The 57,671-nt window shown below is 39.9% G+C and carries 49 protein-coding genes, 4 tRNA genes, 2 rRNA genes and 1 riboswitch (1 of these 56 running past the window's edge); of the genes, 36 read left to right on the top strand and 19 right to left on the bottom strand.

Annotated features, from left to right (window positions below; genetic code table 11):
* The first annotated feature begins 27 nt into the window (after window positions 1-27).
* Together ADA56_RS08850 and rrf are read left to right on the top strand one after the other, a co-directional pair.
* A 23S ribosomal RNA gene (locus ADA56_RS08850) occupies window positions 28-2,925 on the top strand.
* 151 nt (window positions 2,926-3,076) lie between these two features.
* Window positions 3,077-3,192, top strand: a 5S ribosomal RNA gene (gene rrf / locus ADA56_RS08855).
* Between the two features lie 177 nt (window positions 3,193-3,369).
* Here the strand turns inward: rrf and glnE are convergent.
* The 10 genes from glnE to orn form a co-directional block, all read right to left on the bottom strand.
* Window positions 3,370-6,303, bottom strand: coding sequence for a bifunctional [glutamate--ammonia ligase]-adenylyl-L-tyrosine phosphorylase/[glutamate--ammonia-ligase] adenylyltransferase (gene glnE, locus ADA56_RS08860; protein ID WP_080972363.1), 2,934 nt, complete (start codon window positions 6,301-6,303; stop codon window positions 3,370-3,372).
* Between the two features lie 3 nt (window positions 6,304-6,306).
* Complete coding sequence (gene miaA / locus ADA56_RS08865) at window positions 6,307-7,260, bottom strand: tRNA (adenosine(37)-N6)-dimethylallyltransferase MiaA (protein ID WP_049370204.1); 954 nt, start codon at window positions 7,258-7,260, stop codon at window positions 6,307-6,309.
* A gap of 1 nt (window position 7,261) precedes the next feature.
* Window positions 7,262-9,106, bottom strand: a complete 1,845-nt coding sequence (mutL, locus tag ADA56_RS08870) for a DNA mismatch repair endonuclease MutL (RefSeq protein WP_049370205.1) — start codon at window positions 9,104-9,106, stop codon at window positions 7,262-7,264.
* Window positions 9,107-9,114: 8 nt separating this feature from the next.
* Window positions 9,115-10,728, bottom strand: coding sequence for an N-acetylmuramoyl-L-alanine amidase (locus tag ADA56_RS08875; RefSeq protein ID WP_049370206.1), 1,614 nt, complete (start codon window positions 10,726-10,728; stop codon window positions 9,115-9,117).
* Window positions 10,729-10,739: 11 nt separating this feature from the next.
* Window positions 10,740-11,210 (bottom strand): tRNA (adenosine(37)-N6)-threonylcarbamoyltransferase complex ATPase subunit type 1 TsaE, encoded by a 471-nt coding sequence (tsaE, locus tag ADA56_RS08880; protein ID WP_005695630.1) that lies wholly within the window; start codon window positions 11,208-11,210, stop codon window positions 10,740-10,742.
* Window positions 11,211-11,326: 116 nt separating this feature from the next.
* A tRNA-Gly gene (locus ADA56_RS08885) sits at window positions 11,327-11,402 on the bottom strand.
* Window positions 11,403-11,422: 20 nt separating this feature from the next.
* Window positions 11,423-11,498, bottom strand: a tRNA-Gly gene (locus ADA56_RS08890).
* A 20-nt stretch (window positions 11,499-11,518) separates the two neighbouring features.
* Window positions 11,519-11,594, bottom strand: a tRNA-Gly gene (locus ADA56_RS08895).
* Window positions 11,595-11,614: 20 nt separating this feature from the next.
* Window positions 11,615-11,690, bottom strand: a tRNA-Gly gene (locus tag ADA56_RS08900).
* 93 nt (window positions 11,691-11,783) lie between these two features.
* Window positions 11,784-12,332: an oligoribonuclease gene (orn, locus tag ADA56_RS08905; protein WP_049370207.1), complete on the bottom strand. Its 549-nt coding sequence runs from the start codon at window positions 12,330-12,332 to the stop codon at window positions 11,784-11,786.
* A 75-nt stretch (window positions 12,333-12,407) separates the two neighbouring features.
* Between orn and rsgA the strand changes: the two genes are divergently transcribed.
* The 6 genes from rsgA (at window position 12,408) to ADA56_RS08935 (ending at window position 20,650) form a co-directional block, all read left to right on the top strand.
* Window positions 12,408-13,445 (top strand): small ribosomal subunit biogenesis GTPase RsgA, encoded by a 1,038-nt coding sequence (gene rsgA, locus ADA56_RS08910; protein ID WP_049370208.1) that lies wholly within the window; start codon window positions 12,408-12,410, stop codon window positions 13,443-13,445.
* 162 nt (window positions 13,446-13,607) lie between these two features.
* Complete coding sequence (gene ptsH, locus ADA56_RS08915) at window positions 13,608-13,865, top strand: phosphocarrier protein Hpr (RefSeq protein WP_005695633.1); 258 nt, start codon at window positions 13,608-13,610, stop codon at window positions 13,863-13,865.
* Between the two features lie 78 nt (window positions 13,866-13,943).
* A complete protein-coding gene (gene ptsI / locus ADA56_RS08920) occupies window positions 13,944-15,671 on the top strand; it encodes a phosphoenolpyruvate-protein phosphotransferase PtsI (RefSeq protein ID WP_049370209.1) in 1,728 nt (575 codons plus the stop codon).
* 59 nt (window positions 15,672-15,730) lie between these two features.
* Window positions 15,731-16,231: a PTS glucose transporter subunit IIA gene (gene crr, locus ADA56_RS08925; protein ID WP_049370210.1), complete on the top strand. Its 501-nt coding sequence runs from the start codon at window positions 15,731-15,733 to the stop codon at window positions 16,229-16,231.
* 72 nt (window positions 16,232-16,303) lie between these two features.
* Window positions 16,304-17,503 (top strand): mannose-6-phosphate isomerase, class I, encoded by a 1,200-nt coding sequence (gene manA / locus ADA56_RS08930; RefSeq protein WP_049370211.1) that lies wholly within the window; start codon window positions 16,304-16,306, stop codon window positions 17,501-17,503.
* A gap of 120 nt (window positions 17,504-17,623) precedes the next feature.
* The gene (locus ADA56_RS08935; protein WP_049370212.1) at window positions 17,624-20,650 is read left to right on the top strand and encodes a glycoside hydrolase family 2 TIM barrel-domain containing protein; all 3,027 of its coding nucleotides are present in this window, start codon (window positions 17,624-17,626) and stop codon (window positions 20,648-20,650) included.
* A gap of 56 nt (window positions 20,651-20,706) precedes the next feature.
* Here ADA56_RS08935 and ADA56_RS08940 read toward each other — a convergent pair whose 3' ends face one another.
* Window positions 20,707-20,970 carry a GrxA family glutaredoxin gene (locus ADA56_RS08940; protein ID WP_005695639.1) on the bottom strand — a complete coding sequence of 88 codons (264 nt, stop codon included), beginning with the start codon at window positions 20,968-20,970 and terminating at the stop codon, window positions 20,707-20,709.
* A gap of 130 nt (window positions 20,971-21,100) precedes the next feature.
* Here ADA56_RS08940 and ADA56_RS08945 point away from each other — a divergent pair, with 130 nt between their 5' ends.
* Window positions 21,101-22,000: a RimK family alpha-L-glutamate ligase gene (locus ADA56_RS08945; protein WP_049370213.1), complete on the top strand. Its 900-nt coding sequence runs from the start codon at window positions 21,101-21,103 to the stop codon at window positions 21,998-22,000.
* A gap of 38 nt (window positions 22,001-22,038) precedes the next feature.
* Here ADA56_RS08945 and ADA56_RS08950 read toward each other — a convergent pair whose 3' ends face one another.
* Both ADA56_RS08950 and fumC read right to left on the bottom strand, forming a co-directional pair.
* Complete coding sequence (locus ADA56_RS08950) at window positions 22,039-22,641, bottom strand: chalcone isomerase family protein (RefSeq protein WP_049370214.1); 603 nt, start codon at window positions 22,639-22,641, stop codon at window positions 22,039-22,041.
* A 112-nt stretch (window positions 22,642-22,753) separates the two neighbouring features.
* Window positions 22,754-24,148 carry a class II fumarate hydratase gene (fumC, locus tag ADA56_RS08955; RefSeq protein WP_049366126.1) on the bottom strand — a complete coding sequence of 465 codons (1,395 nt, stop codon included), beginning with the start codon at window positions 24,146-24,148 and terminating at the stop codon, window positions 22,754-22,756.
* Between the two features lie 238 nt (window positions 24,149-24,386).
* Here fumC and ADA56_RS08960 point away from each other — a divergent pair, with 238 nt between their 5' ends.
* The 6 genes from ADA56_RS08960 to valS all read left to right on the top strand — a co-directional run bounded on the left by ADA56_RS08960 (window position 24,387) and on the right by valS (window position 29,703).
* The gene (locus ADA56_RS08960) at window positions 24,387-24,818 is read left to right on the top strand and encodes a DNA polymerase III subunit chi (protein WP_049355404.1); all 432 of its coding nucleotides are present in this window, start codon (window positions 24,387-24,389) and stop codon (window positions 24,816-24,818) included.
* A 31-nt stretch (window positions 24,819-24,849) separates the two neighbouring features.
* Complete coding sequence (locus ADA56_RS08965) at window positions 24,850-25,431, top strand: hypothetical protein (RefSeq protein WP_049370215.1); 582 nt, start codon at window positions 24,850-24,852, stop codon at window positions 25,429-25,431.
* Window positions 25,432-25,506: 75 nt separating this feature from the next.
* Window positions 25,507-25,812, top strand: coding sequence for a N(4)-acetylcytidine aminohydrolase (yqfB, locus tag ADA56_RS08970; protein WP_049370216.1), 306 nt, complete (start codon window positions 25,507-25,509; stop codon window positions 25,810-25,812).
* 7 nt (window positions 25,813-25,819) lie between these two features.
* A complete protein-coding gene (locus ADA56_RS08975; RefSeq protein ID WP_049370217.1) occupies window positions 25,820-26,083 on the top strand; it encodes a hypothetical protein in 264 nt (87 codons plus the stop codon).
* Between the two features lie 5 nt (window positions 26,084-26,088).
* Entirely contained in the window at window positions 26,089-26,763 is a 675-nt protein-coding gene (locus tag ADA56_RS08980) for an SEL1-like repeat protein (RefSeq protein ID WP_049370218.1), read from the top strand.
* A 75-nt stretch (window positions 26,764-26,838) separates the two neighbouring features.
* Window positions 26,839-29,703 carry a valine--tRNA ligase gene (gene valS, locus ADA56_RS08985; protein WP_049370219.1) on the top strand — a complete coding sequence of 955 codons (2,865 nt, stop codon included), beginning with the start codon at window positions 26,839-26,841 and terminating at the stop codon, window positions 29,701-29,703.
* Between the two features lie 84 nt (window positions 29,704-29,787).
* On the opposite strand, the gene ydiJ is transcribed toward valS, so the two are convergent.
* Window positions 29,788-32,865 (bottom strand): D-2-hydroxyglutarate dehydrogenase YdiJ, encoded by a 3,078-nt coding sequence (gene ydiJ / locus ADA56_RS08990; protein WP_049370220.1) that lies wholly within the window; start codon window positions 32,863-32,865, stop codon window positions 29,788-29,790.
* Between the two features lie 400 nt (window positions 32,866-33,265).
* On the opposite strand from ydiJ, the gene ompA reads away from it, so the two are divergent.
* From ompA to bioB, 9 genes are all read left to right on the top strand, one after another.
* Window positions 33,266-34,339, top strand: a complete 1,074-nt coding sequence (gene ompA, locus ADA56_RS08995; protein WP_049370221.1) for a porin OmpA — start codon at window positions 33,266-33,268, stop codon at window positions 34,337-34,339.
* A gap of 102 nt (window positions 34,340-34,441) precedes the next feature.
* The gene (locus ADA56_RS09000; protein WP_049370222.1) at window positions 34,442-35,023 is read left to right on the top strand and encodes a LemA family protein; all 582 of its coding nucleotides are present in this window, start codon (window positions 34,442-34,444) and stop codon (window positions 35,021-35,023) included.
* A 9-nt stretch (window positions 35,024-35,032) separates the two neighbouring features.
* Window positions 35,033-35,482, top strand: coding sequence for a TPM domain-containing protein (locus ADA56_RS09005; RefSeq protein ID WP_049370223.1), 450 nt, complete (start codon window positions 35,033-35,035; stop codon window positions 35,480-35,482).
* Window positions 35,475-36,275: a TPM domain-containing protein gene (locus tag ADA56_RS09010; protein WP_049370224.1), complete on the top strand. Its 801-nt coding sequence runs from the start codon at window positions 35,475-35,477 to the stop codon at window positions 36,273-36,275. Before ADA56_RS09005 ends, ADA56_RS09010 begins: the two co-directional genes overlap by 8 nt.
* 75 nt (window positions 36,276-36,350) lie before the next feature.
* The gene (grxD, locus tag ADA56_RS09015; protein ID WP_005699458.1) at window positions 36,351-36,677 is read left to right on the top strand and encodes a Grx4 family monothiol glutaredoxin; all 327 of its coding nucleotides are present in this window, start codon (window positions 36,351-36,353) and stop codon (window positions 36,675-36,677) included.
* 143 nt (window positions 36,678-36,820) lie between these two features.
* A riboswitch (TPP riboswitch) is annotated at window positions 36,821-36,913 on the top strand.
* Between the two features lie 35 nt (window positions 36,914-36,948).
* Window positions 36,949-37,947: a thiamine ABC transporter substrate binding subunit gene (gene thiB, locus ADA56_RS09020; RefSeq protein ID WP_049370225.1), complete on the top strand. Its 999-nt coding sequence runs from the start codon at window positions 36,949-36,951 to the stop codon at window positions 37,945-37,947.
* A gap of 5 nt (window positions 37,948-37,952) precedes the next feature.
* Entirely contained in the window at window positions 37,953-39,557 is a 1,605-nt protein-coding gene (gene thiP, locus ADA56_RS09025; protein WP_049370226.1) for a thiamine/thiamine pyrophosphate ABC transporter permease ThiP, read from the top strand.
* Window positions 39,550-40,179, top strand: coding sequence for a thiamine ABC transporter ATP-binding protein (gene thiQ, locus ADA56_RS09030; RefSeq protein WP_049370227.1), 630 nt, complete (start codon window positions 39,550-39,552; stop codon window positions 40,177-40,179). The genes thiP and thiQ overlap by 8 nt, the downstream gene beginning before the upstream one ends.
* Window positions 40,180-40,252: 73 nt before the next feature.
* Window positions 40,253-41,269: a biotin synthase BioB gene (gene bioB, locus ADA56_RS09035; RefSeq protein WP_049370228.1), complete on the top strand. Its 1,017-nt coding sequence runs from the start codon at window positions 40,253-40,255 to the stop codon at window positions 41,267-41,269.
* 45 nt (window positions 41,270-41,314) lie between these two features.
* On the opposite strand, the gene suhB is transcribed toward bioB, so the two are convergent.
* A complete protein-coding gene (suhB, locus tag ADA56_RS09040; RefSeq protein WP_049370229.1) occupies window positions 41,315-42,115 on the bottom strand; it encodes an inositol-1-monophosphatase in 801 nt (266 codons plus the stop codon).
* Window positions 42,116-42,315: 200 nt separating this feature from the next.
* Between suhB and ADA56_RS09045 the strand changes: the two genes are divergently transcribed.
* From ADA56_RS09045 to yfbR, 9 genes are all read left to right on the top strand, one after another.
* The gene (locus ADA56_RS09045) at window positions 42,316-42,834 is read left to right on the top strand and encodes a hypothetical protein (protein ID WP_049370230.1); all 519 of its coding nucleotides are present in this window, start codon (window positions 42,316-42,318) and stop codon (window positions 42,832-42,834) included.
* Window positions 42,831-43,547 (top strand): PulJ/GspJ family protein, encoded by a 717-nt coding sequence (locus tag ADA56_RS09050; RefSeq protein ID WP_080972369.1) that lies wholly within the window; start codon window positions 42,831-42,833, stop codon window positions 43,545-43,547. Before ADA56_RS09045 ends, ADA56_RS09050 begins: the two co-directional genes overlap by 4 nt.
* Entirely contained in the window at window positions 43,544-44,230 is a 687-nt protein-coding gene (locus tag ADA56_RS09055) for a DUF2572 family protein (RefSeq protein WP_049370232.1), read from the top strand. The genes ADA56_RS09050 and ADA56_RS09055 overlap by 4 nt, the downstream gene beginning before the upstream one ends.
* Before the next feature lie 13 nt (window positions 44,231-44,243).
* On the top strand, window positions 44,244-44,510 hold the full coding sequence (locus ADA56_RS09060) for a DUF5374 domain-containing protein (protein ID WP_049364346.1): 267 nt from the start codon (window positions 44,244-44,246) through the stop codon (window positions 44,508-44,510).
* A gap of 37 nt (window positions 44,511-44,547) precedes the next feature.
* A complete protein-coding gene (gene recC / locus ADA56_RS09065; protein ID WP_049370233.1) occupies window positions 44,548-47,907 on the top strand; it encodes an exodeoxyribonuclease V subunit gamma in 3,360 nt (1,119 codons plus the stop codon).
* Between the two features lie 77 nt (window positions 47,908-47,984).
* Window positions 47,985-48,434 carry a transcriptional regulator NrdR gene (nrdR, locus tag ADA56_RS09070; RefSeq protein ID WP_005695670.1) on the top strand — a complete coding sequence of 150 codons (450 nt, stop codon included), beginning with the start codon at window positions 47,985-47,987 and terminating at the stop codon, window positions 48,432-48,434.
* Window position 48,435: 1 nt separating this feature from the next.
* On the top strand, window positions 48,436-49,566 hold the full coding sequence (gene ribD, locus ADA56_RS09075; RefSeq protein WP_049370234.1) for a bifunctional diaminohydroxyphosphoribosylaminopyrimidine deaminase/5-amino-6-(5-phosphoribosylamino)uracil reductase RibD: 1,131 nt from the start codon (window positions 48,436-48,438) through the stop codon (window positions 49,564-49,566).
* Between the two features lie 3 nt (window positions 49,567-49,569).
* Window positions 49,570-50,592 carry an outer membrane-stress sensor serine endopeptidase DegS gene (degS, locus tag ADA56_RS09080; protein WP_049370235.1) on the top strand — a complete coding sequence of 341 codons (1,023 nt, stop codon included), beginning with the start codon at window positions 49,570-49,572 and terminating at the stop codon, window positions 50,590-50,592.
* Window positions 50,593-50,598: 6 nt separating this feature from the next.
* Window positions 50,599-51,195 carry a 5'-deoxynucleotidase gene (gene yfbR / locus ADA56_RS09085; protein WP_049370236.1) on the top strand — a complete coding sequence of 199 codons (597 nt, stop codon included), beginning with the start codon at window positions 50,599-50,601 and terminating at the stop codon, window positions 51,193-51,195.
* Between the two features lie 51 nt (window positions 51,196-51,246).
* Here yfbR and ADA56_RS09090 read toward each other — a convergent pair whose 3' ends face one another.
* Window positions 51,247-52,014: a TOBE domain-containing protein gene (locus tag ADA56_RS09090; protein WP_049370237.1), complete on the bottom strand. Its 768-nt coding sequence runs from the start codon at window positions 52,012-52,014 to the stop codon at window positions 51,247-51,249.
* Between the two features lie 134 nt (window positions 52,015-52,148).
* On the opposite strand from ADA56_RS09090, the gene modA reads away from it, so the two are divergent.
* From modA to modC, 3 genes are all read left to right on the top strand, one after another.
* On the top strand, window positions 52,149-52,913 hold the full coding sequence (gene modA, locus ADA56_RS09095; protein WP_049384477.1) for a molybdate ABC transporter substrate-binding protein: 765 nt from the start codon (window positions 52,149-52,151) through the stop codon (window positions 52,911-52,913).
* Between the two features lie 94 nt (window positions 52,914-53,007).
* The gene (modB, locus tag ADA56_RS09100) at window positions 53,008-53,724 is read left to right on the top strand and encodes a molybdate ABC transporter permease subunit (protein ID WP_258172058.1); all 717 of its coding nucleotides are present in this window, start codon (window positions 53,008-53,010) and stop codon (window positions 53,722-53,724) included.
* Window positions 53,711-54,766 carry a molybdenum ABC transporter ATP-binding protein ModC gene (gene modC, locus ADA56_RS09105; protein WP_049370240.1) on the top strand — a complete coding sequence of 352 codons (1,056 nt, stop codon included), beginning with the start codon at window positions 53,711-53,713 and terminating at the stop codon, window positions 54,764-54,766. The genes modB and modC overlap by 14 nt, the downstream gene beginning before the upstream one ends.
* Window positions 54,767-54,825: 59 nt before the next feature.
* Here modC and dnaJ read toward each other — a convergent pair whose 3' ends face one another.
* The 3 genes from dnaJ to ADA56_RS09120 form a co-directional block, all read right to left on the bottom strand.
* Entirely contained in the window at window positions 54,826-55,962 is a 1,137-nt protein-coding gene (gene dnaJ / locus ADA56_RS09110; RefSeq protein ID WP_049370241.1) for a molecular chaperone DnaJ, read from the bottom strand.
* Between the two features lie 140 nt (window positions 55,963-56,102).
* Window positions 56,103-57,371: an O-acetylhomoserine aminocarboxypropyltransferase/cysteine synthase family protein gene (locus tag ADA56_RS09115; RefSeq protein ID WP_049370242.1), complete on the bottom strand. Its 1,269-nt coding sequence runs from the start codon at window positions 57,369-57,371 to the stop codon at window positions 56,103-56,105.
* A 75-nt stretch (window positions 57,372-57,446) separates the two neighbouring features.
* Window positions 57,447-57,671, bottom strand: the 3' portion of a protein-coding gene (locus tag ADA56_RS09120) for a GyrI-like domain-containing protein (RefSeq protein ID WP_014065655.1). The gene runs 174 nt beyond the window's last position; only the last 225 of its 399 coding nucleotides appear in the window; its start codon lies beyond the right edge, outside the window; the stop codon is at window positions 57,447-57,449.

Genomic DNA, 57,671 nt, shown 5'->3' on the forward strand with positions numbered 1-57,671 from the left:
CAACATCAAGAATTTTTGAGGTTGTATAGTTAAGTGACTAAGCGTACAAGGTGGATGCCTTGGCAATCAGAGGCGAGGAAGGACGTGCTAATCTGCGAAAAGCTTGGATGAGTCGATAAGAGGCGTTTAATCCAAGATGTCCGAATGGGGAAACCCAGTAGATGAAGAATCTACTATCACTTACTGAATCCATAGGTAAGTGAGGCAAACCGGGAGAACTGAAACATCTAAGTACCCCGAGGAAAAGAAATCAACCGAGATTTCGTTAGTAGCGGCGAGCGAACGCGAAGGAGCCTGTTAGTGATAATGACAGAGACAGAGGAACAAGCTGGGAAGCTTGGCGATACAGGGTGATAGCCCCGTACTCGAAGTCCAGGTCATGGTACTAAGCTAACGACAAGTAGGGCGGGACACGTGATATCCTGTTTGAAGATGGGGGGACCATCCTCCAAGGCTAAATACTCCTGATTGACCGATAGTGAACCAGTACTGTGAAGGAAAGGCGAAAAGAACCCCGGTGAGGGGAGTGAAATAGAACCTGAAACCTTGTACGTACAAGCAGTGGGAGCCCTTTTGGGGTGACTGCGTACCTTTTGTATAATGGGTCAGCGACTTATATTTTGTAGCGAGGTTAACCGAATAGGGGAGCCGAAGGGAAACCGAGTCTTAACTGGGCGTCTAGTTGCAAGGTATAGACCCGAAACCCGGTGATCTAGCCATGGGCAGGTTGAAGGTTGGGTAACACTAACTGGAGGACCGAACCGACTAATGTTGAAAAATTAGCGGATGACTTGTGGCTGGGGGTGAAAGGCCAATCAAACCGGGAGATAGCTGGTTCTCCCCGAAATCTATTTAGGTAGAGCCTTGAGCGGACACCTTCGGGGGTAGAGCACTGTTTCGGCTAGGGGTCCATCCCGGATTACCAACCCGATGCAAACTACGAATACCGAAGAGTGATACTCAGGAGACACACGGCGGGTGCTAACGTCCGTCGTGGAGAGGGAAACAACCCAGACCGCCAGCTAAGGTCCCAAAGTCTATATTAAGTGGGAAACGAAGTGGGAAGGCTTAGACAGCTAGGATGTTGGCTTAGAAGCAGCCATCATTTAAAGAAAGCGTAATAGCTCACTAGTCGAGTCGGCCTGCGCGGAAGATGTAACGGGGCTCAAATATAGCACCGAAGCTGCGGCATCAGTAGCAATACTGTTGGGTAGGGGAGCGTTCTGTAAGCGGATGAAGGTTAATCGAGAGGTTAGCTGGACGTATCAGAAGTGCGAATGCTGACATAAGTAACGATAAAACGGGTGAAAAACCCGTTCGCCGGAAGACCAAGGGTTCCTGTCCAACGTTAATCGGGGCAGGGTGAGTCGGCCCCTAAGGCGAGGCTGAAAAGCGTAGTCGATGGGAAACGGGTTAATATTCCCGTACTTGGATAAACTGCGATGTGGGGACGGAGCAGGTTAGGTTATCGCACTGTTGGATATGTGCGTTTAAGTTGGTAGGTGAGAGGTTTAGGCAAATCCGGACTTCTTTAACACCGAGAGATGATGACGAGGCTCTACGGAGCTGAAGTAACCGATACCACACTTCCAGGAAAAGCCACTAAGCTTCAGGTTTATCTAAACCGTACTGAAAACCGACACAGGTGGTCAGGTAGAGAATACTCAGGCGCTTGAGAGAACTCGGGTGAAGGAACTAGGCAAAATAGCACCGTAACTTCGGGAGAAGGTGCGCCGGCGTAGATTGTAGTCCCTCGCGGATGAAGGTTGAACCGGTCGAAGATACCAGCTGGCTGCAACTGTTTATTAAAAACACAGCACTCTGCAAACACGAAAGTGGACGTATAGGGTGTGATGCCTGCCCGGTGCTGGAAGGTTAATTGATGGTGTAATCGAAAGAGAAGCTCCTGATCGAAGCCCCAGTAAACGGCGGCCGTAACTATAACGGTCCTAAGGTAGCGAAATTCCTTGTCGGGTAAGTTCCGACCTGCACGAATGGCATAATGATGGCCAGGCTGTCTCCACCCGAGACTCAGTGAAATTGAAATCGCCGTGAAGATGCGGTGTACCCGCGGCTAGACGGAAAGACCCCGTGAACCTTTACTATAGCTTGACACTGAACATTGAATTTTGATGTGTAGGATAGGTGGGAGACTTAGAAGTAGTCACGCCAGTGATTATGGAGTCGACCTTGAAATACCACCCTTTAACGTTTGATGTTCTAACGAAGATTACGAAACGTGGTCTCGGACAGTGTCTGGTGGGTAGTTTGACTGGGGCGGTCTCCTCCCAAAGAGTAACGGAGGAGCACGAAGGTTTGCTAATGACGGTCGGACATCGTCAGGTTAGTGCAATGGTATAAGCAAGCTTAACTGCGAGACAGACAAGTCGAGCAGGTACGAAAGTAGGTCATAGTGATCCGGTGGTTCTGAATGGAAGGGCCATCGCTCAACGGATAAAAGGTACTCCGGGGATAACAGGCTGATACCGCCCAAGAGTTCATATCGACGGCGGTGTTTGGCACCTCGATGTCGGCTCATCACATCCTGGGGCTGAAGTAGGTCCCAAGGGTATGGCTGTTCGCCATTTAAAGTGGTACGCGAGCTGGGTTTAGAACGTCGTGAGACAGTTCGGTCCCTATCTGCCGTGGGCGTTGGAGAATTGAAAGGGGCTGCTCCTAGTACGAGAGGACCGGAGTGGACGCACCACTGGTGTTCCGGTTGTGTCGCCAGACGCATTGCCGGGTAGCTAAGTGCGGAAGAGATAAGTGCTGAAAGCATCTAAGCACGAAACTTGCCTTGAGATGAGTTCTCCCAGATTTAAAATCTGTAAGGGTTGTTTAAGACTAAGACGTAGATAGGTCTGGTGTGTAAGCGGTGCGAGCCGTTGAGCTAACAGATACTAATTGCCCGAGAGGCTTAACTATACAACGCTCAAGGGTTTTTGAGGTTGTAAGACTAAAATAAAAAGACTCAGAGACGAAAGAGAAAGTTTTTAGGTTGAATCAGCTTGTTTGGTTGTGAGCACTAGAGATAGTGAGAGCAGAAAGAGAGAGAAGAAGTTATTAAAGGAATAATCCTGGCGGCGATAGAGCGGTGGTCCCACCTGACCCCATACCGAACTCAGAAGTGAAACGCCGATGCGCCGATGGTAGTGTGGGGCTTCCCCATGTGAGAGTAGGACACCGCCAGGTAGTGAATGTGAACCCCGAGCTGAATGGCTTGGGGTTTTTGTTTATGGATTTTTATTATTAAAGATTACGATTGAAAATAGGAAAGTGCAGTAGAAATCTAGGCTATTTTCACGTAAAGAATAAATATATAAAAAAGGAGTTTATCCCAAATATCTGGGGATAGACTCCTTTAATCTTTTAAGAAAATAGCTTATTCCAGAAAGAACAAACAAATTCTCTTTCTTCTATAAATTCCGAATCACCCACAATAACAGGATTTCCTAATAAGTTTAGGTGATGGATTTTATTGCGTAGTGTCACGTAACAGGATTTGAGCTTTTCGCACTCTGCTAGAGAAATAATATGATATTCAGCCGTTGAATCAAAGATTCGGACGTTATCAGACCATTTGGTTAATATTGGATTAGCTGGGGCATTCGCGAGCATCAGATACTGGGCGATAAATTCAATATCGGTAATACCACCACGATCTGTTTTGATATTAAAAAAGCCTTCTTTTGTATGAGATAGATGTTCGTACATTTTTTCACGCATTTCTCTTACTTCAATTTTTAACTGATTAATATCTCTTTGTGCGGAAAGTACATTACAGCGAATTTTTTCAAATTCTGCTTTTAATTCAGTTTCACCAAAAATGGCACGACTACGGACAAGTGCTTGCTTTTCCCAAGTCCATGCTTCATTGAGTTGATAGTTTTCAAATGCTTGAAGTGAACAGCCTAATAAGCCCGCATCGCCTGAAGGTCGTAATCGCATATCAATATCGTAGAGTATACCTGCACTCGTATTCATACTAAAAATACTGACAATTTTTTGAGCCAATCTTAAATAGAATTGATTGCTATCAATGGATTTTTTCCCTCCAATAGTTTGGCCTTCAACCGCTTGGTATAAAAAGACTAAATCCAAATCGGATTTATACCCGAGTTCAATTCCGCCTAATTTACCGTAGCCAATGACTAAAAAGCCTTTTTCTGTTTTACCTACTAGATGTTCCGGTACACCAAAGCGTTGACTAACTTGTTGCCAGGCAAAATTGACAACGGCATCAATAATTGCTTCAGCCAGATAAGTGAGATGATCACTCACTTTCATAACAGGCAATACGCCAAGAATATCTGCGGCTGCAACGCGTAATAAAATAGACTGTTTGAATTGGCGTAAACCGTCAATAAATTGCTCTTCATCATCTTGCGGTAATCGTAGCATATATTGCTTTAATTCGTCAGGATACTGTGTGAACGGCAATGGATTACGTAGCGCTTCAGTATTTAATAATTCATCGAGTAGAATAGGGTGGCGAGCCACTTGTTCGGCAATCATCTGTGATTGTGCACATAGTTCAATAAGCTGCTTAATGGCTTGAGGATTTTCTAAGAGCAATTCTAAATACGTCGTTCTACTCGCAATTTTATCGATAATATTGAGAATGCGTGGCAATAAAGTGCGGTAATTTTTTTGTTCAAATATTTGAGTGAAGATATTTGGCAATAAGTGAGCTAACACTTCTCGACCTCGAGATCCAATAACACGGCGCGCAAGCCCCTCTTTGAATTGAATAAGTTTATCTAAGATATCGGAAATTGCGTCATCATCAATGTGATTATCAACCAACATTTGTTCAATGTCATCAAGATCACTTTCTAAAAAATCAATCCACTGATTATTGTCATCGGTACGTTCATCTTTTTCTTCACCAATTAATACATCAAAAACTGACCGCACTTTTTGTTGGTGTGATTGTAGCGTTCGATAGAAATCATCCCAGTTTTCAATTGGATAAGATTTTATCGTAGCCTGATTGTTTTCATCTAAATAAGTGTATTCTCGACAAGCAACCATTAATCTGAGGCGATTTTCTTCATCGGTTGGCAGAAGTTGCGTTTGTTGGTCGTCAATGGCTTGTAATACGTTTTCAGTGCGACGAAGGAAGATATAAGCGTCTCTTAATTCATGATATTGCTGAGGTGTAATTAAACCGAGATCCCGTATTTCGGGTAGAAGTTTAAGCAATTCATGTTGTTGGAGCTTAATCTCACGTCCACCTCGAATCAGTTGAAAAACTTGCACGATAAATTCGATTTCTCGAATCCCGCCTGCGCCTAGTTTAATATTGTCTTTTAAGCCACGACGACGCACTTCACGCTCAATTTTACCTTTCATTTCACGTAACGCTTGAATCACACTAAAATCAATATAGCGTCGATATACAAAAGGACGAAGTAATTGTTGTAAGGTTTTTACATTGGGATCTTGCGCATCAGCTCCTAAAATACGCCCTTTGATCATGGCATAACGTTCCCAATCTCGCCCTTGATCTTGGTAATATTGCTCCATCGCAGAAAAACTTAGGGCAAGTGCACCACTGTCGCCAAAAGGGCGAAGACGCATATCCGTACGATAGACAAAACCATCTGGTGTAAATTGATCCAACGCATTAATTAGACGTTGTCCTAAACGGGTAAAAAATTTGGCGTTATCAATGGCTCGTCTTGCCCCAACAGTTTCGCCTTGTGAGGGGTAGGTGAAAATTAAATCAATATCAGAGGAAAAATTTAGCTCAAAACCACCTAATTTTCCCATGCCAAGAATATAGAGTTGCTGAGGGTTGCCATTTTCATCACAAGGCGTGCCCATTTCTTCGCAAGCTTGTTTGTACAGCCAATCTCTTGCACCGATGATAAGACTTTCAGCAAGTTGAGAAAGACGAATAAAAATTTCTTCTACAGTAGCAAGATTTAAACTTTGGCAGAAACTGAGTTTCGCCATTTCTTGATTTCGAAAATCTCGTAGCGTTTTGTAAAGCTGTTCTTCGTTTTGGATAGTGGAGAGTTGGTCAGCTAGATGGCTAGCGTAATGTTGACAATCTGAAAATTGAGGAGGTGTTTGCCACCATTGGGCTAAAAAGTGCGGGTGTTTTTTTAAGACTTTTTCCAAGAAATCAGACAGACTGATGGCATAGTTTATTTGTCCGATTGCTGTCGTGAGATCTGTTTCGTCCCGCTCGATTTGTTGGGTTATTTTATCAAGATTCATTTCAGGGAAATGTTGGCAAAGCACTTCGCCAAGTTGAATGAGTTTTTCAGTCGAAAGCGGAAGTGAAAGCGCCATAATTTACCCCTTAAAATGTTCGTCAATCTTGCGTAGTACGATTTCTTTGGCTTGTTGCGGTTGCAGACTATCTAGCCAATTTAATGGTGTTTTCCAGCCGCGCAGCCAGGTGATTTGTCGTTTTGCTAATTGGCGAGTCGCACAAATGCCACGGAAGACCATTTCTTCATGATCATAGTCACCACGTAAATATTCCCACATTTGTCGATAGCCCACACAGCGGATAGAAGGCAAATCAGGATGGAGATCTTCTCGTTGATAGAGTTTTTCAACCTCTTCTTGGAAACCTAATTCGATCATTTTATGGAAACGTTGTTCGATACGTTGATGTAACACCGCACGATCTTCTGGAGCAATAGCAAATTGTAAAAATTGATAAGGCAATTCTTCGCCTTTTTGTTCAGTTAATTCCGTTAATGATTTGCCCATTAAATAGAATACTTCTAATGCACGATTAATGCGCTGAGAATCATTTGGATTGATACGCTCTGCAGAAATAGGATCAATTTTTTGTAATTCTTGATGAAGAGCAGGCCAGCCAAGTTTTTGCGCTTTTTCTTCAATTTCTAATCGTAACTTTTCATCAGCAGATGGAAGGGGGGAAAGTCCTTCAATCAATGCTTTGTAATACAACATGGTGCCGCCAACCAAAAGCGGAATTTTACCTTGCGCGGTAATATCGGCCATTTCTCTGAGCGCATCGTCACGAAAATTCATCGCAGAATAACTTTCAGCGGGATCTAAAATATCAATTAAGCGGTGAGGGGCAAGGGCTAGTTCTTCTTTAGAAGGCTTTGCCGTGCCAATATCCATGCCTTTATAAATTAATGCAGAATCAACACTGATCACTTCCACTGGCAGGCTTTGACGTAATTGAATAGCAAGATCCGTTTTTCCGGAGGCCGTCGGCCCCATCAGAAAAAGTGCGGTTGGTTTGGAGTAAGTTTTTTGTGTCATATTACAAATCAGTTAAAAAAGGCTGCCAGTTAATTGGTTTCAGTAATGTATTAAATTTTTCTTGATGAGCTTTATTCAGTAAGCGTTCCGTTTCACTTAATAAGCTGACTGCATCCGCTAACACCTCAATCGGTTTCATCTCTAGCGTCTGACAAAGTGCGGTCAGAAAATCAGGCATATTTTCTACATGTTCAGCAAGCAGGCTCACCACACATTTTTGCAAATTTTGCGTACGTAAAATCGCAGGTACTTTGTTTAATGTGAGGCGTAGTTGAGCTTTATTCTCAATGAATTCAAAACCACTTTGCTGAAAAAACGCTTTTTGTTTTTGCCATTGTTCAAATTGTTTTTCATTTAAGCGAAAAATAATCGGAATGAGCAATGGTTGTTGTGGAATTTCACTTTGTTGTAAGGTTAATTCATAATTTAAGGTTTGCAATTTAGCTAATAACATCAAATAAAACTGCTGATTTTGTTGTAAAAGCAACGCTTTATTTTCAATTAATGCTAATGCGCGTAAATAGCCTGGTTCACTTGTCTGTGGGAGTTGTTCAACGGCTGACTTTGTTAAAACTTGAGAAGTTTCCACAGGACGTACTAATTCACCATATAAGCGTTGTTCAGTCTTTGTAGGTTGTTTACGATAACCATATGACGGAACATATTCACTACGGTTTGAAAAGTGCGGTCGATTTTCTGATTGTTTTTCACGAGATTGATGATAATTTGAGGCGAAAATATTTTGCCCTGCCGCTGCACGATTGGGTTTAGGTTCATAGTGCGTTTGATACGAAGCTGAAGGCTCTCTTGCCTCATTTATCGCTGGCGCTAAATCCAATTCAGCTTGAGGAATGGCATTGAGTGCATTTGTTACACCTTGGCAGATAAAATCATGAATTAAACGCGCTTGATGGAAACGAACTTCGTGTTTTGTTGGATGCACGTTGACATCGACATCATGTGGATTGAGATCGATAAATAGCACAAATGCAGGGTATTGCTCAGTATGCAAATGCTCCGCATAAGCTTGACGAATGGCGTGGGTGATCACTTTATCGCGCACCATTCGTCCATTGATATAGCAATAGCTCAAATCATTTTGAGAACGTGTAAATTCAGGTGTCGCCACCCAGCCAGAAAGATGCAAATCATCATGTTTCCAATCAATGCGTAAGGCATGTTGCACAAAATCATCGCCACAAATGGCGGCAACACGTTTGAGCTGTTGTTCTTCATTCGTTGCAGGACGATATTGTCGAATAATTTTGCCATTATGAGTGAGCGTAAAAGCGATATTGAATTTTGCTAAAGCAATACGACGAATGACTTCATCAATATGAGCAAATTCTGTTTTATCAGTGCGTAAGAATTTACGACGAGCAGGCGTGTTAAAAAAGAGATTCGCCACTTCAACTGTCGTGCCAACAGGGTGAGAAGCAGGTTTAATTGTGGTTTCCATCTCTCGTCCTTGTGCATAAACCTGCCACGCTTCATTTTGCTCAGCTGTGCGAGAGGTAAGTGTGAGGCGAGAAACCGAGCTGATACTAGCAAGGGCTTCACCGCGGAAACCTAAACTTAAGATGGCTTCGAGATCATCGAGATCGGCAATTTTACTAGTTGCGTGTCGAGCGAGTGCGAGACTTAATTCTTCTTTAGGAATACCGCTGCCATTATCTCGAATACGAATCAGGCTGGCGCCGCCGTTTTCGATATCAATATGAATTTTATTGGCACCGGCATCAAGGCTGTTTTCCACCAATTCTTTCACCACAGAAGCAGGGCGTTCGACCACCTCACCTGCGGCAATCTGATTAGCCAGCTGTGGAGAAAGAATTTTGATTGCCATAGGATTCCTTATTTTTCTTTAAGTTTGATTTTTTGCCCAGTTACGACTTTGCCGTTTTTCAATGTTGGGTTCAGTTTTAAAAGACGATTAACTGGTACATTGTATTCACGAGAGATGGCATAGATAGTTTGATCGGCTTTCACCGTATGGTAAAGCGGGATTTCTTTCTTGCCATTATCTTTCTTCTCATTCCATTTTGAAGAAGTGTCTTTTTTATCGTTGTCTTTTTTTTCAGGCTCTTTTTTACTCTCGGTTTTTTCTTGTTTTTTATCTTTTTTAGAAACGGCTTTTTCAGCTTCAACAATCTTACTGTTTTTTCCTTTGTTATCGGCTTTGGCTTTATCATCCGATTTAGGTTTTTCTTCTACCTTTTTACCTTTGCCGTTATCTGGAATTTTAATGGTTTCATTTAGCCAAAGTTCTTTACGCTTCAGTTTATTTAATTCAATAATTTCACTGACTTTCACATCATATTTGTTCGCCAGACTACCAATACTTTCACCTGGTTTCACTTTATGGCGTACACCGCTGTCTTTGACATCGGAAGTGCGGTCAGATTTTTCGATGTTTTTCTCTTCTTTTTTAGTTGGTTCTTCCGCTTTTTTGCCTTTGGCATTATCAGGAATCTTAATGGTTTCATTTAGCCAAAGTTCTTTGCGTTTCAGTTTATTTAACTCAATGATTTCACTGACTTTGACATCATATTTATTTGCTAGGCTACCAATGCTTTCACCTGGTTTCACTTTATGGCGAATACCACTGTCTTTCACATCGGAAGTGCGGTCTGATTTTTCATTATTTTTGTCGTTTGATTTTGTAGATTTGCTCTCTTGCTCATCACTTGGAGGAACAGCAATCGCTTTTAAATTACCATTACGATAAGCGACTAAGCCTTCATAAATCATATAAGCAATACGACGACGATAAGCAATGGTATTCAGTTTTTGTTCTTCTTCCATATTAGAAAGGAAGCCAGTTTCCACCAGAACCGAAGGAATATCGGGTGAACGCAATACGCCAAGGCTAGCATGTTGTGGGGTGCTACGACTTAATGAGGTTACGCGAGCAAAGCGACGTAAAATACTGTTGCCAAGTTCATAGCCTGTACGTTGACTGTGACCAAATTGCAGGTCGAGTACAGTTTGATCTAAATATTTATCATTGTTATTGGAAAGTACTTTACCGGCTCCGCCTAAAAGCTCAGAGCGTTTTTCATCGTCTTCTAACCATTGACCCATTTCATCGTTGGCACGGCGATTGGATAGCACCCAAACAGATGCACCACGTTGGTCTGCATTAAGAGAGGAGTCGGCATGGATAGACACGAGAAAATTTGCTTTGTATTTACGTGCAATTTCAGAGCGTTCAGGCACGGAAATGTAGTAATCGCTACTGCGTGTTAAGACGCCTTTAAAATTAGGATCTTTATCTAATAAGGCTTTTAATTCTCGTGCAATAGAAAGGGTGACATTTTTTTCATAAATGCCGAGATTTTTTCCGATAGCACCGGGATCTTTACCACCATGGCCAGGATCAATGGCAATTGTCCATTGTGGTGCGGCAAATACGGTAGTAGAAATTAGAGAAAATATTCCAAAAAGAAACGAAAATTTTGCTTTCATGTAAATCAATTTTATAGCTGTGTCAAAATATGCTCGCCCACTGAGTTTTGAGCAATTAGCGTAATGTTTCGAGCATCGTCGTAATAATCAATATTCACCAATAAATCAGCCTCAGGCAAGATGCCTTCACCTTTTTCTGCCCATTCGATTAAGCAGATGCAATTTTGGCTGAAATAATCGCGAATGCCCATAAATTCCAATTCTTCAGGATCGGCAAGACGATATAAATCAAAGTGATAAATCATTTTCCCTGCAATGCTATATTCTTCAACTAAGGTATAAGTAGGACTTTTGACATTGCCTTGGTAGCCTAAACCTTGCACCATTCCACGAGTCAGGGTGGTTTTCCCTGCACCAAGATCGCCATTAAAATAAAGCACAATAGCGTTATCTTTCGGTTGTTTTACAAGCACTTCTGCGAGTTTTTTACCAAAACGGAGCATCGTGCCTTCATCAGGAATGTATTGGGTTAATTCGGTCATTCTTAGAGTGATTTTTTAGGTTAAAGTTTCTGGGGGATTTTATCGTATTTTGAAGGGAATATGTAGGGAAAATACAATAAAAAAATCCGCTGCTTTTCAGCAACGGATTGAGAATTTGGAGCGGGAAACGAGGCTCGAACTCGCGACCCCGACCTTGGCAAGGTCGTGCTCTACCAACTGAGCTATTCCCGCAGGGCATTTATGTGAAAATTTGGAGCGGGAAACGAGGCTCGAACTCGCGACCCCGACCTTGGCAAGGTCGTGCTCTACCAACTGAGCTATTCCCGCAGGGCATTTATGTGAAAATTTGGAGCGGGAAACGAGGCTCGAACTCGCGACCCCGACCTTGGCAAGGTCGTGCTCTACCAACTGAGCTATTCCCGCAGGGCATTTATGTGAAAATTTGGAGCGGGAAACGAGGCTCGAACTCGCGACCCCGACCTTGGCAAGGTCGTGCTCTACCAACTGAGCTATTCCCGCATTTCACATTGGTGAATGAGGCAACATTATACGAAAAAATTTATTCAACGCAAGCGCAGATTTTGCAAATGATTGAGTTTGCCTAAGTTTTCATCAACCCAGATTAATAAAGTGCTCACGGTAGTAAGCTAACTCTTTAATTGATTCACGAATATCATCAAGAGCTAAATGAGTATTGCCTTTTTTGAACCCGTCTAAAATTTCTGGTTTCCAGCGAGAAGCCAATTCTTTTAATGTACTGACATCCACATGACGATAGTGGAAATAATCGGCTAAATCAGGCATATATTTATAAAGAAAGCGTTTATCTTGTGCGATGCTGTTGCCACAAATCGGTGAAGCACCTTTCGGCACCCAGCGTTTTAAAAAATCTAATGTTTGTAATTCTGCTGCACGTTCAGTGAGTTTGCTCGCTTTAACACGGTCAACTAAGCCATTTGCTGTGTGGGTTTTTACGCACCATTCCGACATTTTGTTTAATAATTCATCACTTTGATGAACTGCAATCACAGGTCCTTCCGCTAAAATATTGAGATCTTTATCTGTCACAATGGTTGCGATTTCAATAATGCGTTCTTTTTCAGGATCTAATCCTGTCATTTCTAAATCGATCCAAATCAGATTTTGTTTATCTAATTGCATAATATAAGGTATCCTATAAACATTTTTAATCCCGTTTATTTTAACGAAAAACATCGGAAAAAACGACCGCACTTTATGAGCAAACGTAAACTAACGCAAAATCAAACTCGTCGAATTCAATCAAATAACGCGAAAGCCTTGCATCGCCACAAGAAGAAAGAAGTGGAATGGCAAGATGATATGCTAGGAGAAAGCCAAGATGGGGTAGTCGTTACGCGTTATTCAGTTCATGCAGATGTGGAAAATGCACAAGGCGAAATTTTCCGTTGTAATTTACGTCGTACACTTTCCAGTCTCGTGGTTGGAGACAAAGTGATTTGGCGACAAGGCAACGAACAGCTTCAAGGTGTGAGTGGTGTGATTGAAGCCATTCACCCAAGACAAAATGAAATAGCTCGTCCAGATTACTATGATGGGCTGAAACCAATAGCGGCCAATATCGATCGTATTATTATTGTTTCAGCGGTTGTACCGGTACTATCACTTAATATTATCGATCGTTATTTAGTGGTATGTGAAAATGCCGGGATCGAACCTGTCATTGTAGTGAATAAAGGTGATTTACTAGATGCCGAGCAAGAGCGGGAAGTGGAAAGCCAATTACAGATTTACCGTGATATTGGTTATCAGACCATCATCATTTCTGCTGAAACCGGAAAAAATATGGAAAAATTGACCGCACTTTTAAGTGATGGCACATCCATTTTTGTGGGGCAGTCAGGTGTAGGCAAATCCAGTTTAATTAACCATATTTTACCAACGGTCAATGCGCAAGTCGGTGGCATCAGTGAAACCTCAGGCTTGGGGCAACATACCACAACCTCTTCTCGTTTATATCATTTGCCACAAGGCGGTAATTTGATTGATTCACCGGGCATTCGCGAGTTTGGCTTATGGCATTTGGAGCCTGAGCAAATCACCAAAGGCTATCGTGAATTTCAATATGTCTTAGGCACGTGTAAGTTCCGTGATTGTAAACATTTGAATGATCCTGGCTGTGCATTACGTGAGGCAGTTGAAGCAGGTCGGATTTCACCAATACGCTATGAGAATTATCATCGCCTCATTGAAAGCTTGAGTGAGACGAAATCACAACGCCATTTTTCTGTGTAGTATATCTTTTACTCAAATTGGGTATACAAAGGTTTAAATTTTGTGATGTAGCTCAATTTTTTTTGTGTTTTGCCTTGATTATTGGGCATTTAATAGCGATACTACCAACGATTTATAGATTAAATTGCTTAAATTTTACTATTATTAAATAGAGGTAACATTATGTTCTCAAAAGATGTAGAAATTACAGCCCCTAATGGTTTACACACCCGTCCAGCGGCGCAATTTGTTAAAGAAGCGAAAGCGTTTGCTTCTGATGTAACAGTCACTTCTGGTGGAAAAAGTGCAAGTGCGAAAAGCTTATTTAAGCTACAAACCTTAGGTTTGACGCAAGGAACTGTAATCACCATCTCGGCGGAAGGTGAAGACGAACAACAAGCCGTTGAACATTTAGTAGCATTAATTCCTACTTTAGAATAATTAACGATAGCCACAGGATTCCTATTCTGTGGCTATTGTTTATTTAGCCTTTAATAAATTATTTCGGAATGTAAAATTATGATTACAGGTATCCCAGCATCGCCAGGTATCGTTTTTGGTAAAGCTTTAGTATTAAAAGAAGAAAAAATTGTTCTGGATTTCCAAAAAATTTCAGAAGATCAAATCGACGCAGAAGTCGCTCGTTTTTATGCGGGGCGTGAAGCTGCTGTTGAGCAACTTAATTCCATTCATCAACGCGCATTAAAATCTTTAGGTGAAGAAAAAGCGGCGATCTTTGAAGGCCATTTAATGATCCTTGAAGACGAAGAATTAGAAGAGGAAATTCTTGATTATCTTCGTTCACACAAAGTGAATGCGAGTGTCGCTGCAAGTAAAATCATCGATCAACAAGTTGAAATGTTGTCTGAAATTGATGATGAATACTTAAAAGAACGTGCAGGTGATATCCGTGATATCGGTAATCGTTTAATCAAAAATATTTTAGGTATGCACATCGTAGATCTTGGTGATATCGCCGAAGAGTCTATCCTTGTGGCTTACGATTTAACCCCATCAGAAACCGCTCAATTAAACTTAGAAAAAGTATTAGGTTTTATCACTGATATTGGTGGTAGAACATCCCACACCTCAATTATGGCTCGTTCACTTGAATTGCCGGCTATTGTTGGGACAAATGATGTCACAGCGCGAGTGAATACTGGTGATTATCTTATTTTAGATGCCGTGAACAACCGTGTTTACGTGAATCCGACTCAAGCAGAAATTGACGAATTAAAAACACTAGAAGCAAAACTTGCTGAAGAAAAAGCAGAATTAGCGAAATTAAAAGATTTGCCTGCAGTGACCCTTGATGGTCATAAAGTTGAAGTGGTTGCGAATATTGGTACGATTCGTGATTGCGAAGGCGCACACCGTAATGGTGCAGAAGGGGTGGGTTTATACCGTACTGAATTCCTCTTTATGGATCGTGATCAATTACCAAGCGAAGAAGAGCAATTCATTGCTTATAAAGAAGTGGTTGAAGCAATGGAAGGGCGTCTAGTGGTATTACGTACCATGGATATCGGTGGTGATAAAGAGCTCCCATATTTAAATTTACCAAAAGAAATGAACCCATTCCTTGGATGGCGTGCAATCCGTATTGCCCTTGATCGTCGTGAAATTTTACGTGCACAATTAAGAGCCGTATTGCGTGCATCTGCATTTGGTAAACTTGCCGTGATGTTCCCGATGATTATTTCGGTAGAAGAAATTCGCGAGTTAAAATCCGTGCTTGAAACCTTAAAAGCAGAATTACGTGCAGAAGGTAAAGCTTTTAATGAAAACATCCAAGTAGGTGTCATGGTTGAAACCCCATCTGCGGCAGTGAATGCGAAATTCTTAGCGAAAGAAGTGGATTTCTTCAGTATTGGTACAAACGATTTAACGCAATATACCTTAGCCGTTGACCGTGGTAACGAATTAATTTCTCACTTATACAATCCGATGTCACCTTCAGTGCTTGGTTTGATTAAACAGGTGATTGATGCTTCTCATGCAGAAGGTAAATGGACGGGGATGTGTGGTGAGTTAGCCGGTGATGAACGTGCAACTTTATTGTTACTCGGTATGGGCTTAGATGAGTTTAGTATGAGTGCAATTTCTGTACCACATATCAAGAAATTAGTGCGTCATGTGAGTTACCAAGAGGCGAAAGCATTGGCAGATGAAGCATTACAAAAACCAACAGCAGCTGAAATTGAGCAATTAATTCAAGCTTTTTTAGCAGAAAAGTCGTTAAACTAGATACAAAAACAGAGTTTTACGTTAAAATATCAGCCATCTTTAATAGATAGGAGATTAAAATGGGCTTATTTGACAAATTATTTGGTTCAAAAGAAAACAAAGCAGTGGAAGTTGAAATTTATGCGCCACTTTCTGGTGAGATTGTGAACATCGAAGATGTACCAGATGTTGTTTTCTCTGAAAAAATCGTGGGTGATGGTATCGCAATTCGCCCAACAGGTAACAAAATCGTTGCGCCTGTTGATGGTGTAATTGGTAAAATTTTTGAAACCAACCACGCTTTTTCAATGGAATCAAAAGAGGGTGTTGAATTATTCGTTCACTTCGGTATTGATACCGTTGAATTAAAAGGTGAAGGATTCACTCGCATCGCACACGAAGGTCAAAGCGTAAAACGCGGCGACACAGTAATCGAATTTGATTTAGCAACATTAGAATCAAAAGCAAAATCAGTTTTAACACCAGTGGTTATCTCTAACATGGATGAAATTTCATCTATCGAGAAAAAATCGGGTGAAGTGATTGCTGGAGAATCTGTTGTTTTAAGTTTAACAAAATAAGATTTACTGACTAAAAGATCCGCTTTAAATGAGCGGATTTTTTTATACTTATTCTTTTTAAAGAAGGTAAAAATGATTTATCGATTAACTGGCCAAGTACAGCATTATGCTTGGGGTGGAAAAAACTATATTGCATCATTGATTGGATTAAATTCAGCGAAAGATCAACCTTGTGCGGAGTGGTGGTTAGGCGCACATCCATCAGTACCTTCTGAAATTGAGAATGTAACAGGTAAACAATCCCTTATTGAATTTTTATCGCAAAATCCGACCGCACTTGGGCAAGCAAGTCGTCAGCAATTTGGTGATGAACTTCCTTATTTGTTAAAGATTTTAGATGTTGAAAAGCCGTTATCGATTCAATTACACCCAACGAAAGCGCAAGCTGAAAAGGGCTTTGAGGCTGAAAATGCAAAAGGTGTATCACTCACAGATAACACACGAACTTATAAAGACCGAAATCACAAACCTGAAATGATGATTGCTTTATCTGATTTTTGGCTTTTACATGGTTTTAAAACAAAATCTCAAATTCTTGCCACATTAAATGCACGCCCCTCTTTGCAACCTTTGGTTGAAAAACTAAGCACACAAAGCCTTGCTGAATTTTATGCAGATGTAATGTTGGCGGATCAATCAACGCTCGCAAATTGGCTATTACCTATTATTGAAGCTAATCAACAGCCTTATAAAAATGGTAAGTTGACGCTAGATAATCCTGATTATTGGGTGCTATATACGATGGAAGCGATGGCGATTTCACCTGAAAAATTAGATGCAGGCTTGGTGTGTTTTTATCTCTTTAATATTGTGCATTTAAAAGAAGGAGAGGGCATTTTCCAAGATGCGGGTATTCCTCATGCTTATCTTCGCGGACAAAACGTGGAGTTAATGGCATGTTCTGATAATGTGATTCGTGGTGGATTAACACCAAAATATGTCGATATTGTCGAATTATTAAAAATTGTGGATTGTCGCGAAGTGATACCACAAATTATCTTAGCAGCACCTCAAAATCACTCAGAATTTACTTATAAAACGCCAGTAAAAGATTTTGCCTTAGCTCAAATTCGTGTCGAACCCGAACAGCATACTAAAGTGAATCTTCAAAGTGCGGGTATTTTGTTAGTGATGCAAGGCGAGCTAAAAATACAAGAAAAATCAGCCGCACTTACCTTGAAACAAGGTGAGTCAGCATTCATTACAGCGGATTCTAATGTTGAAATAATGAGTGAAAAAGGCGGTTATGCCTTCTTGGCAAAATTGCCATAAAAATTAATGTGATAAGTATCACGATTTGTGAACTTATCACTAGATTAGTCGAAGATTTTAGGTATAGTGGCGTCATTCAGGCGACTTTTTTTATGTGGCTAAATTGCATTGGGAGTTTTTATGTCGTTGCCTCGTTATTTTGAAGATCCACAAACCTTACATGTGAATACCACACCACATCATGCTTATTTTATTCCTTTTTCTTCAACAGAAAGTTCGGTCAAAAAGACACGAGAATTTTCCCCTTACTTTACCTTACTAAATGGTGAATGGGATTTTGCTTATTTTGAAAGCTATACTCACTTGCCTCAAGATTTCCTTCATTTTTCATTTACAGATAAAATCCCCGTCCCTTCCAATTGGCAAAATCATGGTTACGATAATCATCAATATACCAACGTAAATTATCCTTTTCCTTTTGATCCCCCTTATGTACCCATTGAAAATCCTTGTGGTTTGTATCATCGAATCTTTAATGTCGAAATCAATCAAGAAAAACGGTATCTCTTAAATTTTGAAGGGGTAGATAGTTGCTTATTTGTCTATGTGAATCACCAATTTGCGGGCTATAGCCAAATTAGTCATTGCACCAGTGAATTTGATATCACTGACTTTTTGCAACAAGGAGAAAACCACTTACATGTTCTCGTGTTGAAATGGTGTGATGGCAGTTACTTGGAAGACCAAGACAAATTCCGAATGTCTGGTATTTTCCGAGATGTTTATCTGTTAGAGCGAGAAAAAAATTATTTACAAGATTTTTTCATTCAAACGCAATTGAATCAAGATCTTACCAAGGCTGAATTATATGTGGCCTGTCAGTTTGTTAGAAGTGAACAACCTATCTCTTGGCAATTATGTGATCCTAAAGGCAAATTGATAATAGAACAAAAAGGGCATGCATTTCATGCTGAAATTGAAAATGCACAATTATGGCATGCGGAGAAACCTCGCTTATACACGTTGATTTTACAATATGGCTCTGAAGTGATTTGCCAAAAGGTCGGCTTACGTCATATCGAAGTGAAGAATGGGGTAATGTTATTTAATGGGCAAGCCATTAAGTTTAAAGGTGTTAATCGTCACGATAGCGATCCGAAAACGGGTTATGTCATTAGTCGAGAACAAGCATTGCAAGATTTACGCTTAATGAAACAGCATAATTTTAATGCCATTCGCACAGCGCACTATCCGAATGCACCTTGGTTTACTGAATTGTGTGATGAATATGGTTTTTATGTGATTGCGGAAAGTGATATTGAATCACACGGCACGAATGCAGTCTATGTTGAGTCGCCAGAAACAAGCATTTTATTAGGGGTAAAAACAGAGATTGATCATGAAGCAATTCGTCAAAAAACAATCGATAATTATTGCTATATGGCTCGAAGCCCTGAATTTAATCAAGCCATTTTAGACCGCACTTATGCCAATATTGAGCGAGATAAAAATCGGCCTTCTGTTGTGATTTGGTCATTAGGAAATGAGAGTGGTTATGGTGAGAATTTTGAGCAAGCGGCCGCTTGGGTAAAACAACGCGATCCAAGTCGCTTAGTGCATTATGAGAATGCGATCTTTCAACATTCAGCACATCAAAATGACACATCCAATTTAGATTTTCATAGCGAAATGTACACCAGCACGGAAGAATTAGATGCTTATTTTGCCGATGACAAAAATCGAAAGCCGTATCTTTTCTGTGAATATTTGCATGCGATGGGGAATTCTTGCGGGGACACGGAAGATTATTTCCAAGCTATGGAACGACATGCTGGCGCTTGTGGTGGCTTTGTGTGGGAGTGGTGCAATCATTCCCCTTATTTGCCAAACTCAAGCAAGATGGGCTATGGCGGGGATTTTAATGACACACCGAATGATAGTAATTTTTGTGCTGATGGATTAGTGACAGCAGACCGCCAAATTCAAAGCAATTTGTTGGAATACAAAAATGTGTATCGTCCACTTCGTGCTACCTTAAAAAATGGTCATGTTGAACTCAAAAATTATTTGGATTTTACGGATGCGGCAGAGACCATTTCGATTCATTATCAAATTAGCGAAGATTTTGCTGTTATACAAGAAGGCCAAATAGATGATTTAAACATTGTGCCAAAGTCAACCGCACTTTTGCCTTTACGATTGCCAGCAAGTAACGGTTCATTACAAATTTTGACCTTAACCTATCATCAAAAAACAGAAACAGGTTTAATTCCTCAAGGGCATTGTTTGGGATTTGATCAGATTATTTTGTCGGCGCAATCACATTTATTCGCTGATGAGATCAAATCAAATATCCAATCGATTTCTGTTTCAGAATATGCCAATTTAATTTCAGTTAAAGTTTCAGATATTGAATACCAGTTTGATCAATATAAAGGCACTATTCAACAAATTCGTAAAGCTGGCGAGCCTTGGTTGAATCAACCTGCCGATTTTAATATTTGGCGAGCGCCTTTGGATAACGATAGTTTAATTAAAGCACATTGGCTTGCTGCAGGTTACGATCGTGCTACGAGCCGTGTTTATAATTACCGTTTAACCGAGCAGGAAAGTGCGGTTGAAATCACCTTCAAATTGGGGCTGGTCGCCGTATCAAAAGCGCGAATTCTGACATTGAATGTGGTGTATCGTATTGAACAAAATGGGTTACTTCACATCAATATTCATGCTGAAAAACAACCGCACTTGTCATTCTTACCACGCTTTGGTTTACGTTTTTTCCTTAATCAAGGATTTAACCAAGTGGAGTATGTGGGCTATGGTCCAACGGAAAGTTATCTAGATAAACATCACGCCACGGCTTTAGGTCGTTATAAAACAACGCCAGAAAGTAATCATGTGCCTTATTTGAAACCGCAAGAAAATGGCAGTCACTATGGTTGTACTGAAGTGAAGGTGGCAAATTCGTCTGATTGCTTTACCGTGCAAAGTCATACGCCTTTTAGTATGAATGTTTCCCCTTACTCTCAAGAAGAATTGGGCAGTAAAAAGCACCAATATGATTTGGAGAAAAGTGGCAGTACAATCTTGTGTGTGGATTATAAAATGAGTGGGGTAGGTTCTAACTCTTGTGGACCTGCGTTAAAAGCGCAATATCGTTTGAGTGAAACGGAATGGGATTGGGCGATCTCGTTGCAAATTAACTAAGATGAAATAAAAAAGTGCGGTTGAAATTAACCGCACTTTTATGTTTTTAGCAATAATTAAGCAACAACGTTAAATTGTTCTTTCATTAATGCTTCGAAATCAGTGCAACCGCCAATTGGTTTTTCATCGATAAAGATTTGTGGCACAGTTTCCACTTCTTTACCGACAGATTTTGATAAATCTGCTTTAGAAATGCCTTCAGCGATAATATCTACATAGCGATAATCGAAATCCGCTACTTCACCTTTTAATTTTTCAGCAAGGTTTTTTGCACGTACACAATAAGGGCAGCCTGGACGACCAAAAATAACTACGAACATAAAATTTTCCTTTTATTTAAACAAAGTTCCTAATGATTTTACTCTATTTCCACAAAAGCAGAAATCATTTTTCAGGATTATTGTGATTGGTGTAATATATCAACTCCTCTTTTCCTAAGGGTATAACTGAATGAAATTATTGATGCTTTGCCGTGAGCCTCGCCTTTATAGCTGCCAGCGTTTAAAAGAAGCAGCAGAAAGTTGCGGGCATCAAATGGATATTTTGGATCCTAATCGTTGCATTTTAAAACTTGACAAAAATCAACCGCACTTTTCTTTGTATTATCAACAAAATGCAGAAAGTCAGCCTTATTTATTGCCTGATTATGATGCTGTATTGCCTCGCTTTGGGACGACAAGCACTCAAATGGGCTGTGCGGTATTGCGTCATTTACAAGGAAAAGGCGTCTATTGCCTTAATAAAGAACAAGCATTTTTAGCCGCTCGCGATAAATGGCGAAGTTTGCAGATGTTATTGAAACAAGGTATTGCGGTTCCAAATTCTGTCTTATCGGGTTGTGAAGTTGAGCCGAAACAAGCCATTAAGCAAACAACCGCTCCAATGATTATTAAAACCCTAAAAGGATCACAAGGTATTGGCGTGATTTTAGCCGAACATCCACAAAGTGCGGTCAGTATTTTAGAAACGTTAAAAGATGTGAATGTCCCTGTCTTGTTACAAGATTTTGTCGAAGAGGCAAAAGGGACAGATATTCGCTGTTTTGTGATCGGTGATAAAGTCGTCGCTACAATGCAGCGTATTGGACAAGATGGCGAGTTTCGTGCAAATTTTCACCGTGGTGGCGCAGCAGAAAAAATTAAACTCACTGAAGAGGAAAAATCCATCGCCATTCGTGCAACTAAAACCTTAGGGCTTGCGGTGGCCGGTGTTGATTTGATTCGTTCAAAAGAAGGATTATTGGTACTTGAAGTGAATGCTAGTCCTGGTTTAGAAATGATTGAGAAGACCAGTGGCATTGATATTGCATTGCAGATGATCTTGTTTTTAGAACAGCAAGTGAAACAATAAAAGAAAAGGGCGAACTATATCATGTTCGCCCTTGTTGTTTACCCTTTTGTGTCTTGTTTAAAATCGTAACTCGGTGGTAATTCCGGCATCGTATTTTCTTCATCAAAAGGCTCGCTTGCTGGTTGATGTTGAAATTCTTTGCTATCGTGAGCCGGTTTTTCTTTACCTAATAATTGCGGTTGTAATTTGATAAAACTACTTTTATCTGAAAGCCATACATCAATAAACGCTTGTGTAAATTTTTGATCGAATTCGTGATCTAACACCGTGTCATTTAATACAAAGTAGCCTTTATCCGCTAAGGCAACAAAATTTAAGATATCGTTTGGTGAAAAATCAGGGAAGATTTCCTGCATTTTTTTGAGCCATGCCGTGGTGTCATCTTTACTTAAATTTTGTGATTCCATTTCTTTGGTTAATGCAATCGCAAAATTTTTCCCTTCAACTGGTTTTTCGTATTTAATCGAAAACATTAACGGACGTTCATTTTTTTCATAGGAACCCGTTTCAGAATACAAGCCGACAGTATAAACATGGAATGGCCCCCATGTGTATTCAGCATTGCCGACTGGTTGCCATTGGGCAAAAAGTGCGGTGGAAAATAAGGCTGAAATGGCAGCAATAATAAATTTCAGTTTCATAGTTTTTTTCATGTCAAAAATATTGCCGTGATTATAACAAAAAAGCCCTTTAAAAAAACACAAATAAAAAGGCAGGAATACCTGCCTTTGACACCAAATTATTTGGGTGAGTTTATTTTAAGCTACCCACCATATCTTCTGGACGAACCCATTTGTCGAAATCCTCGGCTGAAACTAAGCCTAAGTTAATCGCTTCTTCACGTAAGGTTGTACCGTTTTTGTGTGCTGTTTTCGCAATTTTCGCTGCATTTTCGTAACCAATGTGTGTATTAAGTGCGGTTACTAACATCAATGAATTTTCCAATTGTTGTTTAATGCGTGGGTAGTTTGGTTGAATACCGGTTGCGCAGTGTTCATCAAATGATACGCAAGCATCACCCAATAATTGTGCAGATTGTAAGAAATTCGCCACCATGACAGGGTTAAATACGTTTAATTGGAAGTGACCTTGTGAGCCAACGAAAGAGATAGTGGTATCGTTACCGAATACTTGTGCACATACCATGGTTAATGCTTCACATTGAGTTGGGTTCACTTTACCCGGCATGATTGAAGAACCTGGTTCATTTTCAGGAATTAAGATTTCACCGATACCAGAACGAGGGCCTGATGCTAATAAACGAATGTCGTTTGCAATTTTGAATAAGCTCATCGCTAATTGTTTAATTGCACCGTGAGTTTCCACAATCGCATCGTGTGCGGCTAACGCTTCAAATTTGTTTTCTGCAGTCACAAATGGTAAACCAGTGAATTTTGCAATGTAATCTGCTACTTTCACATCATAGCCTTTTGGTGTGTTCAAACCAGTACCTACAGCTGTACCACCAAGTGCTAATTGACTTAAGTGTGGAAGGGTATTTCTTAGTGCACGTAGACCAAAATCTAATTGTGCGGCGTATGCAGAGAATTCTTGGCCTAATGTTAATGGGGTTGCGTCCATTAAGTGAGTACGGCCAATTTTTACCACATCTTTAAATTCTGCTGATTTTTTAGCGAAAGTTTTTTGTAAACGTTCTACACAAGGAATAGTGTGTTCAACTACTTTTTTGTATGCCGCAATGTGCATTGCAGTTGGGAAAGTATCATTTGAAGATTGGGATTTGTTCACATCATCATTTGGATGGATGAATGATTTTTCACCTAATTTACCACCATGTAAAACGTGAGCACGGTTAGCCACCACTTCGTTCACGTTCATGTTTGATTGTGTACCTGAACCGGTTTGCCAAATGACTAATGGGAATTGGTCGTCTAATTTTCCTGCCAGGATTTCATCACAGGCGGTTGCGATTAAATCACGTTTCTCAGCAGGTAATACACCTAAATCACAGTTTGCGAAAGCAGCGGCTTTTTTCAAATAACCGAAAGCTTCAATAATTTCGTGCGGCATAGAGGCTGCCGGACCAATTTTGAAGTTGTTACGGGAACGTTCGGTTTGTGCTGCCCAGTATTTATCTGCAGGAACTTGAACTTCGCCCATAGTGTCTTTTTCAATACGAAATGCCATGTGATACTCCTATCATCAAAAATAAAAACAAATCTTGAAAATTCTAACACCTACGAGTTATGAATGGAATGTAACATAAAGGTAAAAAGTCACTTTTGTGATGTAGATCATAAAAGTGCGGTAAAAAATTTCCGTGTTTTTTCTATTTGCGTTAATCACCTTGTTGATGATTTATTTTTTAGTGCTTTTTTGATAAAATCCGCCGGTTTACAAAACGATAAATGGAGAAGTCGCAATCATGGCAAAAAACGCACAATTTTATCTCTTAAATCCAGAAAAGAAGATAACAGTTGAGCAACTTGCCTGTGATCTTGCCGCTCAAGCGTGGCGTTTAGGCAAGCGAGTGTTAATCGCTTGTGAAACAGAAGAGCAAGCATTTTTAATTGATGAAGCATTATGGCAACGGGATCCAAATGAGTTTGTTCCTCATAATCTTTCTGGCGAAGCAACACAATATGCACCGCCAATTGAGATTAGTTGGAAAGGCAAACGCAATGCCCAACGTCGAGATTTGCTGATCAATTTGCAAATGGAAGTGCCGGATTTTAGCCACAGCTTTACACAATTAATTGATTTTGTACCAGTAGAAGAAACGCAAAAAGCTCAAGCGCGTGAACGTTATAAAATTCTTCGCTCGCAGGGTTGGACGCTTTCTACTGAAAACACTTAATATTTTTAACTTTAAAACCTAGGAAATTAACATGAATTTAAACGCTAAAGTGGCTTTAAGCCTTATTCTCGGCGCAAGCACCTTATTATCTGCTTGTGACAATAAAGAAAACACATCAACCCAAGTTGAGAAAGCGGTAAGAATACCTGCATCAACAGAAAAAGCAGAAAGTACGGTTGAAAAATCAAAAGAATTGGTGGCTGAAACTAAATCAGCCGAAAAAGTCGCTGAGAAAACAGAAACCACAGAAGTTAAAGCTGAGGCTAACAAAGCAGATGTAAAATCAGACGCAGTGAAAGCCGAAGTTAAAAAAGAGGCGAAAGCGGATGATGTGGCAGAAAAAGTATCAGAGAAAAAAGAAACCGTTTTAGCACAACAAGCTGCAACGGCTCAGAAAGCACGCGTAATTCCTGCTGACAAAGCATCGAAAGAAAGTGCTAAATATAAACAGAAAAAAGCGGTATTGAATGTGCTAGAAAAACAATATAAACAAGTTCGTTGTTCTGCTGACGCGAAAAATTTAAGTAGTGATAGTTTCTGTCGTCAAGAAGAACGCCGTTTATTCTTAGAAATTCAACGCATTAAAGATGAATTAAGAGGAATTAAGGAATAATTTCATCCTTATCAATATGAGGGCGAGATCAATTCGCCCTCAAAATTCAAAATAGATTTTTTGTGACCGCACTTTATGAACGATATTACCTTTTATCAACGCTTCGAAGCCGATATTCTCGCTGGGCGTAAAACCATCACCATTCGGGATAAATCTGAAAGCCATTTTAAAGCAGGTGATATTTTGCGTGTAGGTCGATTTGATGATAATCAATATTTCTGCACGATTGAAGTGTTAGGTGTGTCGCCGATTACTCTTGATGAACTGACGGAACAACATGCGACGCAGGAGAATATGGGATTGGATGAATTGAAAGAAGTGATTCGGGGGATTTATCCCTGTGAAGTACAGTTTTATTTGATTGAATTTATAAAAATTTAGGACTTTTATGGATAGTAAAGAGCAAAAAGCAAAATATGCTAAGCAATCTAAAATTTTTCTTTTAATATCCCCTCTTATTGCAATTCTTGGATTGTTTGATTATAGCAAGCTTAAAGGAACTGGTGGTGAGGTAAGTTTAGACTCTTTAACATTTACAGCGCAATTTCTATACCATCATGGTGGTGAGAAGGCTGTGTTATTGGGACCTCTGATCTTTGCATTACTTGTCTTTTCTACTGGACTTTTTTACTCATATAAATCCAAAAGGTAAATCATATGTTTCAGCGTATAGCTTTTCTTTTTTTGTTCATGTTTTTTTCTAATTTTGCTAATGCGATTGATGAAAATGGAATGTTTAGCGAAGCAGCTAAGTTCACTCAACAAGGAAATTATTCAGAAGCAGAAAAAATTTATAAGAAACTCTTGAATGGGAATAACCCGCAAAGAGCTGCAACTATGCTCGGTACTATAGCTGAAGAACAAAGAAAATATCCTGAAGCCATAAAATGGTATGAAAAATCAGGTGATAGCATTGCTAGGTTTAATTTGGCTGCAATGTATTTGGAAGGGAAGGGTGTAGAGCAAGATTACGATAAGGCTGTAAAATTATACCTTCCATTGGTACAAGAAAATTTTCCATATGCGAAGCATTACCTTGGACGTTTATATCTAGAAGGACTTGGTGTTCCTTTGGATGTTAATAAGGCAATTCAATTATTGACTGAGGCATCAGATGTAGTTGATAAAGCTGGGTATGATTTAGGCCAGATTTATAAAGAAGGATATAAGGTGCCTATAAGTTCAGAAAAATCATCTAAATTTTTTAGAAAATCATGTAAGTTAGGTTATCAATTAGCCTGCCAAGAATATGATATGAATATTAAGAAAATGGCAAAAATGATAGGTGTCTCAGAAGAAACATTAAAATATATGGATAATAAAGAAAATTAATTTATAAGGTTATTTAACCTGTTATATTTAAAATATTCGGAGGAATAAATTCCTCCTTACCAAAAGAGAGCAACAATGACACAAAAATTCGAAATGGCAGACCGTTTTAATCCGTCTGCGGTAGAACAAGCCCTTTATCAACATTGGGAAGAGAGCGGTTATTTTAAACCGTCTGAAAATGAAAACGCGCCGAGCTATTGCATTGCGATTCCGCCGCCGAATGTAACGGGTTCCCTACACATGGGGCATGCTTTCCAACAAACCCTAATGGATACCTTAATCCGTTTTAACCGTATGGAAGGGTATAATACCTTATGGCAAGCGGGCACAGACCATGCGGGTATCGCCACCCAAATGGTAGTGGAGCGTAAAATCGCCGCAGAAGAAGGCAAAACCCGCCACGATTATGGTCGAGAAGCGTTCATCAACAAAATTTGGGATTGGAAAGCCTATTCTGGCGGCACAATCAGCCAACAAATGCGTCGTTTAGGTAACTCAATCGACTGGGAACGTGAGCGTTTCACCATGGATGATGGTTTATCTAACGCGGTAAAAGAAGTGTTTGTTCGCTTGCACGAGGAAGGTTTGATTTACCGTGGCAAACGCTTGGTGAACTGGGATCCAAAACTTCATACCGCAATTTCCGATTTAGAAGTGGAAAACAAAGAGAGCAAAGGCTCCCTTTGGCACTTCCGCTATCCGTTAGCTAATGGTGCAAAAACGGCAGATGGTAAAGATTATTTAGTCGTCGCAACCACGCGTCCAGAAACCATGTTGGGCGATACGGCGGTTGCGGTGCATCCTGAAGATGAGCGTTACCAATCTTTAATTGGTAAAACTGTCGTTCTACCATTGGCAAACCGTGAAATTCCGATTATTGCCGATGAATATGTGGATCGTGAATTCGGTACCGGTGTAGTGAAAATCACCCCTGCGCACGACTTTAACGACTACGAAGTGGGTAAACGTCACAGCTTGCCGATGGTTAACGTGTTAACCTTAAATGCAGATATCCGTGATGAAGCGGAAATTATCGGTACTGATGGCAAACCGCTTGCGGGCTATGAAGCGACTATTCCTGCGGATTATCGTGGTTTAGAGCGTTTCGCTGCACGTAAGAAAATCGTGGCAGATTTTGAAGCGCTTGGTTTATTAGATGAAATTAAACCACATGATTTGAAAGTGCCTTATGGCGACCGCGGTGGTGTGCCGATTGAGCCGATGTTAACCGACCAATGGTATGTGAGCGTGAAACCGCTTGCTGATGTGGCGATTAAAGCGGTGGAAGATGGCGAAATCCAATTCGTGCCGAAACAATACGAAAACCTTTACTTCTCTTGGATGCGTGATATTCAAGATTGGTGTATCTCTCGCCAACTTTGGTGGGGACACCGTATTCCGGCGTGGTATGACGCGGAAGGTAACGTTTATGTTGCGCGTAACGAAGCAGAAGTGCGGTCAAAATATAACTTAGATTCTGCGGTTGAACTTAAACAAGATGAAGACGTGTTAGACACCTGGTTCTCATCAGGCTTATGGACGTTCTCTACTTTAGGTTGGCCAGAGCAAACTAAAGAGCTCAAAATGTTCCACCCGACAGATGTGTTAATTACCGGCTTCGACATCATCTTCTTCTGGGTTGCGCGTATGATTATGTTTACGATGCACTTCGTAAAAGATGAAAACGGTAAACCACAGGTGCCATTCAAAACCGTGTACGTAACGGGCTTAATCCGTGATGAAAACGGACAAAAAATGTCGAAATCGAAAGGTAACGTGCTCGATCCAATCGATATGATTGACGGTATCAGCCTTGAAGATTTACTTGAAAAACGTACCGGCAACATGATGCAACCGCAGTTGGCAGAGAAAATTGCCAAAGCGACCCGTAAAGAATTTGCTGAAGGTATTGCGGTTCACGGTACAGACGCATTACGTTTCACATTAGCGGCATTGGCTTCAAACGGTCGTGACATTAACTGGGATATGAAACGTTTAGAAGGCTACCGTAACTTCTGTAATAAATTGTGGAATGCAAGCCGTTTCGTATTAACGAATGAAAAATTAGACTTAAGCGAAGGTGAGATCGAGTTCTCATTGGCAGATCGTTGGATTCAATCAGAATTCAACCGCACAGTGGAAACTTTCCGTAACTCATTAAGCCAATATCGTTTTGACCTTTGTGCCAATGCGATTTATGAGTTTACTTGGAACCAATTCTGCGACTGGTATTTAGAATTAACTAAACCAGTATTTGCAAACGGTAATGCAGCACAAATCCGTGCGGCAAGCCAAACCTTGGTTCATGTGTTAGAAAAATTATTACGTTTAGCACACCCGCTCATTCCATTTATTACCGAAGAAATTTGGCAAAAAGTGAAAGGATTTGTGGGCATTACAGCTGACAGCATTATGTTACAACCTTTCCCACAAGTGGAAGAGAACGGCTTTGATCCAGAAGCAGAAGCTGAAATTGAGTGGTTAAAAGAAGTGATCGTTGCGGTACGTAACATCCGTGCAGAAAGCAACATCGCACCAAGTAAAGGCTTAGATCTGTTATTCCGTAATTTAAGTGCAGAAAATGCAAAAATTCTCGAAAAACAGACCGCTCTTTTAAAAGCCATGGCAAAATTAGACAACGTTCAAGTGTTAGCGGCAAACGAAACAGCACCACTTGCGGTAGCAAAACTCGTCGGTAATGCAGAATTGCTCGTACCAATGGCTGGCTTTATCAATAAAGAAGCAGAGCTTGCCCGTTTAACCAAAGAGATTGAAAAATATCAAAATGAAGTTAAACGTATTGAAAACAAACTCAGCAACGAAGCTTTCGTGGCTAAAGCGCCTGAAGCGGTGATTGCGAAAGAACGTGAAAAACAAGCGGAATACCAATCTGGATTAGAAAAAATCCAAGAGCAGTATAAAGCGATTGAAGCATTGTAGTCTTTAAATAAAGAATGCGGTCAGATTTAAAATCTGGCCGCTTTTTTATTTTCTACAATATTGTTATAAGTCGAAAAATCTACTTTAGTTATTTAACACTTCAAGCAATGCTTGAACAGGGTGTTTCAAGATGGCTTTTTCATATCGCTTCACTTGGCTACGGCAGGAATAACCGGTTGCGAGACAATAATTCGGATCTTTACCTTGTAATTTTTTGCCCCAAGATACGTCGTAAATATCTTTCGACATTGTTTGATTTTGAACCTCATGACCAAATACGCCCGCCATACCACAACAGCCGACTTTCTCAACGTTCAAGGTTTGTCCAAATTGCGCAAAAATATACTGCCATTCTTTTGGGCTGTTTGGCATAAAGGTGGATTCAGTACAATGAGGGAATAAATGCCACTCAAAAGTGCGGTCAGATTTTACAATATTTTTCACCGCACTTTGTAATGCGTTACTTTCTAATTGATTGGTCAGCCATTCATGTACTGTGAGTACATGGAAATCACCGCGAGAATCACCTAATGCTTCTTTATATTCATCACGATAAGAAAGCACAATAGCTGGATCTACGCCGACTAAAGGTACATTTAATTTGGCGACGCGATTTAAAAATTCCGCTTGTGTTTTCGCGGTTTTACTAAAGCGAGCTAAAAAACCTTTAATATGCATAGCTTTGCCATTCGGTTTAAAAGGCAGAAGGATTGGTGAGAATCCTAATTTTTGTGTGAGAGCGATAAAATCGCGAACCACTTTGGCATCGTAATAAGAGGTATATGGGTCTTGTACGATAAAGAGCATATTGGCTTTTTCTGTGGCACTGAGACCTTCCAATTCTTCTAATTTTTTGCCTTGATAACCAATTTCCACTAATTGTTGTTGAAGGTTTGGCTCTGAAAGGAGAGGCAAATCAGTCATGCCAAGCGTTTTTTCAACCACGCTTTGAGTAACTTTCAGCTTGGTGAAGTAATTGAATAATGCCGGTTGTTTCGCCATATAAGGTGCAGCAACTTCTAAATTCGCCACAATATGATCTTTGGCTGGGCGCAAATAACGACTGTGGTAGAAATGGAAAAATTTCGCACGGAAACTTGGTACATCAATTTTAATCGGGCATTGGCTTGCACAGGCTTTACAAGCCAGACAAGTATCCATTGCCGCTTTTACTTCATGTGAGAAGTCATACTCACCCCGCCATTTCTGCACGCTATTGCGAAAACGTTCTACAAGTGCGGTCAGTTTCACTTGTGTTTTATGAAAATCTAATTGATCAGGCGATACGTTTTCATTGGCCATTAATCGCAACCATTCTCGCACCATAGTGGCTCGTCCTTTTGGCGAGAATACGCGATTTTTACTCACTTTCATGGAAGGGCACATAATGCTGTGCTCATCAAAGTTAAAGCAAAGTCCGTTACCGTTACAATTCATCGCACCTTTGAATTCATCTCGCATTTGAATTGGGATTTGGCGATCATTGTCAGCACGCATTGGCGAGAGAATCGAATAGAGTTCAGCATTGCTATTAAGTGGCGTACAGATTTTACCTGGATTCAGACGATTGTTTGGATCAAATAAAAATTTCACATAACGTAATTCTTGCCAAAGTTCAGGTGTGAAGAATTTCTCGCCATAATGAGAACGTACACCTTTACCGTGTTCACCCCATAGCAAACCGCCGTATTTCACCGTGAGTTCAGCTACTTCATCTGAAATTAGTTTAAAGAGTTTTACTTGGTCTTTATCGCATAAGTCCAAAGCCGGGCGAACGTGCAATACGCCAGCATCCACATGACCAAACATCCCATATTGCAGATTGTGACTATCTAATAAGGCTCTAAATTCAGCAATGTAATCAGCAAGATGTTCTGGTGGCACACAGGTATCTTCCACAAAAGGAATCGGTTTGGCCGCACCTTTTGCATTACCTAATAGCCCCACCGCTTTTTTACGCATGGCGTAAATACGTTCAATAGAAGGCAAGTCAGAACAAAGTTGATAGCCGATAATATGATCTTTGCCTTGTGCAATTTTTTCATCTAATTGCTGACAAAGTGCGGTCACTTGGCTGTCGATTTTAGCTTGATTGTTGCCCGCATATTCAACAATGTTTAAACCAAGAATTGGATTTTGTTCTTCTTCTGTTAAAAGTTCTTTCACTGAATGCCAAATAATATCTTGCTTAGCAAGGTTCAGCACTTTGGAATCGATAGTTTCAACTGAAAGGGCATTGGCTTTCACCATAAAAGGCGCATTGCGAAGTGCTGCATCAAATGAACTGTACTTCACATTAATTAAGGTACGATATTTAGGAATCGGCAATAAATTGAGTTTAGCTTCGCAGATAAACGCAAGTGAACCTTCTGACCCTGTTAAAATTCGGGTGAGATTAAATTCACTTTCATCTTTATTAAAGACATTCTTAAGATCGTAACCGGTGAGAAAGCGATTGAGTTGTGGTAAATCTTGAATGATTGAGGCGCGCTTTTCTTTACAACGTTGGAAAATCGTTTGATGTAGTGTTTTTCCATTTTCTGCTAGTGGATAGTTTTCTAAAACATCGTCGGATTTGACCGCACTTGTATCTAATATTTCACCATTCATCAAAACAGAACGTAATGCTAAAACGTGATCAGAGGTTTTTCCGTATTGCAGTGAGCCTTGACCAGATGCATCGGTATTAATCATGCCGCCTAAGGTCGCACGATTGCTAGTGGAGAGCTCTGGTGCAAAGAATAATCCGTGAGGTTTTAAAAATTGGTTGAGTTGGTCTTTTACTACGCCCGCCTGCACGCGAACCCAACGTTCTTCTATATTAAGCTCTAAAATGCTCGTCATGTGGCGAGAGAGATCGACAATAATGTTGTTATTTATAGATTGTCCATTGGTACCCGTGCCGCCACCGCGAGGTGTAAAGGTTAGATGAAGATATTTCTCTTTATTGGCTAATTTGGTGATACGTACTACATCGGCAACAGATTTAGGGAATAAAATAGCCTGAGGAAGCTGCTGATAGACGCTGTTATCTGTCGCAAGACTTAAGCGGTCAGCATAATTTGAGGCAATATCACCTTCAAAATGCTGCTTTTGGAGTTCACTAAGATAATCACTTACCACGTTATTAAGTTGTGGCACATTAGAAAGACGGGGCAACATAAAATCACTCACCTATATAATAGAGAAGAAAGTGAATTTGATGATATATGAAGCTCAAAAAAAAGTCGATTTCAACAAAAGATATTTTTTGTTAGAATAGAAATCGGGTTAAAAATTAACCCGATTTTTGTGAACGAATGTTCATTTTAGGGGTTGTTTGTCTATAAAATAACCAAAAAGGGCAAAAAAAGTTTGATCTTTGATGTTTTTATAGGATAATAACCATACTTTTGAACGTTCCTTTGGCTATGGCAAAGGAATTGAATTTGTCAAAAGGATAAGTTAGGGCAAATTCAAAACCCTAGTTAAGCAACGTTTAGAGTGTTTCTTTTTTATAAAGTTCACAATAAACAAGGAAACTTTTCTTATTAATAACGATGACTAAATAGAGGACATCAAAATGAAAAAAACTGCAATCGCATTAGTCGTTGCTGGTTTAGCAGCAGCTTCAGTAGCTCAAGCAGCTCCACAAGAAAATACTTTCTATGCAGGTGCTAAAGTTGGTCAAGCATCTTTTCATGATGGTATCAAAGACAACTTAGGTTCTTATCACCGTAACTCTGTTACTTACGGTGTGTTTGGTGGTTACCAAATCTTAAACCGTGATAACTTAGGTTTAGCGGTAGAATTAGGCTATGATGACTTTGGTCGTGTTAAAGGTCGTGATTTAGGTAAAACTGACTTCAAACACACTAACCACGGTGCTCACTTAAGCTTTAAAGGTAGCTACAATCTTGGTGGTTTAACTTCTGCTTTAGAAGGCTTAGATGTTTATGGTCGTGCAGGCGTAGCATTAGTTCGTTCAGACTACAAATTCTATGATGTAACAAACGGTGGTGCTCGTATCCACGATGCTGGTCGTCATAGTTTACGTACTTCTGGTATGTTCGCAGCAGGTGTTGAATATGCATTACCATCATTACCAGAGTTAGCATTACGTTTAGAATATCAATGGTTAACTCGCGTGGGTAAATTACGTACTGAAGATCGTCCAAATAGCTCAGTAGACTACAACCCATGGATCGGTTCTATCAACGCTGGTTTATCTTACCGTTTCGGTCAAGGTGCTGCTCCAGTTGTTGCACCTGAAGTTGTAAGCAAAACTTTCAACTTAAGCTCTGATGTAACTTTCGCTTTCGGTAAAGCTAACTTAAAACCACAAGCTAAAGCAACTTTAGACGGTATCTATGGTGAAATCGCTCAAATCAACAACGCTAACGTAGCTGTTGCTGGTTATACAGACCGTATTGGTAAAGATGCACCAAACGTGAAATTATCACAACGTCGTGCAGACTCTGTAGCTAACTACTTAGTAGCTAAAGGTGTTCCAGCTCAAAGCATCTCTGCAGTTGGTCACGGTAAAGCTAACCCAGTTACAGGTTCTACTTGTGATGCGGTTAAAGGTCGTAAAGCACTTATCGCTTGTTTAGCACCAGACCGTCGTGTAGAAATCGCAGTTAACGGTACTAAATAATTTTATTTAGTTATCCATTAACGGATTAGCATTAGAAGACCTAAACTTCGGTTTAGGTCTTTTCTTATATAAATTAAACCTATAAATTGAAGGAATTTTTGAATGAAAAAGTGGATTATCTTGATTATTATCGCTGTCGTAGCGGGTTTAGGCTTAATGTCTAGCTACAATGGCTTAGTAAAAGCAGAAACTGAAATTGATTCTGTTTGGGCGAATGTTGAATCATCTTATCAACGTCGTGCTGATTTAATTCCAAACTTAGTGAATACTGTAAAAGGTCAAGCAAACTTTGAACAACAAACATTAACCAATGTAATCGAAGCGCGTGCAAAAGCGACACAAACTAAAATTGATCCGTCTAATTTAACGGAAGAACAATTAAACGAATTCCAACAAAACCAAAATCAAGTAGGTTCAGCATTATCTCGTTTACTTGTTACTGTAGAACAATACCCACAATTAAAAGCGAACGAAGGCTTTATGAACTTACAAGCGCAACTTGAAGGTACAGAAAACCGTATCAATGTGGCTCGTAATAAATTCAATGAAGCTGCACGTATTTATAATGAAAAAGTACGTCAATTCCCAACTAAATTAGCGGCAATGATTTTTGGTTTTAAAGCTAAACCTTACTTTAAATCAGCTGCAGGCGCTGAAAATGCACCAACTGTAAACTTTAACTAAGGTTTATCTATGCCATTCTTTTCCAGAATTCCAGTAGATAAAAAGCAAATCGAGGCGGCAATTAGTCGCCTCGAAAGCTTAAGTTCGGCTGAGTTACGTGTTTATATTGAACGCAAAGTACCAAAAGCTTCAGCACGATTGTCAGCAATGGAACGTGCTTTAGAAGTCTTTGATGAACTGGAAATGCATAAAACAGCGGCACAAAATGCCGTGTTGATTTATGTGGGATATAAAAATCATCTCTGTGCAATCGTAGGTGATAAAGGCATTCATCAATTTGTTGATGTGGCTTATTGGCAGTTACAATGTGATTTAATGATTGAGCAGTTTAAACAAAAAGCTTATACACAAGGCATTGTGGATGCGATAGATCGTATCAGTGATATTTTATCTCGCCATTTCCCTATTCAGCCTGATGATGTGAATGAATTATCTAATGAGGTAATTATTAATGGCTAAGCTTTTATCTTTTATGAAAAGTGCGGTTATTTTTAGCCTTGTTTTTTTTGCTCAAATGGTTGCTGCGGCAGAGTTTCCGCCTGCACCAAATCCTTTCCATTACATAAACGATTACACCAACACACTTTCATCAGAACATAAGCAAATTTTAGAAAATAAACTGATTGCTTATAGTAAAGAAACGAGTTCACAAATCGCTGTCGTTTTGGTTCCTACAACTGGTGAATATGAAATTGCTGATTATACCTTCGCTTTAGGTGATAAATGGGGTATTGGACGTAAAAATCTAAATAATGGCGTGTTGATGCTGATTGCGAAAAATGACCGCAAAGTTTTTATCGCAACAGGGCAAGGTTTAGAAGGTGTATTGCCGGATGCTTTTTTATCGCAAGTCATCCGTTCGGCAATTTTGCCACAATTTAAACAAGGCCAATATGCGCAAGGTATTAATGATGGCTTAAACCAAATTATTGCGGCAAGTAAAGGCGAGTTTGATGCAGCACAAGTTGAAGAAGATGCGTTCGATAAGTACATTCCATTCTTAATGGTATTGGCGTTTATTGCTATTGTATTATTTGGTGAGTTCCAATATCACAAAGATGAAGTCTATATTAGCCCGAATCAACGTGACCAACTGAATAAAATTATTCGTCAAAGTACGATTTCTCGTCGTCGTGGTGGCGGTTCCGGTTTCGGAGGCGGATTTGGTGGAGGCTTCGGTGGCGGTGGTTCTTCCGGTGGTGGCTTTGGTGGCGGTGGCTTCGGCGGCGGCGGAGCTGGTGGAAGTTGGTAAGACCAAGTCTTTCACTCAGGTTCTATCTTATGTTAGAATAGCGCCCTATTCAGACTTATTTGAACAAGGAACATTATGGAAACGTTAGACAAAATCAAAAAACAAATCGCTGAAAACCCAATTTTAATTTACATGAAAGGTTCTCCAAAATTACCTTCTTGTGGTTTCTCTGCGCGTGCATCTGAAGCATTAATGAATTGCAAAGTGCCTTTCGGCTATGTTGATATTCTTCAACACCCAGATATTCGTGCTGAATTACCAGCTTATGCAAACTGGCCAACTTTCCCACAATTATGGGTAGAAGGTGAGTTAATTGGTGGTTGTGATATTATTTTAGAAATGTATCAAGCTGGCGAACTTCAAACTTTATTAAGCGAAGTAGCGGCTAAACATCAAGCTTAATTGACGATAGATTACAAGATAAACCTGCTTTTTAGCAGGTTTTTTTTGCTCAAAAAATGATAAACCTGTTATAAAAATGTGATCAGATTAACATTTTTAAGTTAAATAACTTGTTGATAAAATTCCCTTACGTTAGACTACATCGCACTTAGTCGGGGTGCCAATATTAATGGCTGAGAAACACCCGTGAACCTGAAACAGATAATGCTGGCGTAGGAAACTAATCATCTCATTATGCTGTTTCGTTATGCAAAAATAAGGAGAACGCATAATGAACAAAACGCTTCCCATTTTAACCGCACTTTTTACCGCTTCCGCTTTCGCACAAGCCGCACCTCAAACATTAGATGTTTATACTTATGATTCATTTAGTGCCGATTGGAGTGCTGGACCAAAGGTTAAAGCAGCTTTTGAACAACAATTCCCGCAATGTAAGCTGAATTATGTGGCTTTTGATAATAATGGCACCTTGTTTAACCGTGTTCGTCTAGAAGGTAAAAAAATTAAAGCAGATGTGGTGCTCGGTTTAGATAGCTATCAAATTGAAGATGCACAAAAACTCAATATTTTTGAGCCAAATAAAGTGGATTTAAGCCTGTTACGTTTACCAATTAAATGGGAAAACCACACGTTCTTACCATTCGATTATGCACAATACGCGTTTATTTATGATAAAAATAAACTGACTAATCCACCAAAGAGCCTAAAAGAATTAGTTGAGCGTCAAGATCTTAAAGTGTTATATCAAGATCCGCGTACAAGCAGTATTGGACGTGGTTTATTACTTTGGATGAATGTAGTTTATCCAGAAGCAGATGTCGCAAATGCCTGGAAAACCCTTTCTAAACATACGGTCACGGTCACCAAAGGTTGGACTGAGTCTTATGGGGCTTTCTTAAAAGGCGAAGGGGATGTGGTTTTAAGCGTCAATACTTCACCGATTTACCATATTCTTTCTGAACAAAAAGACAATTATGTGGCAACGGAATTTGCAGAGGGTAGCGTATTACAAGTTGAAGTCGCGGCAAAAGTCGCTAACCGTAATAATGCCTGTGCTGATGAATTTTTAGGATTCTTACTTTCACCGCAAGCTCAAGCGGATATTGCCAAAAATAATGTGATGTTACCCGTAGTAGAGACCAATATTGAAAGTCATATTGATGCGCTTAATTCTCGCGCAAAATCAATGCGTATTTTAGATACCACGAAGGTGACAAGTGAGCAGCTTAAAGGCTGGATCAATCAATGGCAAAAAGCCTTATCTAAGTAGTATTAATGCGCTTATTGCAACATCCGCATTTTCGTCCTCGCCATTATTTGGGCGGAAGTGCGGTCATTTTTTTCATCGTTTTACTCTACGGTTTTTCCCTTTCTGCGGTTTTTTCAGTAGGAAGTGATTATGCCTTATCTGATTTCTTAAAAGACGATTATTTGCATCAAGTTATTGTCTTTAGTTTGGGGCAAGCATTCTTATCAGCCTTGTTTTCTAGCGTAATTGGAACGTTATTTGCACGTGCTTTCTTCTATTTAGATTTCAAAGGCAAATCGCTCATTTTACGCATTTTTTCACTTACCTTTGTCTTGCCTGCATTACTGGCTATTTTCGGTCTAATTGGTATTTATGGCACTGCCGGTTGGCTAACACAATTGCTGCAAACCCTAGGTATTTCATGGAAACCCTCCATTTATGGTTTAAGCGGCATTCTCATTGCCCATTTATTTTTTAATATTCCCTTAGCAGCCCGAATGAGTTTACAGGCTTTGCAAAGTGTACCGACCGAACAGCATCAACTTGCGGCACAATTGAATATCAAAGGTTTCACATTTTTCCGTTTAATTGAATGGCCTTATTTGAAAAGCCAAATCGTGTCAGCCTTTGTATTGATTTTTATGCTGTGCTTCACCAGTTTTACGATTGTCTTGGCACTGGGTGGCGGGCCACAAAACAGCACACTAGAAGTTGCCATTTACCAAGCCATTTTCTTTGAATTTGATTTACCCAAAGCCGCACTTTTTGCGCTTGTGCAATTTGCGTTTTGTTTTGCGTTATTTTCACTTTCACAATATTGGGCAAAAGCACCTGAAATGCAGATTTCACAACGTTATCGCTGGGTTTTGCCCTCTTCAAGTACGGTCAAATTTGGACATGTTTTTGTCTTATTCTCGGTGTGCTTATTTATTTTAAGTCCCTTATTCAATATCGTTTTCCAAGGTTTATCTGCAACTCAATTATTTGGCTATTGGCAAAACCCACAATTATGGAAAGCGCTTGCTTATTCATTAACCATGGCACCGACAGCCGGGATTTTATCGGTATTATTTGGATTCTTCTTATTGTTACTTTCCCGTCAACTGCAATGGTTATATCACCCTAAATTAGCTCACTTGATTTTAACGGGTGGCATGATGATTTTAGCCATTCCGACGATCGTTTTAGCAGTCGGCTTATTCCTTTGGTTGCAAGATATTGATTTCTCGGCAGGGCATTTGTTTGTGGTAGTATCTGTTTGTAACGCCTTGGCTGCCTTGCCATTTGTGATCAAAATTCTCAATACACCAATGAATCAATCGATGCAATATTATGAAAAACTCTGTTTATCGCTGAATATTACAGGCTGGCAGCGTTTTCGTTTAATTGAATATCCGCTACTAAAAGCACCGTTGAAATATGCCTTGGCGCTTGCAACGACCTTATCACTCGGTGATTTTACGGCGATAGCCTTATTTGGTAGCCCTAATTTTACTTCTTTACCTCATTTGCTTTATCAACAAATCGGGCAATATCGAAGCCAAGAAGCGGCAGTGACGGCATTGATTTTATTGGGCTTATGTTTAGGCTTATTTATGTTTATTGAAGGTCAGAAGGAACAGAATGATTAAATTAGATAATGTAGTCTTCAATTATCAATCCATGCCGATGGTGTTTGATTTACAGATTCAAGCGCAAGAAAAAATCGCCATCATTGGTGAAAGTGGCGCAGGAAAAAGTACCTTGCTGAATTTAATTGCCGGATTTGAATATGCTGATAGTGGCGAGATTTGGCTTAATGATGAAAATCATACCAAAACGGCACCTTTTGAACGCCCCGTTTCCATGCTATTTCAGGAAAATAATCTCTTTACTCATCTTTCCGTGGAAGAGAATATTGCTTTAGGTTTAAAACCGAATTTAGCCTTAAATGCAGAAGAAAAAGCACTTGTAGAACAAGCCGCAAAGGCGGTCAATTTACAGAATTTTTTAACACGAAAACCGACCGCACTTTCAGGTGGACAAAAACAGCGAGTGGCATTGGCGCGCTGTTTGCTACGAGATAAACCCATTTTATTATTGGATGAGCCTTTTTCAGCGCTTGATCCTAAACTACGCATTGAAATGCAGGATTTAATGGATCAATTATGTGAAGAAAAAAAACTCACCATGTTACTGGTAACGCACCAACCTAAAGAAATTGAACGGCATATTGATCGAGTGATCGAAATTCATCAAGGAAAAGTGATCTGATCTCTTTTTATCTTATTGCAGAGTAATATGCTCAACTTAATAAAAGCAACGTTGCTTAAACGAGGAAAATATAATGACAACCACAAATGTAGTACAGCTTTCATCCGTTACACCTCATCCTTCAGCAGAATATTGGTCTGTTTGTAAAGTGGAAGCGTTATTTGAGACACCTTTTTTAGAATTAATCTATCGTGCGGCTCAAGTGCATCGAGAGCATTTCAATCCAGGCGCAATACAGTTATCGACGTTGATGTCGATTAAAACGGGTGGTTGTCCTGAAGATTGTGGCTATTGCCCTCAATCTGCCCGTTATCAAACTGGCGTACAAAATCAGCAGCTCTTGGATATTGATGAAATTGTTGAAAAAGCCAAAATCGCTAAAGCACGTGGTGCGGGGCGTTTTTGTATGGGCGCAGCATGGCGAGGCCCGAAACCAAAAGATATGGAAAAAGTGACAGCGATTATTCGTGCGGTAAAAGATATTGGCTTAGAAACGTGCGGTACTTTTGGCTTACTACAGGATGGTATGGCGGAAGAGTTAAAAGATGCAGGATTGGATTATTACAACCACAATCTTGATACGGCGCCAGAGAATTATCACAATGTCATTGGCACGCGCCGTTTTGATGATCGTTTAAGCACGCTAGGAAAAGTGCGTCATGCCGGTTTGAAAGTTTGCTGTGGCGGTATTGTAGGCATGAATGAAACCCGTAAAGAGCGAGCAGGCCTTATTGCGAGTCTGGCGAATCTTGATCCGCAGCCGGAGTCCGTGCCGATTAACCAATTAGTGAAAGTAGAAGGCACGCCAATGGCAGAGGCGGCTGATTTAGATTGGACTGAGTTTGTTCGTACTATTGCGGTGGCGCGTATTACTATGCCGAAAAGTTATGTTCGTCTTTCTGCAGGTCGTCAAGGCATGAGTGAAGAAATGCAAGCGATGTGCTTTATGGCTGGCGCAAATTCCATTTTCTATGGTGATAAATTATTAGTGACTGGCAACCCAGAAGAAGATGGCGATCAGCTTCTTATGGCAAAATTGGATCTTGAGCCGGAAACGGAAGAAAATAGAAAGCCACTCGACAGAAATTAGTCATAAAAAAAGTGCGGTGAAATTCACCGCACTTTTTATTGAGGCTTACTTAACTTGTTCGGTTAAGCAAGGCTGAATTTTATTTAGCATTTCTTTTAAAATACGCGCTGGTGCAGCCACGATGTTGCCTGAGCGTAAATAGCCATGACCCGCATTGAAATCACACACTAAACCGCCTGCTTCACGCACGATTAAATCACCTGCTGCGCAATCCCAAGGTTTTAAGCCCATTTCGAAATAACCGTCAACGCGACCGGATGCTACATAGCAAAGGTCTAATGCGGCAGAACCCGTACGACGGAAATCGGCAGCTTCATCAATTAAATTATTCATGATAGCAAATTGAGTTGCCATCAAGCTTGGTTGTTTGAATGGGAAACCGGTGGCTAAAATCGCCCCGTTAAGTTCATTTTGGCTATCTACACGTAAACGCACTTCATTTAATTTTGCACCTTCACCACGCACTGCAGTGAACAATTCATTACGAATAGGATCGTAAACCACACCTACTTCGGTACGGTTTTTTACACGGATAGCAATAGAAACAGAGAAATGTGGCAAACCTTTTACGAAGTTGGTTGTGCCATCTAGTGGATCAATCACCCATTGAATATCACTGTCTTTGCCTTCTAATGCACCACGCTCTTCACTGATAATTGTATGATCAGGATAAGATTTTTGAATGATTTCAATGATCTCAGCTTCAGCGGCTTTATCGACGCTAGTCACATAATCATTAATACCTTTTTTACTTGTTTGGATGTCATCACGGCGCTCATAGTTTTTAGCAATCACGTTGCCCGCTTTTCGTGCCGCACGAATAGCGATATTTAACATTGGATTCATATTTCCACCAGATTTTAAAGAACAGATAAATAGGTCGACTATTATAAGGGAGTTTTAGTAAATAGCCAGTTGAAAATGTTTAATTCACGGTTTTTCCCGTTTTTTAAAGGAAATTTGCGATCAGTATCGCAAGAATAAAGTAGCCAATTTGGCTTTCTTCTAAAGGACTTTTAAAGTGCGGTCAAAAAAGAAGGCATTTTATGTATAAAGGGATAACCTTATTAGAAACTTTGATTACGTTATTTATTTTAAGCTTAACATTAGCGTTTGCATTGCCTAAATGGCAGAAAAACGATCCCAAATATTTTCTCGAAAAAGAGCAACAACGGCTTTATTTTTTCTTACGTAATATTCAAGCGAGGGCGGAAAATTCATCGGCGATTTGGTTTATTTTGGCCAATCGAGATACAGCAAATCAACGTTGGTGTATCACAGCTCAAGTAAAAAGCGATCATTTTTGTGATTGTTTTCATCCCCAGAATTGTCCTAAAAACCTTTATGCGCATTTTTACTATCCTTATTTTGAAGGAAAAACGATGCTAATTGGCCCCAAACTATATCCGTCTGAAGTGGCGGTGAAATTTAATGGGGCCAGAAATACCATGGAAACGAATTGTTTTATGTTACAGGCGGAAGAGCATCGTACATTGTTCTCTTTTTTCAATGTGGGCACTATTAAATTAAAGTCTGATCAAGCGGCGAGTGCATGTACAAGATGAAACCTCTAAAAGGCGAAACATTGGTGAGTTTGTTGATTTCACTCGGCTTATCCGCTTTATTATTGTTATTGGTTGCTCAATTTTATGCCCAAACTCAGCAGCAAAATCAGCGTTTAATGTTACAACTTAAATTACAAGCGGAATTACAACGTACCATTCAACTCATCGGGAAAGATCTGCGTCGCGTAGGTTTTCGAGCCGCAAACCAAAAACTCATTGAAGATAATCTGGCTTTATTCGAATTAGACGAAAAGGGCACTGCAATAACCATTGCTCAAGCAGACAATGCACCATCAAATAGTTGTGTCTTATTTTTTTATGATTTGAATAGTAATGGTTGTATTGGTGAAAAATACACAAAAAATACCTGCGTAAATGGCGTTAAAAATGTGGCAAAAAATATCGAAAAGGAGCTATTTGGTTACAAACTTAACGGCAGAATGATCGAAACCAAACAAACTTATAAAAATGCGGTAAACGCGGATTGTCGTTCAGCAGAGTGTCAGCGTGCTTTAACGCAATCTACTTGTAACGCGGGTGGTGGATGGACAGATTTATTGGATGAAAAAGAGTTTGAGATTTCTCAATTACGTTTTGATTGGTTAAAGGCCGGGAAAGGGATTGAAATTAAACTCGCAGGGCATCTTGCCGCATATAAGCATATTCAATATGAAACTTCGCTTGTGGTGCCTTTGTTAAATCAAGAAGAATGATGATGAAAAAAGGGATTGTAACATTGACGGCACTGATTTTACTTTCGGGATTATTGGCATTGATCTTATTATTTGATGAACAGATCTTTGCGTTTTTTCGATCTCAAATGAGTCAGCGAAAATATTATGTAGAACAAAGCCTGGCGTTACAGAAAATCAGTCAGCAACAACAAACGCACATTTGCCAAAACTTGCCTTTAAATGGTGCTGAAAAAGTGAAACAAGTCTTTTTTGAGTCTTCAGGGGCAGAGGATAAAGTCGCTTATTCTGTTTGGTGTAAACGTGCAGAGTTATTTAAGAAATCGCCCACAAAAGGCATTAATGAAAATATGCTGCGAGATTTTATTTCCAGCGAAAAACAAGCTGATTTTCAACCGCACTTTGTGAAAGTAGATACTACTTTAACTGTTCAAAAAACACCGCAAGTATATTGGATAACGCAAAGCCAATTAGAAATTAAAGGGAATGTGAGTGGTATTCTGCTAGCAGAAGGAAATCTAACCTTAACCGGCAAAGGACGAATAAGCGGTGCAGTGATTACAGGTGGTTCGCTTAAGTTAGAGGAGGGAGTGACGGTGGCTTACGGTAAAGCCGTGGTAACAAAACTCGTACAAGAATATAGCCAATGGCGTTTGGTGGATAAAAGTTGGAGTGATTTAAGTGCGCAAGATCAAAGTGAATAATGGCATGTCGTTAATGTCACTTTTATTAGCCTTATCGATTTTCAGCGGGTTATTTTTGATTTTTAACCGATGGACGACTGAGCAACGAAAAAGTGCGGTCAGAATTTTTCAAGAATTTCAGGCGATTCAAATTGCTGAAAATCAGGCTCAACGTCAGTTTTTAGGCTTGTCTTGTGAAAATAGCGTAGAACAAAATGGCATTCAATTTGCAATTCAATGCAGTCATCATCAAGTGAATATACGCTATCCTCAAGGTGAATTTTTATTGAAAACCGAGTAAAATAACGCATTGTTTTTGCTTTCAAAAGGGCGTTACTTTGTTCGTTACTTATTATTCAAACCAACCAGAAATTCAAAAAGATATTTTAGTTTCGCTGTTGGAAAATTTACCGCAAGATGATCCGTTTCAATCTGACATTGTGTTGGTGCAAAGCCCTGGTATGGCACAATGGTTACAAATGGAAATTGCGAAAAAACGCGGTGTTGCAGCGAATTTTCAATTCCCCATGCCTTCCAGTTTTATTTGGAAACTTTACGCCGATAATTTGCCGAATGTTTCTACGCAAAACCCTTTTGAAAAAGATTCAACGTTATGGCGATTAATGCGATTAATCCCTACTTTTTTACAGCAAAAAGAATTTGAACCATTAAAAAAATATTTAGCGTCTTCACCTGCATCAGAACAGCAAAAACTTTATCAATTAAGCCTAAAAGTTGCCGATTTATTTGACCAATATCTCGTCTATCGTCCCGAATGGATTGCCGCATGGGAAGAAAATAACGATGAAAAGATCTTGGCTCAAATTAATCAGCAAAAGCAGGAGCTTTCGGCATTAAATCCTACCTTTCTTTCTCAAATTAAAGGCAATATTCACTGGCAGGGAATTTTATGGCGAGCCTTGGTGGATGATGTTCAACGTGATTTCGGTGGAAAAGCAAAACATCGTGCTGCACTCAATCAACAATTTTTAGCATTATGTCGTGATCCCAATGCGACACTCAACTTACCAGAACGTATTTTTATTTTTGGTATTCCAGCATTGCCAACAGTTTATCTCAATATTTTCCAAGGTATTTCAGCTAAAACAGATGTGCATTTATTCTTTAATAATCCATGTCAAGAATACTGGGGCGACTTGCGAGATCTGAGTAAATCTTATTTATTAGAAAGACAGCGTTTCGTGCAAGCAAGTGATGATGTGAAGCCTTTAATTTCAGCCGAGCAAGTGTCATGGGAACCCACCGACCTTGATTACACCAATCAACAAGAAGAATTGTTCAGTGGAAATCCACTTTTAGCCTCTTGGGGAAAAATGGGACGGGATTTTCTCTATCAATTAGTGCGAGATGAGGAAAATATTCAAGCTATTTCTCGTGATTACTATGCAGAACTTCCCGAAAAAACGTTGTTAGGGCAGATCCAAAATCAAATTTTGACGTTAAGCCATGGTGCATTAAATGTAGAGAAAAATGACCGCTCTTTGGTCGTGAAATCTTGCCATAGCGCGATGCGAGAAGTTGAAGTGCTGCATGATTATTTGTTGGATTTATTCAATCAAAATCAGCATAAACCAAAAGAAGAACAGATTACACCAAAAGATGTGGTGGTCATGGTGGCTGATATTAACCAATATACGCCTTATATTCAGGCTGTCTTTGGTGCGAATAGTGCGGATGCACCTACTATTCCATTCTCAATTTCTGACAGTAAATTGTCTGAAAGTGATGTGATCGTGTCGAGCTATCTTTCCCTGCTAAATTTAAGAGAAAGTCAGTTTGGCGCGGAAGAAGTACTGGCTTTATTGGATATTCCCGCTATTCGTGAACGTTTTAATATTGCCCTTGCAGATCTTGAACAAATCCGTGAATGGGTGAAAGAGTCGGGTATTCGCTTTGGTTTAGAAAAACTGCAGAACACACTGAATTTTAATGCGTGGCAGGCTGGACTTGAACGTATGACTTTAGGTTATGCGATGCGTGAAGAGCAAGGTGTTTGGCAAGACAGTCTTGGACTTGACAGTAGCTATGGATTGAAAGGGCAGTTAGTCGGTGCGGTGAATCAATTTTTTACAGCTCTAAATAAATGGCATCAAGATTTGCAAAAGGCACACAATATTGAAAAATGGCGTGAAAAATTGACCGCACTTTTGACGGATTTCTTTGTGCAAAATGAAGAAACTGCGGATACCTTATTTTATATTCAAGATTGTATCAATGCCTTTGCCGATGATTTGCAGACTGTCAATTTTGAAGAAACCTTGCAAGCGGATGTAATTGCGGAAGTGATGTCTGCATGTTTAGAAGAAACACCAAATAGCCTTCGCTTCTTAGCGGGGAAAGTGAATTTCTGCACGCTTTTACCAATGCGTTCTATTCCTTTCAAAGTGGTGTGTTTGCTTGGGATGAATGAGGCAGATTACCCACGCAGTCATACACCAAATAGTTTTGACTTGATGCAATATCATCATCAAAAAGGCGATCGTGTTCGTCGAGATGATGATCGTTACTTATTCCTTGAAGCCTTGCTGGCCGCAAGATCTCATTTTTATGTGAGTTATGTGGGTTGTTCAATTATTGATAATCAACCCAAAGAGCCTTCAGTATTGGTGAGCCAGTTAATTGATTATATTAATCATTATTCAGACAATGGCTTGAGAATTGAACAACATCCAATGACGGCGTTTAGCCCAAGTAATTTCCAAAATGAAGGGAAAATTAACCGCTCTTTTGCAAAAAAATGGCTACCGATTGCGCAATTCCAAGAACGAAAATGTCATGAATTTGTTGTGCCGATGGCAGAAAATCAAGAGCCAATAACGGAAATTGAACTCGATCGTTTTGTGAGTTTTGTTGAAAATCCAGTGAAATTCTTTTTTGAAAAGCAGCTTGGCGTATATTTCCGAGATGAAGATGATCGCATTGAAGAAAGTGAAAACTTTACGTTAAATGGTTTGGATCATTATCGCATTAGTAATGAGTTATTGCATTTAGAGGAAGCGAAATTTAACGATTATTTCGCCAAACAGCGAGTAAAAGGCATCATGCCACGCGGCGAGTTTGCGGAAGTTTGTGCGCAATCCATTCGTGCTGATGTATTGGCTTTTAAAGAGAAAATTAAGGATTATTCTTCACCCCACAGTGAGAGTGTTGATTTTGTGGTGGAAACGGCACAAGGCAGTATTCGCTTGTTTGGCTATATGGAGCCATTATTTGGCGATGAAAATCAGATAATCGAATGGCGATTTGCAAAATATAAAGAGCGTTATCGTATTCGCCCATGGCTCTATTATCTCATTCAACTGGCGACAAAAGAGAACGCACTGCCACCACGTATTATCGCTAAAGATAAGGATTTAACATTAAAAACAATAGAAAAATCAACCGCACTTGAGAAATTGAAAATGTATGTTGAGGCTTATTTACAAAGCCAGCAACAAATTCAGCTCATTCCAACGGAAAATATAGCGAAGTTTATTGAAAAAGATGAAAGTGCGGTCAATTTTGACAATGTTTTAACGAATATCGAATCCCTTGCGAAAGATGATAGCTATAGTTATAGAAAAGCCGATCCTTATTGGACAAGGGTATTGGGTCAAACAGAACAACTTAAATCGCAGGATGGTCTCTTGCAGTTGGTGAAACAAACCACATCCTGGTTTGGAGAAATGTTGTCTTAACGCGGATCTTCAGATCGAAAAGATCTTGGATTTTTGATAAGATGTTAACTTAAGAATCATTTTGAAAAGGAGCTAAAATGCGTTGTCCGTTTTGTTCAACTGAAGAAACTAAGGTGATTGACAGCCGTTTGGTTTCTGATGGGTATCAAGTGCGTCGTCGTCGGGAATGCGGGAATTGTCATGAACGCTTTACCACCTTTGAAACGGCCGAATTAGTGGTGCCAAAAATTATTAAAAATGATGGGTCACGCGAGCCGTTTAACGAAGATAAATTGCGTAGCGGTATTCAACATGCGTTAGAAAAACGCCCTGTAAGTTCGGATGATGTGGAAAAAGCCATCAGCCATATTATTATCCAATTACGTGCGACAGGTGAGCGCGAAGTGCCAAGTCATCTCGTGGGCAAATTAGCCATGAATGAGCTGAAAGAATTAGATAAAGTGGCGTATATCCGTTTTGCGTCTGTTTATTTGAGCTTTGATAATATCAATGAATTCACCAAAGAGATTGAAAGCTTAAAGGATTAATATGAGTGACACCTTTTCCCCTGATGACGTGAAATTTATGCAACTGGCTCTTGAGCTTGCGGCAAAAGGGCAGTACACCACCGCACCTAACCCCTCCGTAGGATGTGTGTTAGTTAAATGCGGTGAAATTGTCGGGAAAGGGTTTCATTTTAAAGCCGGTCAGCCTCATGCAGAACGTGTGGCGTTGGCAGATGCCGGTGAGAAAGCTAAAGGCGCAACTGCGTATGTGACACTTGAACCTTGTTCTCATTATGGTCGCACACCACCTTGTGCATTAGGTTTAATTGAAGCGGGTGTCAGTCGAGTTGTTGCCGCCATGGCAGATCCTAATCCGCAAGTGGCAGGCAAGGGCTTAAAAATGTTAGCTGATGCAGGCATACCAAGTGCGGTCAATTTATTGAATGAACAAGCTGAAGCCTTAAATAAAGGTTTTCTCAAACGCATGCGAACTGGCAAGCCTTATGTGCAGCTAAAATTAGCCATGAGTTTAGATGGTCGAACAGCCATGGCGAGTGGTGAAAGCAAGTGGATCACAGGTGACGCAGCCCGTGCGGATGTACAAAAAATGCGAGCCAAAGCGACCGCACTTTTATCAACAAGTGCCACCGTGTTAGCCGATGATCCAAGCTTGAACGTGCGTTGGAATCAATTCCCCGATGATTTAAAAGCAGAATATGCTGAAGATACTGTGCGTCAGCCTATTCGTGTGATCTTAGATTCTAAAAATCGAGTTCAACCAAGCCATCAATTATTCCATACCCATTCGCCAGTTTGGCTTGTGGGTTCAATTCCACGAGATATGTCTGTATTCCCTGATTTCTGTGAGCAAATGTTACTGCCAGAAAACTATGATTTCGATATGTTGATGACAGAATTAGGCAAGAAACAAGTGAATTCTGTTTGGGTTGAAGCCGGTGCCAATTTAGCGGGTAGCTTGATTGAACAACATGCTGTAGATGAATTAATCATTTATGTCGCCCCGAAACTCTTGGGAGATAAAGCTCGAGGATTATGCCAACTTCCGCATTTGGAAAAACTTGCTGATGCCCCATTGTGGCAACTGCAAGAATGTGAAAGAATTGGGGATGATTTAAAACTTAGTTATTTACCTAACTTATTAATAAAAGAATAAAAAATGTTAAAAAAACTTTTCCACTCCGCCCTTTGGGGGCTTGCTGCGGCAGGTGTTATTTTATTTGCCGTTCCTAAGCTCAATAACAGCAGCCTTTTCTCTGCTGATGATATCGTTTCGTTCAATAGCGCCGTGAGAATTGCTTCTCCTGCTGTGGTGAATGTGTACAACCGATCTTTTTCTTCTGCCAGTATTAATGATAGCGATCAATTACAGGTAAATAACTTAGGTTCTGGCGTGATTATGACCAAAGACGGTTATATTCTTACCAATAAACACGTTATTCAAAATGCCGATCAAATTGTGGTAGCGTTGCAAAATGGCAATATTTATGAAGCCAATTTAATTGGCTCAGACAATTTGACAGATCTTGCGGTATTAAAAATTAAAGCAACCAATCTTTCGACGATTCCACAAAATAAAGAACGCCAAGTACGAGTTGGTGATATTGCTTTGGCTATTGGTAACCCGTATAACCTTGGTCAAAGTGTTTCCCAAGGGATTATCAGTGCGGTAGGACGCAGTGCCGTAGGCGATTCTTTAGGTCGTCAAAACTTTATTCAAACCGATGCATCAATTAACCGTGGTAACTCAGGTGGTGCGTTGATTAACTCTGCTGGCGAATTAGTAGGTATCAGCACGTTAAGTATTGGTAAAACAGCCAATGAAATTGCGGAAGGTCTGAATTTTGCGATTCCAATTAGTATTGCTAATGATGTGTTATATAAAATTATTCGCGATGGCCGCGTGATTCGTGGTTATTTTGGGGTACAAAGTGAAATCACTGCTAACTCAAACGGTGGTATTGTGATTACCGGTGTGACAGCGAATAGTCCTGCCGCTAAAGCAGGCATCCAAGTGGGGGATGTGATTTTACGTTTAAATAAACAAGATAACTTATCTATTCGTGAAATGATGCAAATTATTAGTGATACTAAACCGAATACAGAAGTCATTGTTACTGTTTCTCGCTTAGGTAAAGTGATTGATCTTCCTGTGGTTATTGAAGAGTTACCATCTAACTAAGGACATATCGTGGAAGTTAAAACCAGTCACTTTTTTGCCTGTTTAGATCGTCTTCGCTTAATTCAGCGTTGGTCATTGATGCGCAATATTGAAAAGGAAAACTTAGCAGAGCATAGCCTGCAAGTTGCCTTTGTAGCACAAGCCTTAGCCATTATTAAAAATCAATTTTTTGGTGGGGAAGTAAATCCTGAGCGTATTGCGGTGATGGCGATGTATCATGATACCTCTGAAATTTTTACGGGTGATCTGCCAACCCCAATTAAGTATTTCAATTCTGAAATCACTCATGCTTACAAAGACATTGAAGCGGCTGCAGAATTGCATTTAATTAGTTTGCTCCCGACAGAATTACAAGATAGTTTTGCACCATATTTAGATAGTGAGCAATTTAGCCCGGAAGAAAAGCATATAGTAAAACAAGCAGATTTGATTTGTGCCTATATCAAAGCTCAATTTGAATTAGAGCATGGTAACCACGAATTTAAAACAGCGAAAAAACGCTTAGAAAATTTAATGGAACAATGGCACAGCCAAGAAATGGATTATTTTTTACAGGTCTTTTTGCCAAGTTTTGGGCGTTCGATTGATGAGATCGCGTTATAAGCGAAAATAAAAAAGTGCGGTTAATTTTGACCGCACTTTTTGTTTCTAAGATTACTTCAATGTTGCTAAAATGATCTGTTCAGGATCCACGTGTAACCACACATCTTGTCCCACTTTCCAACCATCTTTGCTATGAATACTCGCACAAAATTCAATTGAGCTGTCCTTTATTTGCAAAATCGCTTCTTCATTCTGCATAGAAAGAATCGTCGCTTGGAAAAGGTTATTTTTTTCTTCTAATGGGGTGGCGCTAATTTTCACCCAAGGGGCTTTAAACATGACCATCACTTCTTTTTCAGTAATGAGTCTGAGGCGCTCAGCGCTGCGCATTGTGATTGAAACATGTAATGGATAAGCTAAATCCTGAATGTTTACTGCAACAATGCAGCGGGAATCCACAATATGTTGGCTTGCCACTTTACCGAAAAATTGATTGCGAGCGCTACTTTGTAAGGAGAATTTTGCTGTTGCTGAAAGCAGGCTGTTTAACGGGATCGTCTCATCTTGCAGAATATGGAACGCGTGCTCTTGTGTTTGTTCGAGTAAATCATAAAGCTGCAGCAAACGCTCAGCATAAGTAGTTAATGAAGTGCCACCCCCATTTTTCCCACCGATATTACGTTCTAAAAGCGGTTTGGGGCTGATTTTATTCATTGCCTCAAGGTGATCCCAAGCACTTTTATAGCTCACTTTAGCGTTTTTAGCCGCTTGGTTGATTGAGCCACATTCTTTAATTTCTTTTAAGAGGCGAACTCGTTTTGGATCAATAAATAATTCTTGATGAAGTTTGATCGTCAGTAAAATTTCAGTTTGTTTCATCATCTCCTCCTAATACACAATTCTGTTTATTTTACTTGATCTTTAAGTTTTTCTGTATGCTTATTTAAAAATTCAAGTTATAATTTATCCGCAGTATATTTTTTTATATATAGTTTCATTTATATAGGAGATAAATAATGAAATTAACTAAATTTGCAACCGCACTTTTAATTGCGGGTATGGGGGTATCTTTTGCTGCATCAGCAAAAGTGACTGTATTTGCTGCAGCTTCAATGACTGATGCGTTACAACAAATTGCGGATCAATACCAAACTGAAAAGCCAAATAATACCGTCGTTTTCTCTTTTGCTTCTTCTTCAACCCTTGCCAAACAAGTTGAAGAAGGTGCACCTGCAGACTTATTTATTTCAGCTAGCAACAAATGGATGAAATATTTATCAGATAAAAATCTCACCGTAAAAGAAACGGAAAAAGTATTAGCGGGTAATGAATTAGTATTAATTGCACCGGCTAAAAGTGCAGCTAATTCAGTGGATATTGCCAAAGGTGAATGGATTAAAGGCTTAAAAGACAGCTATTTATCTGTGGGTGATCCTGCACATGTTCCGGCAGGACAATATGCTGAAGAGTCATTAACCAAATTAAATTTATGGGATCAAGTCAAAGATAAATTAGCGCGTGCGAAAGACGTGCGTGGTGCATTAGCCTTAGTTGAACGCGCTGAAGCCCCTTATGGTATCGTGTATAGCACTGATGCGAAAGTGAGTAAAGACGTGAAAGCAGTCGGCGTATTCCCGAAAGACAGCTATAAACCAGTTGAATATCCGGTTGCGATTTTAAAAGATCATGACAATGCAGATACCCGTGATTTCCTTAATTACTTAGAATCAAGTGCAGCGAAAAAAATATTTGTTGAATATGGTTTCTCTGTGAAATAATGAGCTCAGACTTTATAAAGAAAGGACAGGAAACTGTCCTTTTTGTTATCTCTAAAGAAATTTCGTCATATCGATATATACACAAGGAAATATTTTGCTCTCTTGGTTTCAATTAAGCCCGATGGAATGGGATGCGATTCACTTAAGTATGAGTGTCGCATTGAGTTCTATGCTTTGGAGTTTGCCTTTTGCGATTTTTATCGCTTGGTTACTGGCTCGTAAGGAATTCTACGGTAAGTCACTGATTACAGGAATTATTCATCTGCCTTTGGTGTTACCGCCAGTGGTAATTGGTTATTTATTATTAGTCGCCATGGGGCGTAACGGTTTTATCGGTAAGTATTTATATCAATGGTTTGGTGTATCCTTTGGCTTTAGTTGGAAGGGTGCGGTATTAGCTTCCGCGGTGGTAGCATTTCCATTAGTCGTGCGGGCGATTCGTCTTTCCTTGGAAAGCATTGATTTTAAATTAGAGCAAGCTGCACAAACGCTTGGTGCTTCGCCTTGGCGAGTCTTTTTTACAATCACGTTGCCTCTTTCTTTACCTGGTGTATTGGCGGGTTTAGTATTAGGTTTTGCTCGCTCTTTAGGGGAATTTGGTGCAACCATTACTTTCGTTTCCAATATTGCAGGGGAAACCCAAACCATTCCTTTAGCGATGTATTCATTTATCCAAACACCGGGCGCAGAAGCACAAACTGCACGCCTTTGTTTGTTTGCGGTGATCCTTTCATTAATTTCTTTATTGCTTTCCGAAGCCTTAAGCAAACGGATGCAGAAAAAATTGGGGCAAGGCGATGCTACACATTAATGTACAACAACAATTAGGTCGCCTGACCTTACGTGCGGATCTGCAATTGCCAACTCAAGGTGTGACGGCTATTTTTGGTTTGTCAGGTTCGGGTAAAACCTCATTGATTAATTTAGTGAGTGGTTTAACTCATCCCGATCAAGGATTTATTCGTTTAAATGACCGCACTTTGGTGGATGTGGAGAACAGTGAGAATCTTCCCGTACATCAGCGTAAAATCGGCTATGTATTCCAAGATGCGCGTTTATTTCCTCATTATAATGTCAAAGGTAATTTGCGTTATGGCATGAAGCATGTCAGCCGTGAAGATTTTGACTATATCGTTCAGCTCCTTGGTATCGAACCGTTACTCAAACGCTATCCGCTTACTTTATCGGGAGGCGAAAAACAACGTGTGGCGATTGGGCGAGCCTTATTAACAGATCCTGATATTTTATTGATGGATGAACCGCTTTCTGCTTTAGATGTGCCTCGTAAACGTGAGCTCATGCAATATTTGGAAAGTCTATCCAAAGAAATTAATGTGCCGATTTTATATGTGACGCACAGTTTGGACGAATTATTACGTTTGGCCGATCGCGTGGTGCTGATGGAAAACGGTAAAGTGAAAGCCTACGACACCTTAGAAAATGTCTGGAACAGCCCGTTATTTGTCCCTTGGAAAGGTGAATCGGAGCAGAGTAGTGTGTTGGCATTGCCAGTATATTTACATAATCCAACCTATAAAATGACCGCACTTTCTTTGGGCGAACAACAGCTTTGGATTAATGAAGTGCATCATCAAGCGAATGAAAAAGTGCGTGTCTGTATTTATAGTTCCGATGTATCGCTCACTCTCAGCAAGCCAGAGCAAACGAGTATTCGTAATATCTTACGTGGGCAAATTGTACAAATCATTCCGCAAGAGAATCGCATTGATATTGCGGTGTTGGTGGAAGGGCATAAAGTTTGGGCAAGTATCAGTAAATGGGCGTTTAATGAATTGCATTTCGCTCAAGGCATGGAGGTTTATGTGCAAATAAAAGCGATTTCAGTCGTATAAAGTAAAAGTGCGGTCAATTTCAAAACAGTTTTAAAATTGACCGCACTTTTTGTTTAGGTTTACTTACCTAAGTTATCAAAGAATTTCTTCACACCGTCTAAAAAGCTTGAAGATTTCGGACTATGCGACTTTTGTCCTTTCAAACTTTCTTCCAGTTTTTCTAATAATTCTTTTTGTTCTTTATTTAAGTTCACCGGTGTTTCAATCACTACGCGACAAATGAGATCGCCTGCGTAGCCGCTACGAGTAGAGCTCACCCCTTTACCACGCATACGGAAGAGTTTGCCGGTTTGGGTTTCAGCAGGGATTTTGAGTTTCACTTTACCGTCTAAGGTTGGAACTTCAATTTCACCACCTAACGCAGCCATTGAGAAACTGATTGGCACTTCGCAGTAGAGGTTATTGCCATCACGTTCAAAGATATGATGTTCTTTAACGTGAATAACCACATATAAATCACCTGCTGGAGCACCATTTTCGCCCGCTGCACCTTCACCGCTTAAACGTAATTGGTTGCCTGTATCTACACCTGCAGGGATTTTAACGGAAAGGTTTTTCTTCTTGTGAACACGACCTTCGCCATGGCAGCTTTTACATGGTTTTTCAATTTTCTTACCAGAACCATGACAAGTAGGACAAACCGCTTCAGTTACAAAGAAACCTTGCTGACGACGAATACGACCTGAACCATGACAGCTTGGGCATGTCTCAACTTTTGATCCTTTTTCTGCGCCAGTACCATCGCAGCTATCACAGTGAGCAAGGGTATTAATCTGGATATCTTTGGTTGTACCTTTTACGGCTTCTTCTAACGTAATTTGGATGTCATAACGTAAATCTTCACCGCGTACTACACGCTGACGACCGCGTCCGCCACCGCCGAAGATATCACCGAACATATCTCCAAAAATATCACCGAAATCAGCGCCGCTGAATCCGCCACCGAAGCCACCGCCTCCCATACCGCCTTGTTCAAAGGCTGCATGGCCGTATTGATCGTAAGCAGCACGCTTTTCTTTATCACCTAAAATTTCATAGGCTTCTTGGATTTCTTTAAATTTTTCTTCTTTGGCTTTATCACCTTTGGTTCTATCAGGGTGATATTGCATGGCGAGTTTTTTGTAAGCACGTTTAATTGCTTTTTCATCTGCGCCACGTTCAACACCAAGAACGTCGTAATAATCTTTCTTTGCCATAATGTTTTCGTTTTCCGTTTAAAAATATAAATTTAAAAAATTTTATTTTGTTATTGTATGGTATTGAGTTAACAACATACCTAAGAATAAAAATAATGTCGAAGTCAGAAATATCAAGGGTAAATTCGTTAATTTATGACTTATTTTGCTGCTGCGAATGCTTGCTCTAAGTCAGCTAAAATATCTTGAATATTTTCAATACCGCAAGAAAGGCGAATAAGTCCTGCAGAAATCCCCGCTTTTTCTAATTCAGCTTCACTTAATTGGCGGTGCGTTGAAGTCGCTGGATGTAATGCACAAGTACGAATATCGGCTACGTGTACTTCACGAGAGGTCATTTGCAATGCGTTTAACCATTTTGCCGCAGTTTCTTTGTCACCTTTAATTTCAAAGGAAATGACGCCACACAAACCGTTCGGTAAGTATTTTTGTTTGAGTGCGTAATCTGGCGAGCTTGGTAAGCCAGGATAATTCACTTTAACGACTTGCGGATGTTTTTCTAAAAACTCGGCTACAGCCTGTGCATTTTCATAATGACGTTGCATGCGAAGTGCAAGGGTTTCCATACCTACATTTAATAAGAAACTATTTTGTGGTGCTGGTGTAGCACCTAAATCACGCATTAATTGAACACGCGCTTTGACAATATAAGCTGCAGGACTAAAGGCTTCTGTATAAACTAAACCATGATAAGTTTGGTCTGGCGTGCTTAATTGCGGATATTTGCCGTTATTCCAATTAAAGTTACCGCCATCAGTAATGGAGCCACCTAAGGCAATAGCATGACCATCTAAATATTTAGATGTGCTGTGAATGACCACGTTTGCGCCAAATTCGATTGGGCGACAAAAATAGGGGGTGGCAAAAGTGTTATCAATTAATAATGGCGCCTCTGCAGCTTTCGCTAAGGCAGCAAATTTTTCAATATCTAATACTCGTAAAGCAGGGTTAGCAATAGTTTCAGCAAAAATAGCTTTTGTATTTGGACGAATCGCTTTTTTGAGTTCTTCAAGTGGTAAGTCTTGATCCACAAAACTCACTTCAATGCCCATTTTTTTGAATGTATGGGCAAATAAATTGTAAGTACCTCCATACACATAAGAAGAGGAAATAAAATGATCGCCGGCTTCTAAAATATTCAACATCGCATAGAAAACCGCAGATTGACCAGACGCAGTACACATTGTTGCAACGCCACCTTCAAGTACCGTAATTTTTTCTTCCGCAGCATTTGTCGTTGGGTTTGCTAGGCGAGTATAGAAATAACCTGCAGCTTGTAAATCAAATAGCTTGCCAATTTCTTCTGCAGAATCGTAGGTATAAGTCGTGCTTTGTACGATAGGTTGAACACGTGGCTCAGCGTTTTTAGGGCTATAGCCAGCATGGAGGCATTTCGTTTCGAATTTCATTGTTTTTTCCTTTGGTTGTGTTTGTTTTGGGGATAAAGTGCGGTCGTTTTTTATAAAATTTTATGCACTTTGAGTTTAGCAATGTGGTACAACAGCGATATAAATTTCTACCAAACCATCAGAGTGGTATTTTTCAAAATCCACCGAATAAGCCCGCTTAAGTAAACCTTGTTGTTCTTTTTTCCAGATTAGTTGCCATGTTTGATAAATTTCATTTACTTTGCAACGAAAAACTTCGTAGAAACTCAAATCTTCAATTTTAATCACCGGAATATCTGTCTCTAATACTACTTCACTTGC

The organism is Parahaemophilus parainfluenzae (genome assembly GCF_001055095.1).
Taxonomy (GTDB): domain Bacteria; phylum Pseudomonadota; class Gammaproteobacteria; order Enterobacterales; family Pasteurellaceae; genus Haemophilus_D; species Haemophilus_D parainfluenzae_Z.

Bases quoted from the DNA above. Each gene is read 5' to 3' on its own strand.
- ADA56_RS09055 (WP_049370232.1), top strand. From the start codon at position 43,544: ATGATGATGAAAAAAGGGATTGTAACATTGACGGCACTGATTTTACTT.
- crr (WP_049370210.1), top strand. From the start codon at position 15,731: ATGGGCTTATTTGACAAATTATTTGGTTCAAAAGAAAACAAAGCAGTG.
- suhB (WP_049370229.1), bottom strand. From the start codon at position 42,115: ATGAATCCAATGTTAAATATCGCTATTCGTGCGGCACGAAAAGCGGGC.
- miaA (WP_049370204.1), bottom strand. From the start codon at position 7,260: ATGACACAAAAAACTTACTCCAAACCAACCGCACTTTTTCTGATGGGG.
- ADA56_RS08945 (WP_049370213.1), top strand. From the start codon at position 21,101: ATGAAATTATTGATGCTTTGCCGTGAGCCTCGCCTTTATAGCTGCCAG.
- ADA56_RS08940 (WP_005695639.1), bottom strand. From the start codon at position 20,970: ATGTTCGTAGTTATTTTTGGTCGTCCAGGCTGCCCTTATTGTGTACGT.
- modC (WP_049370240.1), top strand. From the start codon at position 53,711: ATGCTACACATTAATGTACAACAACAATTAGGTCGCCTGACCTTACGT.
- ADA56_RS09005 (WP_049370223.1), top strand. From the start codon at position 35,033: ATGCCATTCTTTTCCAGAATTCCAGTAGATAAAAAGCAAATCGAGGCG.
- ADA56_RS08980 (WP_049370218.1), top strand. From the start codon at position 26,089: ATGTTTCAGCGTATAGCTTTTCTTTTTTTGTTCATGTTTTTTTCTAAT.
- ADA56_RS08965 (WP_049370215.1), top strand. From the start codon at position 24,850: ATGAATTTAAACGCTAAAGTGGCTTTAAGCCTTATTCTCGGCGCAAGC.
- ydiJ (WP_049370220.1), bottom strand. From the start codon at position 32,865: ATGTTGCCCCGTCTTTCTAATGTGCCACAACTTAATAACGTGGTAAGT.
- mutL (WP_049370205.1), bottom strand. From the start codon at position 9,106: ATGGCAATCAAAATTCTTTCTCCACAGCTGGCTAATCAGATTGCCGCA.
- ADA56_RS08935 (WP_049370212.1), top strand. From the start codon at position 17,624: ATGTCGTTGCCTCGTTATTTTGAAGATCCACAAACCTTACATGTGAAT.
- ADA56_RS09010 (WP_049370224.1), top strand. From the start codon at position 35,475: ATGGCTAAGCTTTTATCTTTTATGAAAAGTGCGGTTATTTTTAGCCTT.
- glnE (WP_080972363.1), bottom strand. From the start codon at position 6,303: ATGGCGCTTTCACTTCCGCTTTCGACTGAAAAACTCATTCAACTTGGC.
- ADA56_RS08960 (WP_049355404.1), top strand. From the start codon at position 24,387: ATGGCAAAAAACGCACAATTTTATCTCTTAAATCCAGAAAAGAAGATA.
- ompA (WP_049370221.1), top strand. From the start codon at position 33,266: ATGAAAAAAACTGCAATCGCATTAGTCGTTGCTGGTTTAGCAGCAGCT.
- ptsH (WP_005695633.1), top strand. From the start codon at position 13,608: ATGTTCTCAAAAGATGTAGAAATTACAGCCCCTAATGGTTTACACACC.
- ADA56_RS08975 (WP_049370217.1), top strand. From the start codon at position 25,820: ATGGATAGTAAAGAGCAAAAAGCAAAATATGCTAAGCAATCTAAAATT.
- ADA56_RS08875 (WP_049370206.1), bottom strand. From the start codon at position 10,728: ATGAAAGCAAAATTTTCGTTTCTTTTTGGAATATTTTCTCTAATTTCT.
- yqfB (WP_049370216.1), top strand. From the start codon at position 25,507: ATGAACGATATTACCTTTTATCAACGCTTCGAAGCCGATATTCTCGCT.
- rsgA (WP_049370208.1), top strand. From the start codon at position 12,408: ATGAGCAAACGTAAACTAACGCAAAATCAAACTCGTCGAATTCAATCA.
- ADA56_RS09000 (WP_049370222.1), top strand. From the start codon at position 34,442: ATGAAAAAGTGGATTATCTTGATTATTATCGCTGTCGTAGCGGGTTTA.
- ADA56_RS09115 (WP_049370242.1), bottom strand. From the start codon at position 57,371: ATGAAATTCGAAACGAAATGCCTCCATGCTGGCTATAGCCCTAAAAAC.
- tsaE (WP_005695630.1), bottom strand. From the start codon at position 11,210: ATGACCGAATTAACCCAATACATTCCTGATGAAGGCACGATGCTCCGT.
- thiB (WP_049370225.1), top strand. From the start codon at position 36,949: ATGAACAAAACGCTTCCCATTTTAACCGCACTTTTTACCGCTTCCGCT.
- ptsI (WP_049370209.1), top strand. From the start codon at position 13,944: ATGATTACAGGTATCCCAGCATCGCCAGGTATCGTTTTTGGTAAAGCT.
- degS (WP_049370235.1), top strand. From the start codon at position 49,570: ATGTTAAAAAAACTTTTCCACTCCGCCCTTTGGGGGCTTGCTGCGGCA.
- dnaJ (WP_049370241.1), bottom strand. From the start codon at position 55,962: ATGGCAAAGAAAGATTATTACGACGTTCTTGGTGTTGAACGTGGCGCA.
- orn (WP_049370207.1), bottom strand. From the start codon at position 12,332: ATGCAATTAGATAAACAAAATCTGATTTGGATCGATTTAGAAATGACA.
- thiQ (WP_049370227.1), top strand. From the start codon at position 39,550: ATGATTAAATTAGATAATGTAGTCTTCAATTATCAATCCATGCCGATG.
- ADA56_RS08950 (WP_049370214.1), bottom strand. From the start codon at position 22,641: ATGAAACTGAAATTTATTATTGCTGCCATTTCAGCCTTATTTTCCACC.
- thiP (WP_049370226.1), top strand. From the start codon at position 37,953: ATGCGCTTATTGCAACATCCGCATTTTCGTCCTCGCCATTATTTGGGC.
- fumC (WP_049366126.1), bottom strand. From the start codon at position 24,148: ATGGCATTTCGTATTGAAAAAGACACTATGGGCGAAGTTCAAGTTCCT.
- manA (WP_049370211.1), top strand. From the start codon at position 16,304: ATGATTTATCGATTAACTGGCCAAGTACAGCATTATGCTTGGGGTGGA.
- valS (WP_049370219.1), top strand. From the start codon at position 26,839: ATGACACAAAAATTCGAAATGGCAGACCGTTTTAATCCGTCTGCGGTA.
- nrdR (WP_005695670.1), top strand. From the start codon at position 47,985: ATGCGTTGTCCGTTTTGTTCAACTGAAGAAACTAAGGTGATTGACAGC.
- grxD (WP_005699458.1), top strand. From the start codon at position 36,351: ATGGAAACGTTAGACAAAATCAAAAAACAAATCGCTGAAAACCCAATT.
- ADA56_RS09050 (WP_080972369.1), top strand. From the start codon at position 42,831: ATGAAACCTCTAAAAGGCGAAACATTGGTGAGTTTGTTGATTTCACTC.
- ADA56_RS09060 (WP_049364346.1), top strand. From the start codon at position 44,244: ATGTCACTTTTATTAGCCTTATCGATTTTCAGCGGGTTATTTTTGATT.
- ADA56_RS09090 (WP_049370237.1), bottom strand. From the start codon at position 52,014: ATGAAACAAACTGAAATTTTACTGACGATCAAACTTCATCAAGAATTA.
- bioB (WP_049370228.1), top strand. From the start codon at position 40,253: ATGACAACCACAAATGTAGTACAGCTTTCATCCGTTACACCTCATCCT.
- ADA56_RS09045 (WP_049370230.1), top strand. From the start codon at position 42,316: ATGTATAAAGGGATAACCTTATTAGAAACTTTGATTACGTTATTTATT.
- ribD (WP_049370234.1), top strand. From the start codon at position 48,436: ATGAGTGACACCTTTTCCCCTGATGACGTGAAATTTATGCAACTGGCT.